The 57,247-nt window shown below is 67.7% G+C and carries 51 protein-coding genes (2 of these 51 cut by a window edge); 32 read left to right on the top strand and 19 right to left on the bottom strand.

The window, feature by feature from the left end; translation table 11 throughout:
• The 3 genes in view from lon to WKW77_RS07015 are tightly spaced (at most 46 nt apart) and all read left to right on the top strand, a layout consistent with a single transcriptional unit that may run on beyond the window.
• Positions 1–1,766: the 3' portion of an endopeptidase La gene (gene lon / locus WKW77_RS07025; protein ID WP_340356124.1), read on the top strand. It extends 580 nt beyond the left edge of the window; the window shows 1,766 of its 2,346 coding nt (coding positions 581–2,346); its start codon lies beyond the left edge, outside the window; it ends in the stop codon at positions 1,764–1,766.
• A 46-nt stretch (positions 1,767–1,812) separates the two neighbouring features.
• Positions 1,813–3,792 (top strand): erythromycin esterase family protein, encoded by a 1,980-nt coding sequence (locus tag WKW77_RS07020; protein WP_340356123.1) that lies wholly within the window; start codon positions 1,813–1,815, stop codon positions 3,790–3,792.
• An 11-nt stretch (positions 3,793–3,803) separates the two neighbouring features.
• Positions 3,804–4,475: a dienelactone hydrolase family protein gene (locus tag WKW77_RS07015; RefSeq protein WP_340356122.1), complete on the top strand. Its 672-nt coding sequence runs from the start codon at positions 3,804–3,806 to the stop codon at positions 4,473–4,475.
• Between the two features lie 77 nt (positions 4,476–4,552).
• On the opposite strand, the gene WKW77_RS07010 is transcribed toward WKW77_RS07015, so the two are convergent.
• Positions 4,553–4,909, bottom strand: a complete 357-nt coding sequence (locus WKW77_RS07010; protein WP_340356121.1) for a hypothetical protein — start codon at positions 4,907–4,909, stop codon at positions 4,553–4,555.
• A gap of 194 nt (positions 4,910–5,103) precedes the next feature.
• Entirely contained in the window at positions 5,104–7,179 is a 2,076-nt protein-coding gene (locus tag WKW77_RS07005) for a [FeFe] hydrogenase, group A (RefSeq protein ID WP_340356120.1), read from the bottom strand.
• Positions 7,180–7,411: 232 nt separating this feature from the next.
• Here WKW77_RS07005 and WKW77_RS07000 point away from each other — a divergent pair, with 232 nt between their 5' ends.
• The 4 genes from WKW77_RS07000 (at position 7,412) to WKW77_RS06985 (ending at position 8,854) form a co-directional block, all read left to right on the top strand.
• Positions 7,412–7,870 carry a universal stress protein gene (locus WKW77_RS07000; RefSeq protein ID WP_340356119.1) on the top strand — a complete coding sequence of 153 codons (459 nt, stop codon included), beginning with the start codon at positions 7,412–7,414 and terminating at the stop codon, positions 7,868–7,870.
• A gap of 7 nt (positions 7,871–7,877) precedes the next feature.
• Positions 7,878–8,096, top strand: coding sequence for a cation-transporting P-type ATPase (locus WKW77_RS06995; RefSeq protein ID WP_340356118.1), 219 nt, complete (start codon positions 7,878–7,880; stop codon positions 8,094–8,096).
• Positions 8,097–8,293: 197 nt separating this feature from the next.
• Entirely contained in the window at positions 8,294–8,563 is a 270-nt protein-coding gene (locus WKW77_RS06990; RefSeq protein WP_340356117.1) for a hypothetical protein, read from the top strand.
• A gap of 135 nt (positions 8,564–8,698) precedes the next feature.
• On the top strand, positions 8,699–8,854 hold the full coding sequence (locus WKW77_RS06985; protein WP_340356116.1) for a hypothetical protein: 156 nt from the start codon (positions 8,699–8,701) through the stop codon (positions 8,852–8,854).
• A 134-nt stretch (positions 8,855–8,988) separates the two neighbouring features.
• Here WKW77_RS06985 and WKW77_RS06980 read toward each other — a convergent pair whose 3' ends face one another.
• The 5 genes from WKW77_RS06980 to acsA are packed head-to-tail and all read right to left on the bottom strand — an operon-like array spanning position 8,989 to position 14,120.
• Complete coding sequence (locus WKW77_RS06980) at positions 8,989–9,225, bottom strand: acyl carrier protein (RefSeq protein ID WP_340356115.1); 237 nt, start codon at positions 9,223–9,225, stop codon at positions 8,989–8,991.
• A complete protein-coding gene (locus WKW77_RS06975) occupies positions 9,222–10,331 on the bottom strand; it encodes a dihydrolipoamide acetyltransferase family protein (RefSeq protein WP_340356114.1) in 1,110 nt (369 codons plus the stop codon). Before WKW77_RS06975 ends, WKW77_RS06980 begins: the two co-directional genes overlap by 4 nt.
• A gap of 17 nt (positions 10,332–10,348) precedes the next feature.
• Positions 10,349–11,338 carry an alpha-ketoacid dehydrogenase subunit beta gene (locus WKW77_RS06970; RefSeq protein ID WP_340356113.1) on the bottom strand — a complete coding sequence of 330 codons (990 nt, stop codon included), beginning with the start codon at positions 11,336–11,338 and terminating at the stop codon, positions 10,349–10,351.
• A complete protein-coding gene (gene pdhA / locus WKW77_RS06965) occupies positions 11,335–12,342 on the bottom strand; it encodes a pyruvate dehydrogenase (acetyl-transferring) E1 component subunit alpha (RefSeq protein ID WP_340356112.1) in 1,008 nt (335 codons plus the stop codon). The genes WKW77_RS06970 and pdhA overlap by 4 nt, the downstream gene beginning before the upstream one ends.
• Positions 12,339–14,120, bottom strand: coding sequence for an acetate--CoA ligase (gene acsA / locus WKW77_RS06960; protein ID WP_340356111.1), 1,782 nt, complete (start codon positions 14,118–14,120; stop codon positions 12,339–12,341). The genes pdhA and acsA overlap by 4 nt, the downstream gene beginning before the upstream one ends.
• A 145-nt stretch (positions 14,121–14,265) precedes the next feature.
• On the opposite strand from acsA, the gene ald reads away from it, so the two are divergent.
• Positions 14,266–15,411, top strand: coding sequence for an alanine dehydrogenase (gene ald, locus WKW77_RS06955; protein ID WP_340356110.1), 1,146 nt, complete (start codon positions 14,266–14,268; stop codon positions 15,409–15,411).
• A 153-nt stretch (positions 15,412–15,564) separates the two neighbouring features.
• Here the strand turns inward: ald and nirD are convergent, their stop codons facing one another.
• Together nirD and nirB are read right to left on the bottom strand one after the other, a co-directional pair.
• Entirely contained in the window at positions 15,565–15,909 is a 345-nt protein-coding gene (nirD, locus tag WKW77_RS06950) for a nitrite reductase small subunit NirD (protein WP_340356109.1), read from the bottom strand.
• 19 nt (positions 15,910–15,928) lie between these two features.
• The gene (gene nirB / locus WKW77_RS06945) at positions 15,929–18,439 is read right to left on the bottom strand and encodes a nitrite reductase large subunit NirB (protein ID WP_340356108.1); all 2,511 of its coding nucleotides are present in this window, start codon (positions 18,437–18,439) and stop codon (positions 15,929–15,931) included.
• A 388-nt stretch (positions 18,440–18,827) separates the two neighbouring features.
• Between nirB and WKW77_RS06940 the strand changes: the two genes are divergently transcribed.
• A complete protein-coding gene (locus tag WKW77_RS06940; RefSeq protein ID WP_340356107.1) occupies positions 18,828–20,486 on the top strand; it encodes an alpha-amylase family glycosyl hydrolase in 1,659 nt (552 codons plus the stop codon).
• Here the strand turns inward: WKW77_RS06940 and WKW77_RS06935 are convergent.
• From WKW77_RS06935 to WKW77_RS06920, 4 genes are read right to left on the bottom strand one after another with little or no spacing between them, the layout of a single operon-like run.
• Entirely contained in the window at positions 20,456–22,741 is a 2,286-nt protein-coding gene (locus tag WKW77_RS06935) for a CocE/NonD family hydrolase (protein ID WP_340356106.1), read from the bottom strand. The two genes, WKW77_RS06940 and WKW77_RS06935, sit on opposite strands and share 31 nt — an antisense overlap.
• Positions 22,738–24,498, bottom strand: coding sequence for an ABC transporter ATP-binding protein/permease (locus WKW77_RS06930; RefSeq protein ID WP_340356105.1), 1,761 nt, complete (start codon positions 24,496–24,498; stop codon positions 22,738–22,740). The genes WKW77_RS06935 and WKW77_RS06930 overlap by 4 nt, the downstream gene beginning before the upstream one ends.
• Positions 24,495–25,874: a glycoside hydrolase family 15 protein gene (locus WKW77_RS06925; RefSeq protein ID WP_340356104.1), complete on the bottom strand. Its 1,380-nt coding sequence runs from the start codon at positions 25,872–25,874 to the stop codon at positions 24,495–24,497. The genes WKW77_RS06930 and WKW77_RS06925 overlap by 4 nt, the downstream gene beginning before the upstream one ends.
• Positions 25,875–25,882: 8 nt before the next feature.
• Positions 25,883–27,178 carry a glucoamylase family protein gene (locus tag WKW77_RS06920; RefSeq protein WP_340356103.1) on the bottom strand — a complete coding sequence of 432 codons (1,296 nt, stop codon included), beginning with the start codon at positions 27,176–27,178 and terminating at the stop codon, positions 25,883–25,885.
• Between the two features lie 129 nt (positions 27,179–27,307).
• Between WKW77_RS06920 and WKW77_RS06915 the strand changes: the two genes are divergently transcribed.
• The 3 genes from WKW77_RS06915 (at position 27,308) to WKW77_RS06905 (ending at position 30,987) form a co-directional block, all read left to right on the top strand.
• Positions 27,308–29,452 carry a glycoside hydrolase family 3 N-terminal domain-containing protein gene (locus WKW77_RS06915; RefSeq protein ID WP_340356102.1) on the top strand — a complete coding sequence of 715 codons (2,145 nt, stop codon included), beginning with the start codon at positions 27,308–27,310 and terminating at the stop codon, positions 29,450–29,452.
• A gap of 57 nt (positions 29,453–29,509) precedes the next feature.
• A complete protein-coding gene (locus WKW77_RS06910; protein ID WP_340356101.1) occupies positions 29,510–29,701 on the top strand; it encodes a hypothetical protein in 192 nt (63 codons plus the stop codon).
• A gap of 185 nt (positions 29,702–29,886) precedes the next feature.
• Positions 29,887–30,987 carry an adenylate/guanylate cyclase domain-containing protein gene (locus tag WKW77_RS06905; RefSeq protein WP_340356100.1) on the top strand — a complete coding sequence of 367 codons (1,101 nt, stop codon included), beginning with the start codon at positions 29,887–29,889 and terminating at the stop codon, positions 30,985–30,987.
• Between the two features lie 39 nt (positions 30,988–31,026).
• Here WKW77_RS06905 and WKW77_RS06900 read toward each other — a convergent pair whose 3' ends face one another.
• From WKW77_RS06900 to WKW77_RS06885, 4 genes are all read right to left on the bottom strand, one after another.
• Complete coding sequence (locus WKW77_RS06900; protein ID WP_340356099.1) at positions 31,027–31,287, bottom strand: hypothetical protein; 261 nt, start codon at positions 31,285–31,287, stop codon at positions 31,027–31,029.
• A gap of 143 nt (positions 31,288–31,430) precedes the next feature.
• Positions 31,431–32,075 (bottom strand): COG3904 family protein, encoded by a 645-nt coding sequence (locus tag WKW77_RS06895; protein ID WP_340356098.1) that lies wholly within the window; start codon positions 32,073–32,075, stop codon positions 31,431–31,433.
• Positions 32,076–32,175: 100 nt separating this feature from the next.
• Positions 32,176–32,538, bottom strand: a complete 363-nt coding sequence (locus WKW77_RS06890) for a hypothetical protein (RefSeq protein ID WP_340356097.1) — start codon at positions 32,536–32,538, stop codon at positions 32,176–32,178.
• 13 nt (positions 32,539–32,551) lie between these two features.
• A complete protein-coding gene (locus WKW77_RS06885) occupies positions 32,552–33,067 on the bottom strand; it encodes an AMP-binding protein (RefSeq protein WP_340356096.1) in 516 nt (171 codons plus the stop codon).
• 285 nt (positions 33,068–33,352) lie between these two features.
• Here WKW77_RS06885 and WKW77_RS06880 point away from each other — a divergent pair, with 285 nt between their 5' ends.
• A complete protein-coding gene (locus WKW77_RS06880; protein ID WP_340356095.1) occupies positions 33,353–33,784 on the top strand; it encodes an acyl-CoA dehydrogenase family protein in 432 nt (143 codons plus the stop codon).
• Between the two features lie 60 nt (positions 33,785–33,844).
• On the opposite strand, the gene WKW77_RS06875 is transcribed toward WKW77_RS06880, so the two are convergent.
• A complete protein-coding gene (locus WKW77_RS06875) occupies positions 33,845–34,183 on the bottom strand; it encodes a nuclear transport factor 2 family protein (RefSeq protein WP_340356094.1) in 339 nt (112 codons plus the stop codon).
• Between the two features lie 210 nt (positions 34,184–34,393).
• Here WKW77_RS06875 and WKW77_RS06870 point away from each other — a divergent pair, with 210 nt between their 5' ends.
• Positions 34,394–34,897: a hypothetical protein gene (locus tag WKW77_RS06870; RefSeq protein ID WP_340356093.1), complete on the top strand. Its 504-nt coding sequence runs from the start codon at positions 34,394–34,396 to the stop codon at positions 34,895–34,897.
• 101 nt (positions 34,898–34,998) lie between these two features.
• Positions 34,999–35,811 (top strand): peptidoglycan-binding protein, encoded by an 813-nt coding sequence (locus tag WKW77_RS06865; protein WP_340356092.1) that lies wholly within the window; start codon positions 34,999–35,001, stop codon positions 35,809–35,811.
• Positions 35,812–35,843: 32 nt separating this feature from the next.
• Here the strand turns inward: WKW77_RS06865 and WKW77_RS06860 are convergent, their stop codons facing one another.
• The gene (locus tag WKW77_RS06860) at positions 35,844–37,826 is read right to left on the bottom strand and encodes an eCIS core domain-containing protein (RefSeq protein WP_340356091.1); all 1,983 of its coding nucleotides are present in this window, start codon (positions 37,824–37,826) and stop codon (positions 35,844–35,846) included.
• 170 nt (positions 37,827–37,996) lie between these two features.
• On the opposite strand from WKW77_RS06860, the gene WKW77_RS06855 reads away from it, so the two are divergent.
• The 17 genes from WKW77_RS06855 to WKW77_RS06775 all read left to right on the top strand — a co-directional run.
• The gene (locus tag WKW77_RS06855; RefSeq protein ID WP_340356090.1) at positions 37,997–39,508 is read left to right on the top strand and encodes an eCIS core domain-containing protein; all 1,512 of its coding nucleotides are present in this window, start codon (positions 37,997–37,999) and stop codon (positions 39,506–39,508) included.
• A 154-nt stretch (positions 39,509–39,662) separates the two neighbouring features.
• Positions 39,663–41,216, top strand: a complete 1,554-nt coding sequence (locus WKW77_RS06850; protein ID WP_340356089.1) for a phage tail sheath family protein — start codon at positions 39,663–39,665, stop codon at positions 41,214–41,216.
• A 10-nt stretch (positions 41,217–41,226) separates the two neighbouring features.
• Positions 41,227–41,745, top strand: coding sequence for a phage tail protein (locus tag WKW77_RS06845; RefSeq protein WP_340356088.1), 519 nt, complete (start codon positions 41,227–41,229; stop codon positions 41,743–41,745).
• A 29-nt stretch (positions 41,746–41,774) separates the two neighbouring features.
• The gene (locus WKW77_RS06840) at positions 41,775–42,515 is read left to right on the top strand and encodes a T4 family baseplate hub assembly chaperone (protein ID WP_340356087.1); all 741 of its coding nucleotides are present in this window, start codon (positions 41,775–41,777) and stop codon (positions 42,513–42,515) included.
• Between the two features lie 224 nt (positions 42,516–42,739).
• The gene (locus WKW77_RS06835) at positions 42,740–43,306 is read left to right on the top strand and encodes a hypothetical protein (protein ID WP_340356086.1); all 567 of its coding nucleotides are present in this window, start codon (positions 42,740–42,742) and stop codon (positions 43,304–43,306) included.
• Positions 43,303–44,520, top strand: a complete 1,218-nt coding sequence (locus WKW77_RS06830; protein ID WP_340356085.1) for a Pvc16 family protein — start codon at positions 43,303–43,305, stop codon at positions 44,518–44,520. The genes WKW77_RS06835 and WKW77_RS06830 overlap by 4 nt, the downstream gene beginning before the upstream one ends.
• Positions 44,517–46,511 (top strand): ATP-binding protein, encoded by a 1,995-nt coding sequence (locus WKW77_RS06825; protein ID WP_340356084.1) that lies wholly within the window; start codon positions 44,517–44,519, stop codon positions 46,509–46,511. Before WKW77_RS06830 ends, WKW77_RS06825 begins: the two co-directional genes overlap by 4 nt.
• Positions 46,508–46,732 (top strand): hypothetical protein, encoded by a 225-nt coding sequence (locus WKW77_RS06820; RefSeq protein ID WP_340356083.1) that lies wholly within the window; start codon positions 46,508–46,510, stop codon positions 46,730–46,732. Before WKW77_RS06825 ends, WKW77_RS06820 begins: the two co-directional genes overlap by 4 nt.
• The gene (locus WKW77_RS06815) at positions 46,729–47,400 is read left to right on the top strand and encodes a hypothetical protein (protein WP_340356082.1); all 672 of its coding nucleotides are present in this window, start codon (positions 46,729–46,731) and stop codon (positions 47,398–47,400) included. Before WKW77_RS06820 ends, WKW77_RS06815 begins: the two co-directional genes overlap by 4 nt.
• Before the next feature lie 3 nt (positions 47,401–47,403).
• Positions 47,404–47,691 carry a LysM peptidoglycan-binding domain-containing protein gene (locus WKW77_RS06810; RefSeq protein WP_340356081.1) on the top strand — a complete coding sequence of 96 codons (288 nt, stop codon included), beginning with the start codon at positions 47,404–47,406 and terminating at the stop codon, positions 47,689–47,691.
• Between the two features lie 2 nt (positions 47,692–47,693).
• Positions 47,694–48,830 carry a hypothetical protein gene (locus WKW77_RS06805; protein ID WP_340356080.1) on the top strand — a complete coding sequence of 379 codons (1,137 nt, stop codon included), beginning with the start codon at positions 47,694–47,696 and terminating at the stop codon, positions 48,828–48,830.
• A 126-nt stretch (positions 48,831–48,956) separates the two neighbouring features.
• Positions 48,957–49,454 carry a phage baseplate assembly protein V gene (locus WKW77_RS06800; RefSeq protein ID WP_340356079.1) on the top strand — a complete coding sequence of 166 codons (498 nt, stop codon included), beginning with the start codon at positions 48,957–48,959 and terminating at the stop codon, positions 49,452–49,454.
• Positions 49,454–49,774: a hypothetical protein gene (locus WKW77_RS06795; RefSeq protein ID WP_340356078.1), complete on the top strand. Its 321-nt coding sequence runs from the start codon at positions 49,454–49,456 to the stop codon at positions 49,772–49,774. The genes WKW77_RS06800 and WKW77_RS06795 overlap by 1 nt, the downstream gene beginning before the upstream one ends.
• The gene (locus WKW77_RS06790; RefSeq protein ID WP_093166372.1) at positions 49,774–50,133 is read left to right on the top strand and encodes a GPW/gp25 family protein; all 360 of its coding nucleotides are present in this window, start codon (positions 49,774–49,776) and stop codon (positions 50,131–50,133) included. Before WKW77_RS06795 ends, WKW77_RS06790 begins: the two co-directional genes overlap by 1 nt.
• A gap of 317 nt (positions 50,134–50,450) precedes the next feature.
• Entirely contained in the window at positions 50,451–52,919 is a 2,469-nt protein-coding gene (locus WKW77_RS06785) for a putative baseplate assembly protein (protein ID WP_340356077.1), read from the top strand.
• Positions 52,920–53,001: 82 nt separating this feature from the next.
• On the top strand, positions 53,002–55,794 hold the full coding sequence (locus WKW77_RS06780) for a putative baseplate assembly protein (RefSeq protein WP_340356076.1): 2,793 nt from the start codon (positions 53,002–53,004) through the stop codon (positions 55,792–55,794).
• Positions 55,791–57,247: the 5' portion of a hypothetical protein gene (locus WKW77_RS06775; protein WP_340356075.1), read on the top strand. It continues 565 nt past the right edge of the window; 1,457 of the gene's 2,022 nt are visible here — the first part of the coding sequence; its start codon is at positions 55,791–55,793; its stop codon lies beyond the right edge, outside the window. Before WKW77_RS06780 ends, WKW77_RS06775 begins: the two co-directional genes overlap by 4 nt.

Here is a 57,247-nt window from a genome sequence, read left to right as displayed (position 1 = left end):
GCGTGGAGAAGCTCCTCAAGCTGTTGTCCCATCGTCTCGAGGTGGTGCGCCTGTCCCACGAGATCGGCGAACGTACCAAGGAGCAGATCAGCGACACGCAGCGCAAATTCCTCCTGCGCCAGCAGATGGAGACTATCCGCCACGAACTCGGCGAGGATGATGCCAACGCGGAGGAACTGCGCCGCGTCGAGGACGCCATCGCCAAGGCAGGCATGCCTGCCGATGCCGAGGCACATGCGCGCAAGGAACTCCAGCGGCTGCGCGCCATGTCCGATGCCACCGGCGAATACGCGATGTTGCGCACGTATCTCGAATGGATGGTCGAGTTGCCGTGGAAGAGCCCGGTGGTCGTGCCGCTCGATCTGGCTGCCGCGCGCGCGACCCTGGAGGCCGACCACTTCGGACTGGAAAGCGTGAAGAAGCGGGTGCTCGAGTTCCTTGCCGTGCGCAAGCTGAATCCCGAGGGGCGCGCGCCCATCCTGTGCTTTGCGGGGCCCCCGGGCGTGGGGAAGACCTCGCTGGGTCAGAGCATCGCCCGTGCCCTCCAGCGGCCCTTCGTCCGCGTCGCACTGGGGGGCGTGCATGACGAGGCGGAGATCCGGGGCCATCGCCGAACCTACATCGGCGCGCTGCCCGGCAACATCCTGCAAGGCCTGCGCCGGGCGGGTGCGCGCGACGCAGTGATGATGCTCGACGAGGTCGACAAGCTCAGCGCAAGTGCGCAGGGAGATCCGTCGGCCGCGCTGCTCGAGGTGCTGGACCCCGAGCAGAACAACAGCTTCCGCGACAACTACCTGGGCATACCGTTCGACCTGAGCCGGGTGGTCTTCATCGCGACCGCAAACGTGATCGACAACGTTCCCGCGCCGGTGCGCGACCGCATGGAGCTCATCGAGCTGCCCGGCTACTCGCAAGAGGAAAAGCTCGGCATCGCGCGCCGCTACCTCGTGCCTCGTCAGCGTGCCGCCAATGGGCTGAAGGAGGACCAGTGCATGCTGACCGACGCGGCGCTCGCGGACATCATCGCGAACCGGACGCGCGAAGCGGGCGTGCGCCAGCTCGAACGCGAGATCGGCCGGGTCATGCGTCATGCCGCGATGCAGGTGGCCGAAGGCACCGCGCCGATCGTTCGGGTGGATGCCACCGAACTGGACGCGGTGCTCGGCCCGGCCCGGTTCGAGCGCGAGGCCGCACTTCGCATCAGCCTCACGGGCGTCGCCACGGGCCTCGCATGGACCCCCGTCGGCGGCGACATCCTCTTCATCGAAGCCGCACGCATGCCCGGCACCGGAAAACTGCATCTGACGGGGCAGCTCGGCGATGTCATGAAGGAGAGCGCGCAGGCCGCATTCACGTTGGTGAAGACCCGGGCTGCGGCACTGCGCATCGCTGCCGGCGTGTTCGACGCGAGCGACGTGCACTTGCACATTCCGGCGGGCGCGGTGCCGAAGGATGGCCCCAGCGCCGGGGTCGCGATGTTCATCGCGCTGGCTTCCCTTTTTTCCGAGCGGAAAGTGCGCCACGACGTCGCGATGACCGGCGAGATCAGCTTGCGCGGGCTCGTGCTGCCCGTCGGCGGGATCAAGGAAAAGGTGCTCGCGGCCCAGCGCGCCGGCCTGTCGGCGGTGCTGCTTCCGTCGCGCAACCTCAGGGACCTGACGGACGTGCCCGAAAGCGTACGGGCGTCCATGCGCTTCGTGGCCATCGATACGGTCGACGATGCCGTCGCCGCCGCGCTCGATCCGGAGCCGCGCACCGAGCCTTGATCGACGCGCATGCCGAGCCCGCGACAGTTGCTTCGAGGAAGATGCCATGCTGCCAACCGACTACGAGCGACTTCGTGCCGCCATGGTGGATGACCAGATCGCGGGGCGTGGCGTGCACGCTGGCGCGGTCCTGGATGCAATGCGCACCCTGCCTCGCGAGGACTTCGTGCCGGAACATCTGCGCGAGTTTGCCTACGAGGACGCGGCGCTCCGGATCGATGCCCACGCAACCATCCCCCAGCCCTACCTCCTCGCGATCATGGCCGAGGCCCTGGCGCTCGATGCTCAGGCCCGGGTGTTGGAGATCGGCACTGGCACGGGGTACGCGACGGCGTTGTTGGCGCGACTGGCATCCAAGGTCCACAGCGTCGAGCGGGATGGCGCCACTGCCGCGAAGGCGGCCGCCTTGCTGCGGCGCCTGCATTGCCCGCACGTGCAGATCGTGCATGGCGATGCCAACCGGGGCCTGCCGGAGCAGGGGCCCTACGACGCCATCCTCGTGCATCCCGACGGTGCCGACATCGTCGGGGAACTGAAGCCGCAACTTGCCATCGGCGGACGCATGGTGGTGTCGGTGGGGAAGGACCCGGCCGTTCGGGAGCTGGTCCGCGTGACGCGCATGGGGCCCGAAGAATACGCGGTCGAGGACATCGCCGACATCCGCGTGTCGCCGCTCGATGTCGACAGGATCCGGATCCGGGCACGCGACGATGCGCGCCGGGCGCCGGGGGCAACGTTGCAGCAGGGCATTGCACACGCTTGCGAGCGCTTCGCAAACGTCGACGCCGCCGATCTCGAACCGTTGCTGGCCCGGATCGGCGACGCCCGCGTGGTGTTGCTCGGCGAGGCGACACACGGTAGTTCCGAGTTCTACCGCATGCGGGCGCGCATCTCGCGCGCTCTCATCGAGCGCAAGAACTTCCGCTTCGTCGCCATCGAAGGGGATTGGCCCGACACCGCACGGATCGACCGCTATGTGCGCCACGGCCCGCATCGCCCGTCGACGTGGACCGCCTTCGCGCGCTTTCCGGTCTGGATGTGGCGCAACGAGGAGGTTCGTGCGTTCGTCGAGTGGCTGCGCGGACACAACGCCACGCTCGCGGAGCGCGACCGGGTGGCCTTCCATGGACTCGATCTCTACAGCCTCTACAACTCGATTCATGCAGTGGTCGGCTACCTGGATGACGTAGACCCGCCGACCGCCAGCATCGCGCGTCGGCGCTATGGCTGCCTCACGCCATGGCAATCCGACCCGGCCAACTACGGCTATGCCGCGCTCAATGCGCAGTACCACAGCTGCGAGCACGAAGTGGTCTCGATGCTCGGCGAACTGCTGCGCAAACAGCAGCACTATGCCGAGCGCGATGGGGAGCGCTTCCTCGACGCGGCGCAGAACGCGCGCCTGGTGGCCAACGCCGAACGCTACTACCGAACCATGTACTACGGATCGCGCGCATCCTGGAACCTGAGGGACAGCCACATGTTCGACACGCTGAAGATGCTGCTCGCCCATCACGGACCCGACAGCAAGGCCATCGTCTGGGCACACAACTCGCACGTCGGCGATGCGCGAGCGACGGAAATGTCGCACCGAGGGGAACACAACATCGGCCAGCTCTGCCGGGTCGAGTTCGGCTGCGGCGCCTGTCTCGTCGGTTTCGGCACCCACGGCGGCACTGTCGCCGCGGCCTCCGATTGGGACGGTCCGATGGAGGTCAAGACGATCCGCCCTTCGCTCCCGGGCAGCTACGAAAGACTGTTTCACGAGACTGCGGTTGCGAATTTCGTCCTTCCGCTGCGCAGCCCTGTGCCGGGCGAGGTGCTCGCGGACCTGTCGACTGGGCGGCTCGAGCGAGCGATCGGCGTGCTCTACCGACCCGCGACGGAATTGCAGAGCCATTACTTCCAGGCCCTCTTGCCGCGCCAGTTCGACGAATACATCTGGTTCGACCAGACAAGCGCGGTGACGCCGCTGCCGACGGGAACCATCGAGGGGTTTCCCGAAACCTATCCCTTCGGCGTTTGATGGGGCATGCCATGACAGAACCGATCTCGATGTCCATCGGTCGCCACCGTCTCGAAGGAGAGCTTTCTCTGCCGAATTCGCCCCGCGGCATTGTCGTGTTCGCGCACGGCAGTGGAAGCAGCAGGCGCAGCCGGCGCAACCTCCAGGTGGCAGGCGCGCTTCAGAACCGCGGATTGGGCACGCTGCTGTTCGACCTGCTCACGCCGCAGGAAGCAGAGGTCCGCGCCAACGTCTTCGACATTCCCCTCCTGTCGCAGCGCGTGCTGGAGGCACTGGACGCTCTGGCTTCGAGTCCGGCCGCACAACAGCCCGTCGGCTTGTTCGGTGCCAGCACCGGCGCCGCTGCAGCGCTGGTCGCCGCGGCCCGGCGGCCGCAGGCGGTGCAAGCCGTCGTCTCCCGCGGAGGACGTCCGGACGTCGCCATCGAAGAACTCGGCAAGGTCCGTGCTGCGACGCTGCTGATCGTGGGCGGCGAGGACCGCGAGGTCCTCGCGATGAACCGGACCGCGCTCCAGGCGCTGCACTGCGTGAAGCGCCTGGAGATCGTTCCGCGCGCCACCCATCTCTTCGAAGAGGCTGGCGCGCTGCAGACCGTGGCCGGCTTGGCGTGCGCGTGGTTCGTCGAGTATCTCGGGCCCGCCTCGGCACTCGGAACCGCTCCGGGCACGGCATTCGGGCGATAGCTCGCCAGTCCCTTCAGGTTGAGCTTGACGCGGGGATTCGTTGGAAAAGTCCGCGATCGCGGACCGCATTCGTCAATTCAGTGGGCGTGCAACTCGTTGCCGGTCACGCTGCCGCTCGCAGCTTCGATACGCCTCGTTGCGCGAACCTCTTCCCGTACGCGACGCATCAGATAGGTCCCTCCGCTCAGATGCCCCAGCGTCAGCAGGATTCCGATCGAGATGAACGCCGGATCCTGCTGAAGCCCCGCGTTTGCGTCCAGCAGTGCCAAGCACAGCGCCAGAAGGATGAACAGCCAGGCGATTGAAGCAACGATCGCGTGAACATAGATCCAAAGGGTCTTCATGGCAGTCCTTGCAGCTTTCAGGAGGTCAACGATACGGGCCACCATCGAAAAAACGTTGACGCCGCGCAAGAGGTTCGAATCGCCGCGCATGCAGCGACGCCTTGACCAGATCGTCGGCGGCCCCCGTGGAAGGCTCGCCGAAGGTCCATGATGGTCATGACAGCCCGAAACATGCTGGTCCTCGTTCCCGGCCCTTTCCATGAAGACGCGTCGAGGTGCCGCATCGCGCTCCCGCTCCCCAAGGCCTCGACATTTGTCAGCATCCGCTGCAGTTGATGCCTCCATCACGGCAAGACGTGCCGCTCCAGCTTTTGAAAGACGGTGCGGGTCTGCCCTTCTCGCTGGATCGTGCGGACCTCCATGCTGAACCGGCAGCGCTCGCCGGTTGGCATGAGAACGGTGAGGTCGTCGATCTCCGCGGCCGCTGCCATGCGGTGTCGCGCATAGTGCTCGCCGTACCGGCGCGGCGGCAGGCGCTCTGCAATCAACGCCGCGACGGCCGCGGCACCGCGCACGTCGCCGAAAGACGACGCCGTCGACCACACCCCATCCGGAGCGAAAAACGAAGCCGCTCCCTTCGCGTCCCGACGGTCGACGGCGTCGAGAAACCGCATCAGCAGCGATCGCCGGGAGTGTCTTGCCGCATAGCTCGTGTGGAGAAGGTGTCGCGCGGCCGGCGAATTCGGCGCCTGCAGTTCGGTCGCGTACAGCTGTTGCACGGCTTCGTTCTCGAACGAGCGGCGGCGCGGCGCGTTTTGGTCGATGGCGTAAATGGCGTGCATGCGCTTTTCCAGAATGTGCGGATCCAAAGACTTGGGCTCTCCACCGCCGCCCAGGCAGCCTCCCACGCAGGCCATCACTTCGATGGCGACGTACTCGTCGCGCCAGGTTGCTGTCTGCAACAGGCGCTGCGCTGCCGCGATGCCGTTACAGACGGCCACGCGGCCGATGCCGTCAATCTCCGCCGTCTTGATGCCTTCGTTCACGCCGCGCAGCTCCTGCCACTCGATCGGCGGCGAATGGTCGGCGCCGATCAGGTGAGATATTGCGCGCGCGATGGCTTCCATGACCCCGCCCGACGCCCCGAAGATCTGGCCGGCCCCGGTGCTCTCCCCGAGCGGATCGTCGAAGCTGCCGTCTTCCGGCAACGCACCAAACGCGATCCCGCGCGCCCGGATCATGCGGGCCAGCTCGCGTGTGGTGAGCACATGGTCGATATCGTCCGACATGCCCGGCCGCACCGCCTCATCTTTCTTGGCGGTGCACGGCATCACGCTCACGACATAGGGCTCGTCGCTTCCCTCGGCGAACGCGGGCCCGAGCGTGCCGGCAAAGGGGCCCCGTTTGGTGAGCGCCCCGTGCATCTGCTGCGGCGATTTGCTCGTGCTCAAGTGCGCCAGCAACTCGGGCCGTTGGATCTCGACCCAGTTCACCCAGGCCGGACAACACGAGGTGAAGAGCGGCAAGCTCCTCTTCCCGCCGACCCGTGACAAGAGTTCCGTGCCCTCCTCCATGATGGTCAGGTCCGCACCGAAATTACTGTCGAACACGTAGTCGAAACCGAGCTGCCGCAAGGCATTGATCATCCGGCCCGTGCTCACTGTGCCGGGCTTCAGGCCAAACTCTTCGCTGATGGCGACGCGTGTGGCCGGCGCCACTTGCACGGCGCAGACCCGTCGCCGTGCATCCAGCGTATGCAGGACCTCGTGCCAATGCGGTGTCTCGATCAACGCGCCCACCGGGCACACCAGTGTGCATTGCCCGCAGGAGATGCACGCGGTTTCCGCGAGCGGTTGATCGAAGACGGTCACCGGCAAGCGGTCCGGCCCCCGCCCGGCAAAACCGATCACGTGCTGTTGCTGTCCCGGATCACCGCAGGCATCGGCACACAAGCCGCATTCCACACACTTGGCCAGATCGCGCCAGATGCTCGGCGAGGTGTGATCGACCAGGCCATGCTCGGGATGCTCGGCCGACCCCAGGGGAAGGCGCGGCCAGCGCTCCTGCCACTGGTTTTCGTTGACCAGGTCCTGCAGCTGGCATGAGCCATTGACTTCGCAACGGATGCAGTCGTTCGGATGGCGGGCCAGCAGCCATTCCGCATTGGCCCGGGAAGAGTCTCGCAGCGCCCGACAGTCGGTCTCCACCACATCACCGTCGTTGGCCCGAGTGACGCAGGCCGGCTGGGGATGAGCCTGCCCTTGTACTTCCACGAGACACATGCGGCATACGGCATGGGGCGGCAAACGCGGGTGGTAGCACAGCGTGGCGATGTGGACGCCCGCGGCCCGGGCGGCGTCGAGCAAGGTCACGCCATTGTTCAGCTCGACCGACCGTCCGTTCACTGTGAGCTTGACCATTCCACCCTCCCAAGAAGCGCAAGCTAGACCAATGCCCGGCTGTGAAACTTGCGCAAGGTCAAGCCGTCGCGCGGCCGCCAGTCAAGAGCACGAACTTCGTTGGCACGCAAGAACGCCGGATTGACGCGGATCAGCTGATTCGCTTGATGCGCATCAAGCCTCGCCGGACGTCGAGATGTGAAATCTTGCTGTGAGCGAACCCAGCCACAACAAGGCCCAGTAAGGTCCAGCCATGTATCACCGAATCCTCGTTCCCATCGACGGCAGCAAGACTGCGGCGCTAGGCCTGCAGGAAGCCATCCGCTTGGCCGCGGAACAGAAAGCCGGCTTGCACCTCCTCCATGTGATCGACGACTTTCCGATGCTCGTGGAGTTGGCGAATGTCGTTGCCTACAACAACGTGATTCACTCCCTGCGCGAATATGGCGAGAAGCTGCTCTCCGACGCACAGGCGCTGGCAGCCAGGTCGGGCGTGAAGGCGGAGCCGGCCCTGCGCGAGGTGACCGGAAGCCGCGTCGCCGCGATCGTGCTCGCCGAAGCGAAGGCCACCGGCTGCGACCTGATCGTGATGGGAACGCATGGGCGCCGGGGCGTCAGCCGCCTGACGCTGGGCAGCGATGCCGAACTGGTCGTGCGCGCCAGCCCGGTGCCGGTCCTGCTGGTGCGGCATCCCGGCGAAGAACCGGCTTAGCCGCGGCGTGAGCGCCCCCGATCCTTCTTCCGCCTGGTGGCTCGATCCCGCCCCGGCGGCGACGCAGGGGCTGTCCCGGTCGCAGGCAGAAGATCGGCTGGAGCACAACGGCCCCAACACGCTGGAGGCGGGGGACCAGCCTCCCCTCGCGCTGCAGTTCCTCGCGCGCTTTCGCCACCCGCTCGTGCTGGTGCTGCTGGCCGCCAGCGCCGTCTGCACGCAGTGAACGGCGGCAGTTCTCCTCACGCAAGAACCAGCGGACTTGAGCGGCGTCAAGTTCGCCCGGCGCGACCGGCGTAGCGTTGCCACGTGGTCTCTCTTCATGCCTTGCGATATGCAGCCCGGCCTCGCACTCGACACTCATCCGGCCAGGGTCGTTGCGGATCTCTGGGCCCTCTGCGAGCAACAGCCACGGAGCAGCGTATGAAGATGCTGATCATGCCGAGTGAACTGCGCCGTCGCCTTTCGAGCCAGAACGCCATGGCCATCAATGCGAAGGGGCAAGAGGTCCTTTACGGCCTGACTTTGTCGGAGTCGCGATTCATGGTCGACTGTTGCGGAAGAAGCGCGAACGATATGTCCGAAGAGGAGCGAGATCGCTACGCCGATCTTGTCCTGAAGCATGAACATGCCCGCATGAGAAGCGCATCCGCAAACAGCGGAATCGCCAAGGATGAGCAGTGCCTGGGATAGCGATCGCCCCGCGAGCGCGTGGACCGGTCTCGATCAAGACGCGGAAAGGACCCACGATGAAAGGCGCGCGATGGGCGATGCAGGCGGTCGCGGGTTCTTGCTCGGAGCCATCGCTTTTTGACAAAGGAGTTCTCCATGACAAACCCCAAGATTCCTTCCGAAGACGACCCTGCGCAGCTTCCTGTCGAGCCGGAGTTTCCGACCGACACCGAGCAGGGCAATCCGCATTCGGACGAGGCCAAACCCGGCGCGGACGAGAATGCCGCTGGCTTCGTGAAAGAAAAACTCTAGGGTGCATGGTCGACGTGCCCCCCGGCTACCCCCAAGCATTTCCGCTGACTTTTCAATCAATGCGGCATCACCGCGGCGCCGGTCGTCGCGGTGATGTGAAACCAGGCTAAGACGGCATCGAAAGCGTGTGGAAATCAACGCGACAGGTAGCCGATCAGTCCCGCCAAGGTGTGCAGACGCGGCGTGTCCGCTTCGGGGATCGCGCTGCCAGTGCGCTCGCTCAGGCCGATCACGAAATTCATGAAGTCCATGGAGTCGAGGTCCAGCGCTGCGCGCAGGTCCTCATCCTCGCGCAGGGTGGCGAGGTCCGCTTCGGGCGCGATGCCGGCCAGCACTTCGGCGGCGAGTGCGCGGGCTTGCGTGGCGTTCATGGGTTGCTCCTTGCCAGCGCCGCCGGATCCTGCAGCGCCGCATCCAGACGATCGAGGAAACGCGCACCAAGGTGGCCGTCGCTCGCGCGATGGTCAGCCGCCAGGCTGGCCTGCAAGACGGGCCGTACGACCAATTGGCCATCCGCCACCCAGGGCCGCATGGCGATGCGTCCAAAGCCGACCAGCGCCAGTTGTGGCGGGTAGATGACGCCCAGCACACTGTCGGCCCCGCGCTCGCCCAGGCTTGTCACTGTCACGGTCGGATCGCTCAACTCCGAGCTGCGCAGGTGGCCGCTGCGAGCGCGCTGCACGAGGTCGCGCAACGCCTCCATCAGGACAGGCAGGCTGGCCCGATCCGCATCGTGCAGCGCCGGCGCGACCAGGCCGCCGCCCCGCAAAGAGATGGCCCACCCTGCGTGTACGGATTGCGCGAGCTGCGCCGCGCCGTCGCGCCAGAAGCCGTTCAACGCCGGCACCTCGCGCAGCGCGAGAGCCGTGGCCTTGAGCAACAGCACCGCCGCCAGCAGGCGCTCGGCGGGCGCACGCTCTTCGTTGTACGCCGTGAGCCACTGCTGCGAGGCGCCGAAATCGATCGCCTGCGTCAGGTAGTAGTGAGGTATCTCGCGCTTGGAGCGACCCATCGCAGTGGCGATGGCAGCGCGCATCTGCGCCGGATCGAACCCGGCCGCCTCGCGCGGTGCAGCCTGCGGGGGGCGCAACTGCGGCGCCCGCTCCACGTCGGCGAGTTCGATCACGCCATCGGGCCCGCTGCCGGCCAGCGCCGCCAGGTCGACCCCGAGTTCCTGCGCGCGCCGCCGCGCGGCCGGACTCGCGCGCACGCGGGTCGCCGGCGGCGCGGGTGCCTTGGCGGCTGCACCCGGCGCTTCGTCCTGCCCGCGCACGTGTGCAAGCACGGCGCCCACCGGCAGCTCCGTGCCGAGCGGCACGAGATCCTCCAGCACGCCGTCGAGGAAGATCTCGACGTCGATCGCGCCCTTCTGGGTCTCCACCACCGCGACGACATCTCCCGGTCTTACATGCGCGCCGGCCGGCACGCACCACTGGACGAGCCGCCCCATCTCCATGTCGGCACCGAGGGCGGGCATGCGAAATTCCTGCACGCTCAAACCTTCACCAGCAGGCCGCGCACGACATCGATCACCTGCTGTACCTGCGGCAGCGCCGCTTCCTCCAGGTGCGCAGCGTAGGGCACCGGCACCTCCCGGCTGCAGACGCGGCGGATCGGCGCGTCGAGTTCATAGAAGCGGCCTTCGGTCAGGCGCGCGGCCAACTCCGCGGATATCGAGCCACTGCGCCATCCCTCGTCCACGATCACGCAGCGGTGCGTGCGCGCGACCGAAGCGGCGACGGTCTCGTCATCGAGCGGCCGCAGCACGCGCAAGTCGATGACCTCGGCCTCCACGCCCTCCTGCGCGAGGCGCTGGGCGGCCGCCAGTGACTTCTGCAGTCCGGCGCCATAGGAAGCGATGGTGACGTCGCGCCCCGGACGCCGCACCCGGGCGCGCGACAGGTCCACGCGATCGATCCCGAGCTCCACCTCGTCTTCCATCGCGTACAGGCCGATGTGCTCGAACAGCAGCACCGGGTTGGGATCGGCGAGCGCCGCGGCCAGCATGAAGCGGGCATCCTGCACGGTGCCCGGTGCCGCCACCTTGAGTCCCGGGATGTGTGCGTACCAGCCCTCGAAGCTGTGCGAATGCTGTGCCGCCAGTTGGCGCCCGGCGCCGGTTGCCATCCGGATCACCAGCGGAATGGCAAATTGCCCTCCAGACATGTGCGGGATGCTGGCAGCGTTGTTGACGATCTGATCGAGGGCCAGCAGGCTGAAGTTGCAGGTCATGATCTCCACGATGGGCCTCAGTCCGGCCAGAGCGGCGCCGACGCCCATGCCGACGAATCCGTTCTCCGCCAATGGCGTGTCGACGATGCGCTGCGGCCCGAACTCCTCCAGCAAGCCCTTGGTGACGGCGTAGCAGCCGCCGTACTTGCCTACGTCCTCGCCCATCAGGAAGACGCGCGGGTCGGCCTGCAACGCTTCGCGCAGGGCCTGTCGGCAAGCCTCCCGATATGTCATGCGGTCCGGCGCACTCATGCGAGGCTCCCTGTGCGCTCCTGCGGCACGCTGTCCATCGTGACGAAGCGCTCCAGATCCGCCAGCGGCTCGAGCGTGCCCGCCTCGGCGAAGGCGACCGCGGCCGCCAGTTCCAGGTCCACGGCCTGTTCGATCTGCGCCACCTGTGTCGCCGACGCATGGTGGTTCTCGAGCATCCAGCGACGCAGGCGCTCGATGGGGTCGCGCTGCCTCCAGTTGTCCACTTCCTGTCGCGAGCGATAGGACTGCGCATCGAACATGGAGTGGGCGCGGAAGCGATACGTGCGGCATTCCATGAAATAGGGCCCTTGGCCAGAGCGGGCATGCGCCACGGCCCCGGCGGCGGCTGCCTCGACCGCCACCGGGTCCATGCCATCGACGGTGGCAGCTTGCATGCGGTAGGCCTCTGCCTTGCGGGAGACAGCCGTTTGGGCTTCGGCGTCGGCCAGCGGCATTCCCATCGCATACAGGTTGTTCTCGCACACGAACACAAGCGGCAGCCGCCAGAGCGACGCCATGTTCATGGTCTCGTGAAAGGCGCCCTCGGTCACGGCGCCTTCGCCGAAGAAGCACGCCGTGACCGCATCCCGACCCAGGCGAAGGTCCGCCAGCGCGATGCCTGCCGCGACCGGCAGGCCGCCGCCGACAATGGCATTGCCGCCGAAGAATCGAAGCTCGGCATCGAAGATGTGCATGGAGCCGCCACGCCCCAGGCAGCAGCCCTCGCGCTTGCCGAGCATCTCCGCCATGAGACGGTCCATGGGAACGCCGCGCGCGAGCGCCTGGCCATGCTCGCGATAGGTGGCGACGACCGCGTCTTTGCGCTGCAGCGCCGACATCACGCCGACAGCCACCGCTTCCTCGCCATCGTAGAGATGCAGGAAGCCGCGGATCTGCTGCGCCTGATACAGCTCCACGCACTTCGCCTCGAACCGGCGGATGCGCAGCATCTCGCGATACAGGCGATGCAGATCCTCACTGTTCAGGTGCAGCTTGGGAGTCATGCCGCGTCTTCTTCGAGGGTGGAAAGGTCGCCTTCGGGCAGCCCCAGCTCGCGTGCCTTGAGGAGCCGGCGCATGATCTTGCCGCTGCGTGTGCGCGGCAGGCCGGTGCGGAAGTCGATCTCCTTGGGCGCGACCGCGGCGCCCAGGCGCGTGCGCGCATGGCCCAACAGCTCCCGGCGCAGCGCCTCGCCTGCATCCCAGCCGGGCTTGAGCGCCACGAAGGCCTTCACCGTTTCGCCCGCCACCGGGTCCGGCTTGCCGATCACACCGGCTTCCGCCACGGCCGGATGCTCCAGCAAGGCGCTTTCCACTTCGAACGGGCCGATCAGGTGGCCCGCGGACTTGATGACGTCGTCGCCGCGGCCCACGAACCAGTAGTAGCCCTCTTCATCGCGCTTGGCGAGGTCACCGGTGAGATACCACCCATCGGCAAAGCACTTGCGGTAGCGCTCCTCCTCGTGCAGGTAGCCACGCATCATCGACGGCCACGGTGCCTTCAGTGCGAGCTCGCCGTCGGTCATCGGCGTCTTCACCACCTCCACGCCGCCGGCGGCTGTGCGTCGCACGATCGCCGCCTCGATCCCGGGCAACGGCCGCCCCATGGAACCGGGCTTGACATCGAGCGCTGCGAAGTTGGCGATCATGATGCCGCCGGTCTCGGTCTGCCACCAGTTGTCGTGGAAGGGTCGGCCGAAGGCTTCCAGTCCCCAGACGACTGCCTCCGGGTTCAGAGGCTCGCCGACACTGGCGGCGAAGCGCAGAGCGGACAGGTCATGGCCGTGCAAGACCTCCGCGCCCAACTTCATCATCATGCGGATCGCGGTGGGCGCCGTGTACCAGACGGTGACACGCTCGCGTTCGAGCACCGAATACCAGGCCTCGGCGTCGAACTCCGCCTCGACCACGACGCTGGTGACGCCGTTGACCAACGGCGCGAGGATGCCGTAGCTGGTGCCCGTCACCCAGCCTGGGTCGGCGGTGCACCAGAAGACGTCATCGTCGTGCAGGTCCAGCGCATCGCGGCCGGTGACCACATGGGCGACGATGGCCTCGTGCACATGCACGGCCCCTTTGGGCCGCCCGGTGGTGCCGCTGGTGAAATGCAGCAGCGCCATGCTCTGGGGATCGGTGGGCGGTATCGCGAAAACCGGCGATGCACCTTCCACCAGTTCGCTCCAGCGCTGCAGTCCCTGGCCCTCGCAAGGTGCATCGCCCACCAGGATCACGTGGCGCAATCCCGGAAGGCGATCGCGCAGGCCCCGCAATTTGCGGCGATACAGCTCCGGCGTAGTCACCACGACGCGAACATCCGCGGCGCCGGCGCGCGTGGCGATCGGCTCCGGTCCGAAGGCGGAAAAGAGCGGCGTGACGACGCAGCACGCCTTGAGCGCCCCGAGCACGGCCACGTGCAGTTCCGGCACGCGTCCGAGCAACACGAACACCCGTTCGCCTGCCTCGACGCCCAGTGATCTCAGCGCGTTGGCGAAGCGTGCGGTCTCGGCCGTCAACTGCGCATAGTCCAGGTCGCGCCGGCTGCCATCCTTGCCGATCCAGCGGATGGCCGTCTTGCTCCCTCGCCCGTGCAAGAGGTGACGGTCCACCGCCTCATGCGCCATGTTGAGTCCACCGCCCTGCGGCAGTCCGTCCAGGAGACGGCGCGCGTCTTCCCATCGGAAGGACGCGCACCTGGCCTCGTAATCGAGGAGATTCGGCGCGGGCCGCAAAGAATGCAGGTCCTTGTGGATCCGTTCGCGCAACGTGGGGGTCGGGTGATCCATCGATGGTCTCCTGGCGCAATGATGGGCGGCGCCCGCGACCCGCGTTTGCGCTTCGTCAATTGCGCATCTGCGCGCCTTGATGTTCGTCAACCGCGCCTGCCCGCGCCACCCTACGCTCGCCGTAACGCGTTCGCCGGAGTGAACCATGCACGTCGGGGTGCCGAAGGAAAGCAAAGACCAGGAGCGTCGCGCCGGCATGACACCTGTCGGCGCGCGCGAACTGGTGGCGCGCGGTCATACGGTGCTCGTCGAGCAGGGCTTGGGCGAGGGCATCGGCATGCCGGATTCAGCCTATGCCGCGGCCGGTGCACGTGTGGTCCCGTCCGGCAGAGAGGTCTTCGCCGAGGCCGAGCTGGTCGTGAAGGTCAAGGAGCTGCAACCGCACGAACGCGGCTGGCTGCGGCCCAGGCAGGTCCTGTTCGCCTACTTGCACCTGGCAGCCGATCGGCCGCAGGCCGAGGCACTGCTCGCCTCGGGAGCGATCGCCATCGCCTACGAGACGGTGACCGCACCCGGTGGGACCCTGCCGCTGCTCGCGCCGATGAGCGAGATCGCAGGCCGGATGGCGGTGCAGGTCGGGGCGGCGTACCTCGAATCGCCGCGCGGCGGGCGCGGCGTCCTGCTCGGGGGCGTGCCCGGCGTCGAGCCCGGCCACGTCGTCGTGATCGGGGCTGGCACCGCCGGCCGCAACGCTGCGCAGATGGCGATCGGACTCGGGGCCCGCGTTACGGTCCTGAACCGGGGCGTCGAGCGCTTGCGAGAGTTGGACCAGTTGCATGGCAACCGGCTCGTGACCCGCATCGCGCATCGCGAGAGCATCGAAGAGTCGGTGCTCGCTGCCGATCTGGTGATCGGGGCGGTGCTCAACCCGGGGGACGCCGCGCCCCGGCTGGTGGACCGTTCCACGGTCTCACGCATGCGGGCCGGTGCCGTGGTGGTGGACATCGCGATCGACCAGGGTGGATGCTTCGAGACATCGCGCCCGACGACGCACACGGAGCCCGTCTACCAGGAGAGCGGCGTCCTTCACTACTGTGTCACCAACATGCCGGGCGCGGTCGCACGCACGTCCACTCTGGCGCTCACTCAAGCGACGCTTCCTTTCGTGTGTGCGCTCGCGGACCTGGGCTGGCGCGACGCGCTTGCGCGCGATTTGCACTTGCGCAGCGGCCTGAACATCTGGGAGGGCAACGTGGCCTGTGCGCCGGTCGCCGCCGCCCTCAAGCTGCCTTGGCGGCCGGCGGACGCCTCTGGTTCATCGCGGGCGCCTGCCCGCAGCGCAGATCCGTGACATCGCCGTCGGTCCCGTCGACCAGCGCAACACCTCGAACGCGTGCTTCGCGATCGCCTCGCCGAGCAGGGCAGCCTGCTGGCAGGTTCCCAGTCGCAAGCCTCAGCGCTGCAGCAGTGCCTCGAAGAGCTGAAGCGGCAAGTGATGGGCGAATCAGGCGAGCGCGACCAGCACGCGGCCTTCCTGCAGGCGCACCTCATGGGCGCGGACCGAGTGCTCGGGCGCCTCGATGCATTCGCCGCTGCGCAGGTCGAAGTGGTTCTTGTAGAGAGGCGACGCGACGACGATGCGTTCGCCGATGCTGCCCACCAGCCCGCGCGAGAGCACGCTGGCGCCCGCCTTGGGGTCGACGTTGTCGATCGCGTAGAAGTCCTGCTGCTGGCCGACGCGGAAGATCGCGACATGCACGCCGTCAACGAGGGCGCACACGCCGGTGTCGGGGAGGATGTCGCCGGCGGCGCACACGGCGGTCCATTGGGTTTCAGTGGCGGGGGTCATGTGATGTCCTCGGGGTGATTCAGGCGACGGCGCGTTCCTCTGCGCGGGCGGGCCGGATCTGGCCACGCTCCTGCACGAAGACGATGTGCTCGTCCGGCTTCTCGCTGTTGACGAAGGAGCGGAAGCGCTGGCGGGTGACCGGGTCGTTCACTGCGGTCTTCCATTCGCACTGGTAGGTGTCGACCACGTGCTGCATCTGCGCTTCGAGCTCGGCGCCGATGCCGAGCGTGTCCTGGATCAGCACGCCCTTGAGGTAATCGAGGCCGCCCTCGAGGTTCTCGCGCCAGGTGCTGGTGCGCTGCAGCCGGTCGGCGGTGCGCACGTAGAACATCAGGAAGCGGTCGATCAGCCGGATGAGGCCCGCCTTGTCGAGATCGGACGCGATCAGTTCCGCGTGGCGGGGCTTCATGCCGCCGTTGCCGCAGACGTAGAGGTTCCAGCCCTTGTCGGTCGCAATGATCCCGACGTCTTTGCCCTGCGCCTCGGCGCATTCGCGGGTGCAGCCCGAGACGCCGAACTTGATCTTGTGTGGCGCGCGCAGCCCCTTGTAGCGGTTCTCCAGCTCGACCGCGAGGCCGACGCTGTCGTCCACGCCGTAGCGGCACCAGGTCGAGCCGACACAGCTCTTCACCGTTCGCAGCGACTTGCCGTAGGCATGGCCGGACTCGAAGCCGGCGGCGATCAGCTCCTCCCAGATCAGCGGCAACTGCTCGACGCGCGCACCGAAAAGGTCCACGCGCTGGCCGCCGGTGATCTTGGTGTAGAGGCCGTACTTCTTCGCCACCTGCCCGACCGCGATGAGCCCTTCGGGCGTGACTTCGCCGCCCGGCATGCGCGGCACGACGGAATAGGTGCCGTCCTTCTGGATGTTGCCGAGGAAGTAGTCGTTGCTGTCCTGCAGTCCGGCGAGGTCCTTCTTGAGCACGAACTCGTTCCAGCACGATGCGAAGATGCTCGCGGCGGTGGGCTTGCAGATGTCGCAGCCCAGGCCCTTGCCGTGCTTCGCCAGCAGGTCGTCGAAGCTGCGGATCTCGCCCACGCGCACCAGGTGGTACAGCTCCTGGCGCGAGTAGGGGAAGTGCTCGCAGAGATGGTTGTCGACCGCCAGCCCGCGCCTGGCCATCTCCGCCTTCATCACCTGCCCGACCAGCGGCACGCAGCCGCCGCAGGTGGCGCCGGCCTTGGTGCAGGCCTTGAGCTCCGCGGTGGTGCATGCACCTTCGCCGACCGCTGCGCAGATCTGGCCCTTGGTGACGCTGTTGCACGAGCAGATCTGTGCGCTGTCGGGCAGCGAGTCGACGCCGAGGCCGGGCTTGGCCTGGCCGTCGCTCGAAGGAAGGATCAGGAACTCCGGGTCCGCCGGAAGCGTGATGCCGTTCAGCGCCATCTGCAGCAGCGTGCCGTATTCGGCCGCGTCGCCGACCAGCACCGCGCCAAGCAGTTGCTTGCCGTCCTCGCTGACCACGATCTTCTTGTAGATGTTCTTGTGCTCGTTGACGTACTGGTAGGCGCGCGACTTCGGGGTCCTGCCGTGCGCGTCGCCGATGCTCGCCACATCCACGCCCATCAGCTTGAGCTTGGTGCTCATGTCGGCGCCGGTGAAGGCGGAGTCGTCCTGGCCGGCGATGTGTCGGGCGGCCACGCGGGCCATGTCGTAGCCCGGGGCGACAAGCCCGAAGGTCTGCTCGTTCCAGGACGCGCATTCGCCGATCGCGTACACATCGCGGTCGCTGGTGCGGCAGTGGCTGTCGATCGCGACGCCGCCGCGCGGGCCGACCGCCAGCACGCACTGGCGCGCGAGCTCGTCGCGCGGACGGATGCCGGCGGAGAACACGATCATGTCCGTCTCCAGATGCGTGCCGTCGGCAAAGACCATGCGATGCCGCGCGGTCGCGCCATCGACGATCTCGACCGTGTTGCGGCCCGTGTGCACATGCACGCCGAGTTCCTCGATGCTGGTGCGCAGCGCGCGGCCACCGCCCTCGTCGACCTGCACTGCCATCAGGCGAGGAGCGAATTCGACGACATGGGTTTCGAGGCCCAGGTCGCGCAAGGCCTTTGCGCATTCGAGACCCAGCAGGCCGCCGCCCACGACCACGCCGCTCTTCGAACGAGCGCCGCAGGCCTTCATGGCCTCGAGGTCCTCGATGGTGCGGTAGACGAAGCAGTTCGGCCGGTCACGGCCGGGCACCGGCGGCACGAAGGGGCTGGAGCCGGTCGCCAGCACCAGCTTGTCGTAGGCGATCACCTCGCCGTCGGCGGTGGTGACGGTGTTGTTGCGCCGTTCGATCGCCACTGCGCGTGCAGCGAGGCGCAGCGTGAAGCCGGTGCGTTCGAAGAACCCGGGCTCGACGAGCGAGAGATCTTCGGCCGTCTTGCCGGAGAAGAACTCGGACAGGTGAACCCGGTCGTAGGCCGGGCGAGGCTCCTCGCACAGGACGGTGACTTGCGCCCCGGGGAGGCCAAGCTCTTCGAGCTGCTCCAGAAACTTGTGGCCCACCATGCCGTGGCCAATCACTGCGATTTTCATGTCGGATCCTGCACGCGGCCGCTCACGCGACGGGGTGCGGACCACAGGAATGAGGCCCCCGGCGCGAACGGATGCGAATTGGGTTGGAACAGGCGAACGGGTGGCGTCGTTACCGGTCGTTCGCTCGACTCACGCCGTCATCAGCGGAGGCACTGCAAAAATCCGCGGCCGCGTGGCGGCGGGACAGTGCAGGGAGAAAAGCAACAACCGTGCCCGGCCGTGGGGGCTCGATTTTTCGGGGTTCGGCGGGGGTCGGCCCCATGGAGGGAGGCCGGCGCGGCTCGCAGCGCGCTGTTCTGGCGCATGCGTCGCCGGTTTGGTGCAGACCGGGTCACCGCGCTTCCTGGTGAAAATGGGCGCGATCGAACCTGACGGCGAAAGGAACGGAATGTCGGCCGACACGTGGTGGAGGAACGGAATCGTCTATCAGATCTACCCGCGTTCGTTCCAGGACAGCGACGGCGATGGCATCGGCGACCTCGATGGCATCCGCGCGCGGCTCGACCATCTCGTCTCGCTCGGCATCGACGCCGTGTGGATCTCGCCGATCTATCCCTCGCCGATGGTGGACTTCGGCTACGACATTGCCGATTTTTGCGACATCGATCCACGCTTCGGCACGCTGGACAGCTTCGATGCATTGGTCGGCGATGCCCATTCACGGGGGCTCAAGGTCATCCTGGACTTCGTGCCGAACCACACGTCCGACCAGCATCCGTGGTTCGTGCAGAGCCGCAGCGCACGCAGCGACCCGCGGCGCGACTGGTACCTGTGGCGCGACCCGGCGCGGGACGGAGGTCCGCCCAACAACTGGGTCAGCAACTTCGGCGGCCCGGCCTGGACCTTCGATCCGGCCACGGGTCAGTACTACGCTCATTCGTTCCTGAAGCAGCAGCCCGACCTCAACTGGCGCAACCCCGAAGTGCGGGCCGCGATGTACGAGGTGCTGCGCTTCTGGCTTCGGCGCGGCGTCGACGGTTTCCGCGTCGACGTGCTCTCCCAGATCATCAAGGACGCCCAGTTCCGCGACAACCCGCCGAACCCGGACTTCATGGACGGCCACGACCCGTTTTTCCGCTGGTTGATGCTCCACAACACGGACCTGCCGGAGGTGCACCAGATCGTGGCCGAGATGCGGCGCGTGGTCGATGCGTTCGGCGATGAGCGCTCGTCGCGCGTGCTGATCGGCGAGCTCTACCTGCCGCTCCCGCGTCTCGTCGCCTACTACGGGCTCAATGCCGAAGGCGTGCTCGAAGGCGTGCAGCTGCCTTTCAACTTCCAGCTCATCGACACCGAGTGGCAGGCCGCGCGCATCGACCGGCTGGTGCGCGACTACGAAGCCGCCTTGCCTGCGGGTGCGGCGCCGAACTGGGTGCTCGGGAATCACGACAAGTCCCGCATCGCGAGCCGCGTCGGGCTGCGGATGGCGCGGCTTGCGGCCATGCTGCTGCTGACGCTGCGCGGCACGCCGACGCTCTACTACGGCGACGAGATCGGCATGACGGACGTCCCCATCCCCATCGACGAAGTCCAGGACCCGTTCGAGAAGAACAAGCCCGGGATGGGCCTGGGCCGCGACCCGGTGCGCACGCCGATGCCGTGGAGCGCCGAACCCCATGCCGGCTTCACGACCGGCACTCCGTGGCTGCGCCTTTCGGACGACTGGCGCACGCGCAATGTGGACGAACAGTCGCGCGACGCGGAGTCGATGCTGGCGCTCTATCGGCGCCTCATCGCATTGCGCCGCGCACAGCCTGCGCTGAACGGGGGCGACTACGAAGCGCTCGAAGCCGAGGGCGAGGTACTCGCCTATGCGCGCAAGCTCGAAGGGCAACGACTGGTCGTGCTCTTGAACTTCGGCGCCACCCCGGTGCCGATCTCGCCGGCGCTGATGCCGCGCCAGCCCGTGGTGCTGGCATCGACCGATCCCGCGCGCGGCGAATTCATCGAAGGGCCGCTCATGCTGGCGCCTTGCGAAGGCGTCGTCGTCGGCACCGTCACCGACGAATCGCCCCCTCACACCTTGCCGGTCGGAATCTCGACGTAGCTGTGCGCATGCCAGCGCACGCGCAAGGGCCATCTGGCGTCGGCAATGGTTTCCGAGTTCACGTCCTTGCCGCTCCCGTAGTTGATCTGCCGGTCGGGGCGCCTGTTGATGGCGACCAGCAGCACGATGCGGCTGCCCGCCGCGAGCCTGCAGGCGGTCACGCGCTCGGCGGTGAAGGCAAGCGTCTGACGCTCGCCGGCCCGCAGAAGCCGGCGACGCACGCGATGGCCGGCGTAGCTGGCGCGGAAGTCGTAGGGCTCGAACAGCAATCGGTATTCGCCGCTCTCCGTGAGCTCGTACATCGAGATGTTGAAGTCCACGTCCTGCCGCGAGGGCGTGATGTCGAACACGCCGCGCAGGCTGCCGTCGATTTCGGTGTCCGCAGGCAGCGGGTCGCCGACGAAGCGGATGCCGTTGCGCAATGGAAGTTGCGTCGCGCGCAGCGCGTTCGACCAGGGGATGCGCACGTCACGTCGGTCGGCTAGATCGACCACGAGTCGTACGTTGCGATTGCCTTCGGAGGGTGATGACGACAGGCGATGCGGCTCGGCGCCCTCGCCGGTGTCGAGGTACAGGCGCAGCCGGGTGCGCTCCGGTGCGTTCAACGTGGTCGCATGGCGCCACTGGTCCGCGCCCATCAGTTGGTAGTTGACGCGATCCGACAGGAGAGAAGGCTTGCTCGCGCCCTTCAGGATGTGGTCGAGCCATTGCATGCGCAGCTCCGGCAGGTCGACGCGTGCGACGGGGTCCAGTTCGTAGCCGCGCAGCGTTGCCGCCGTGCCGAGCCGGATCGAGCTCGGGTCGTACGGGCCGAGCAGCAGCGTCGTGTCGGCCTGCGGGCGGTGGCGGCGATGCTCCTGGTGGAAGTACAGCGCGCCGGCGTCGGCGCCGTAGTAGCCGGCGAAGCTGAGAACCGGGATGTCGATCCGCGCGAACTGTTCGGGCGACGGCAGGAACTTCTGCCAGAAGCGATCGTGGCTCGGGTGCGTCAGCCAGGTCCGGATCAGCCTGCTGCGCCTGCCGATCAGGACGCGATCGATGTCCCAGTAAGGGCGATCGCCGCGATACCAGCGCGCGTCGAGCGCCTGCCATATCGCGTCCGGCTCGGCGTCGGCATCGAAGTCGGCCGGCAGGGGTTCGAGGCTCGCGTGCTCCAGCGCCCAGCGCACCATGGCGTTGCGGAAGATCTGCCCGGCCATCGGGAAGTCGATGCCCGGCGCCATCGGCGCGATCGTGGCGATGGCCTTGAGCGCCGGGGGTCTCCGGCGCGCGGCCGCCCAGGCGGCGTAGCCGGAGTAGCCGTCGCCGACCATCGCGACGCGGCCGTCGCTCCACGGCTGCCGGACGATCCAGTCGATGACGGCCACGGCGTCTTCGCCGTCGCGAACGAACGGCCACACGGCGCCCTTGCCGTCGGGCGTGCGTCCGCGCACGTATGCCGTGACGCCAACGTAGCCTTTGACCGCGCTGCGGTGCGCATCGTCTTCGGCGGGATCGAGCGTGAAGCGCAGCAGCGTCGGCAGGCCCCCTTCCGCGCGGCCGGGACGGACCAGGTTGGCATGGATGACGCCCGCACGCACGGGAATCCGGATGTCGCCCTCCGCCAGGTAGCGGCTGCGGTTCTCCGCCGCGAACAGTTCCGGCAGCAGCGCACTGTAGTTGCGGCGCGAATCGTACGAAAGCCAGGTTCGCACGAGCGCGAGAGCGTCGGCCTCCGGGAGGCTCCCCTTCGCGCGCCAGAGATCGAACGCTTGAGCGAGCGGCTTTCTGTACACGGCCAGCGGGATTTCGAGCCGCGCCATGATGGCCTGGGCCTGCACGTTGTCGAGGGGCGATACCAGCTCCTGGAACGCACGCGCGTAGGCTTCGGCGAAGCCGAGGCGCTCGTCCACCTCGAGCGTGCGCGCACGCGCATAGATGCTGTCGAGCGTCGCCCGCTCCATCAGGTCGTCGAACGGCTTGCCCTGACGCCGGCTGCGCAGCGACTTGCTGCTGTCGAAGGCCGCTCGATAGGCGCCGCTGACGATCTGAAGCGCGGTCACGTTGGCCAGGAAGACGTCCTTGTCCGCTTCCTGGTAGACCGGCAGGATGCGCTGCGCCAGATCCCGCATCAGGTCCGCGGCGGTGTCATCGTCCGGATCGCGTGGTGGCCGGAAGCCGAAATCCAGCGCCCAGGCCCACGTAGGCAGTGCAAGCATCAGCCGGATCAGGGCGCGACGCACGAAGCGACGGGGGGGTGACCCAGGGTCTCTCATGGTCGCTGCTCCTCGGGCGCGGCATTCGGCGCCTTGACCAGATGCACCACCCGCGTGAACAGCCGGTCGTGCGCCTGTCCGGCCGAGCCGATGTGGACGATGCCGGTGTGCGCGAGCTCGTCCAGCACGTCGATGATCAGTTCGAGCGTGTCGTCGTCGAATGCGCCGAAAGCGTCGTCCATCACCAGCCAGGGGGGTGCCTGCAGGACCACGCGGGCGAAGCCCAGCCGCAGCTGCTCGTCCATGCTGAGCTCGCGCTCCCAGCGGCCCGTCTTGTCCAGCAATGGCTCCAGCCGCTGGAGGCCCACGCTCGCCAGCGCGGCCAGCATCGCTTCTCTCGGATAGCGCGACGGCTCCATGCCGTACGACAGCACTTCGGCCAACGTGCCGCGGGGAAGGTACGGCGTGCCGCGCGGCATGTAGTGGATCGTCTCGCCGCGGGGCCTCCGCACGATGCCGGAGCCCCAGGGCCAGAGGCCCGCAAGCGCCCGGAACAGCAAGGTCTTCTCGGTTCCCGGCGTGCCGAGGATCAGCAGTCGCTGGCCGGGGTGCACGACGAGATCGGGGGTGTCCAGCCGATCGTGTCCGGTCCAGGCGCGGACCTCGAGCGCTTCGATCGCGAGGGTTCCGTCTTCGCTCTCCTCGTAGGCGATGCGGCTGCCGCCCGCCTGGGCCTCCAGGTCGGACGCCAGCATCTGGCGCAGGTCGGCGACGCGCAGCAGCGTGGCGCGCCAGTCGGCAATGATGCTGAAGTTGTCGACGAACCAGCGCAGCGACGACTGCGCCTGCGTGAAGGCGGCGGCGGCCATCATCAAGCCGCCGAACGAAACCTTTCCCGAAAAGTAAAGGGGTGCGGCCACCAGGGTCGGCGCGATGATGGTGACCCAGCCGAAGCCGGCGGTGACCCAGGTGAGATTGGTCAGCCCGAGCACCACGCGCGATTGGGCGCGCAGGACGTCGCCGAAGTGCATCGCGACGCGACGCTTCTCGTCGGCCTCGCCAGCGGCCAGTGAGATGCCGTCGAGATGCTCGTTGATGCGCGTGAGCGAGAAGCGCAATTCACCTTCGCGCGCATAGCGCTCGGCGTTGCGCAGGATCAGGCCGTTGCCGACCCAGTAGGTCAACAGCGAACCGACGATCGCATAGACGATCGCGGCCCACAGCATGAAGCCCGGCAAGACATGGTCCTGCCCGTTGTAGAAGATGCTGAAGTCCTTGGAGAGCACCCACAGCACGCTCGCGAAGCTGCCGAACAGCATTGCCGCCTGCAGCAGACCCACCCCCAGCGCGACCGACAGATCGCACAGCTTCAGCGTGTCTTCGTGCATGCGCTGATCCGGGTGGGCGCCCATCGGGCCGCTGGCCTGCAGCCAGAACGCCCGGCGCGGGTGCAGCCACAGCCCCACGAGGTCGTTGACGACGGCCTCGCGCAACCTCATCTGCAAGGTTTCGCCCAGCCACCGCTGCGCCACGTTCAGGACCAGCAGCACACTCGCAATCACCGCGAAGACGCCGACCTGCATGATGAAGTCGTTCAGGTCGCGACGCGAGATCGCGTCGTAGAACGGCTTGTTCCAGCTGTTGAGCTCGATCTGCGCATACGCCGTCATCGCGACGACGACGACGATCCCGCTCACGAGCACAGCCAGCTTGCTGGCGACCGACGATGCTCCCACGGCACCGAGCAAGTCGCGGACCTGCCGGAAGACACCGGTCTTCACGACCGGCTCGTCACGGTTCGGCGACGTAGCGCTCATCCCCGCTGCGGCACCTGACTGGCGGGGGCCGCGATGCGGCGCGCCGAGACACACGAAATGAACGCGGCGTGGCTCCACGCCAGTTGCTTCGCCGAGGTCTGCGCGCCATTGCGCTGATCGAACTGCTCCGAGAGATCACCGCTGGCGGGCGTGTACGCCTGGACGGTCGCGAGGTAGGCGTCGCCGCGCGCGAGCCAGTGGGACGCATCCCCGCCCAGCGCTGCGGCGCGGAAGCAGAATTCAGCGGCACCGAGCGTCGAGAAGTAATAGGCGCCGCCCGAGTAGTACACGTCGCCAGCGTACCGCCCCATCGCCGGGCCACGGCCTGCGGCACGGCCGCGGTTGATCGGATAAGCCGCATCGAACAGTGCGTCGAGTCGCGCCAGCGTGGCCTGCATGCGTGGATCGGCCGGGCCGTGCACGGCCTCTGTACCAAGGCCATGGATCGCCGACAGGATCACCGCGATGTCCAGCGCCTTCGGACTGGGCCGGTCGTCCGGCAGCCTGCGTGAACGGTAATAGCCGTGCGTCGCATCGGGATCGTCTGTCCCTTCATTCACCCAGTAGCCATCGAGCAGACCGAGCACGGCTTGCGACTCCTCCCGGCAGCGCTGCGCCTGCGCCGTCTCGCCCAGGCCCTGCAGCCATGCCGCACCCTCGGCCAGCGCAGCCGCCGAGACGCGCAGCGTGTAGTAGTGATGGCCGCTTTCCTCCTCCCAGATGTCGAACGACGGTTCGCGCCAGTGACGCAGCGTGAAGTCGAGATCGAAGCGGATCAGCGCAGCGACCTCCGCCGACAGGGCCGCGTCGAGGTGCCCGCCGGCCGCCCAGCGAATGAGCGCCAATGCGCGCAGTGGCGGCCCGTCGTGCTGGGGGCGAGCCCATCGCAGGATATCGAGCGTGCCGTCGGGGTTCACCCGCGTCTCCGCGACGACGGCATCGCCATGGACGCTTGCGAGCTCACGGTCCTCGCGCAGGTACTGCAGGAGATCGGGGGCCACGCGCGCTCCGCGGTCAGGTATCGCGGCGATCGCGCGGCCGTCGAGCCGGTTCAGGTCAAGGCTGAAGCGGATGAAGTCGCGCAGATGCTGCAGGGCTTCATCGCCGACGCGCCCGTCGATGTAGAGCAGACGGAACGCATCGATGACGACGGCAGAGTCGCGAAACCAATGAAAGAAGTAGTCCGGGTCCGGGTCGTAGCTGCCGAGCACGGGCGAGGCGACGACGGCGCCGACGATCGGCCGCACGGTCTGGCCGAACCCCGCGCGATGCTTGACGATCGACACCGGCGAGATGCTGGACATCATGGCGCTCGCCGAATGGACGAGCTGTGTTTCGAGCCAGGACTCGAAGGCCGGGTCTTGCGGGCGTGTCACGCTGAAGGTCACGGTGCGGGCGACCCGAGATGCGGGCTTTCGAAGTCCAGGGCACGCAGCCCGGCCTGCACTTCAGGCACGCTCATGAACAGCTTCCACAGAAGGCCTGTCCGATGGTTCTCCATCATCACGACGATCGGGCCCTGGTCGATGGCGAGGAAGGTCTCTGCGAACCAGCCGCGCTGCTCGCAGAACGCATCGACGAAACCGTAGTCCCGCCACACTCGCGTGCCATGCGCGGTGAGGAAGTGCCGCAGCACCTGCATCACTTCGGCGGGCGCATACGGCAGGCTCGCGAGCGCGCCGGTCGGCGAGATGGTGCCGTTGTCGGTGTTCGGGTCGTGCGCGAGGTAGCCGTCCGGGTCGTCGCTGGCCGTGAGGCCCCAGCACGATTCGCCGTAGCCCTTGAAGCCCTTCGAATTGACGATGCAGTGCGCGCGGTTGACCCGCACGTGTCGGCAATTGAGATCCCAGTAGTCCGCGTAGCGGTCCTTCAGGCCGTGCGGGTCGAGGCCGCAGAACGAGTAGTGCGTGAAGAACAGCGGGCCGCCGTACGGCGCCCCCAGCGGCAGCTCGATGCCGTAGTACGAGCGGCCGTTGATGAAGTCCGGCCCCGACGCGTAGCCGCGGTGGTAGACCCGCGCATCGATCGCATGGCGCGGCGAGGCCGCGGCCATCAGGTAGGTGATGAGGCACTCGTTCCAGCCGTGAACTTCATGGTTCATCGCAAAGCCGTGGTTCGGGCTCCAGTGCCAATACAGCACGTCCCGCCCGCCCTGGGTGAACCAGTTCCATTCGACCTCGTGCCACAGCGTGTCGATATCGCTTCGCAGCCGCCGCTCCGCAGCCGTGTCCCCACCGAAGTACTGGCGCACGCAGAGCAGCCCCATCATGAGGAACGAGGTCTCGACCAGATCGCCCGCATCGTCCTTGGGGCTCATCGGGATCGTCTCGCCACTCGCGCCGTCCATGAAGTGCGGGAAAGCACCGTGGTAGCGCCTGGCGCGGGACAAGGCATCGAGCATGCGCCGCAGGCGATCGAGCGCTGCGTCTCGCGTGACCCAGCCGCGCTCGACCGCGACGATCAGGGCCATGACGCCGAAGCCCGTGCCACCGATCGCGACTCTTTCGTCGGCCCTGTCTTCGCCTGTGAGGCCGACGAGCGTGCGGCGGTCGAGCGCCAGGCCGCTCGCTGCATCCGCACCCTCCCAGAAATAGCGGAAGGTCTGGCGCTGCACGGCCTCGATGAGGGCCTCGTCGGGCAGGGCCGCCAAGGCCTTCGGGTTTCGGTCATCCTTCAGCACGAATGCCTCCTGTCCTTCGGTGACGGGTGAGTCACGTTTGGTTTCATCGAGTCATCGGCACCACGCGGCCGATCGTCCCCCGCAGCATGCCATCATCAGGGCCCCTTGGGTTCTGCTTTGGGATCTTCAATGAGCCGCATCGACACCCTCATGACCCGGATGACGCTTGCCGAAAAGCTGGGCCAGCTCACGATGACTGCCTCCAGCTACACGGTCACCGGGCCAGTGATCGCGGGGGACAGCACGCAATCGATCATCGACGGCACGATCGGCAATCTGCTGAACATGGTCGGTGCCGGGCCCGTGCACGAGATGCAGCGGCTGGCCGTCGAGAAGTCACGGCTGGGCATTCCGCTCCTGATCGGCCTGGACATCATCCATGGCCATCGCACGCTCTTCCCGACCCCGCTCGCGGAGGCAGGCGTCTTCGACGAGAACCTCTGGGAGCGCACGGCGCGCGAGGCCGCGCGCGAAGGCGCGGCCGAAGGCCTGGCGATGACTTTCGCGCCGATGCTCGACGTATCGCGCGATCCCCGCTGGGGCCGCACCGCGGAAGGCCCGGGTGAAGATTCCTGGCTCAACGCCCGCATCGCGCAGGCCAAGGTGCGTGGTTTCCAGGGGACAGACCTGTCATCGGCCGAATCGATGGCCGCCTGTGCCAAGCATTTCGTCGCCTACGGCGCGGTCACCGCAGGGCGGGAGTACGCCGCGGTGGACATCTCCGAGCGCACCTTGCACGAGGTATACCTGCCCGGCTTCGCGGCGGCCGTCCGCGCCGGCGTCGCGACCTTGATGCCCGCCTTCACCGATCTCAACGGCGTGCCGATGACGGCGCACATCCCCTTGCTGCGCGACTGGCTGCGCGGCGAGATGGGCTTCGACGGCGTCATCGTCAGCGACTACAACGCGATCGCGGAATTGATCAAGCATGGGGTCGCGGCCGATCTCGTCGATGCCGCGGTGCTGGCGCTGAAGGCCGGCGTCGACATCGACATGATGGCCGACGCGTATCGCAAGGGTCTGCCGGTCGCGCTCGAGCAGGGCCGGGTGACGATCGAGGAAATCGATGCATCCGTGCGGCGGGTGTTGCGGCTCAAGGAGACGCTCGGCCTGTTCGACGACCCCTACCGCCGTGGCGCAACACCGGAGCCCGCGGCGGTCGTCGCCCGGCGGCACGCGCTGGCACGCGACGTGGCGCGCAAGGCCGTCGTCATGCTGAAGAACGAGCGCGACACCCTGCCCTTGCCCGCGGCGGCGAAGGCGCTGTGCGTCATCGGCCCGCTGGCCGACGCGAACACGGAAATGAAGGGGCCGTGGTGGGGTGCCGGCGAACACGAGCCGGCCATCAGCGTGCTGGCCGGCCTGCGCGCCGCACTGCCGCAGACGGACATACGCCATGCACCCGGCGTCGCCATCGAGAGCGACGACGAAAGCGGCATCGAGGCTGCCGTTGCGCTGTGCGACGGTGCCGACGCCGTCCTGCTGTGCCTCGGCGAGCGTGCCACGATGAGCGGCGAGGCGGCAAGCCGCGCCACGCCCGCGCTTCCCGGCAGGCAGCAGGCGCTGGCCGAAGCGGTGACGGCGCGTGCGCATGCGCTCGGCATCCCCGTTGTCGCGATATTGTTTTCGGGCCGCCCGCTCGTCGTTCCCTGGCTGTCCGAACACGCCGATGCGCTGCTGGCTGCGTGGTTCCTCGGCGTCGAAGCCGGCCACGCAATCGCGGACGTGGTCACCGGCCAGGTATCGCCTGCCGGTCGCACGCCGATGAGCTGGCCGCGCGCTGTCGGCCAAGTGCCCATCTTCTATGGCCAGCGCCCCAGCGGCCGGCCGATGAATCCCGCCGACTACTTCACGAGCAAGTACCAGGATGTCGACAACACACCGCTGTATGCCTTCGGTCACGGCTTGACCTACGGTCGGTTCAGCTACGACGACCTCCAGGTCGAGCCGCGGCGCGTGCGCGAACAAGACACGCTGAAGATCGGCGTCGGCCTGCGCAATGCCGGAGCGCGAGAGGCCGAAGAGACCGTCTTTCTGTTCGTTCGCGCCAAGGTGAGTCGCATCACCCGGCCGCTGCTGGAACTCAAGGGCTACGCGAAGCTGCGCTTGAAGCCCGGCGAAGCCGGCTCGGTGATGCTGGAGCTGCCGGCGGCCGATCTGCGCTTGCTCGGGCCGGACCTGCGGCCCTTGTTCGAGACGGGCGAGTTCGAGATCCTCGTCGGGCCGAGTGCCGAGCAGACAGGGCTACTGCGCCAGACCATCGAGTTGTGTTGAACCGGTACACCCCCAGCAAACCAAAGTCTATTTTCAGCCGGGTAAAATACGGCCCTCATGTCCAACACCCAACTCTCGCAAGACGGCCTGCGCTACGTGAAGAAGGCGCCCGGCTCGATCATCACCGCGCCACGCGCCGAGTCCATGATGTCGTGTTTCAAATGCGGCAAGTTCGCGTTGCGTTCGACCATGGCGTCGCGTCGCTTCCTCGGCAAGAACCATCTCGTCTGCGCGCCCAAGTGTTCTTGAGCTGACGAGACGGTCAACGTTTCGTCGTGCTTGCTGCCCGATCCGTCTGCTGCAGCAAGCCGGCTCCTGCGCAAGCTCCGTCGCCGTCACGATTTCCTGGATGGAGAGCGGACCTTCGGGCTGCTCGATCCATCGTGCGTGACCCAAGGCAAATGTTCGCAGCGGTGCCCTAGACTCGAGGGCAAATGGTCGCATCGCTTTCCGCCGTCACACGAGAACGGCTGCGGCGCTTCATGCGCATCCTGCGCATTGCCGCGGTCATCGGCGCGGGCGTTGGGGCGATCTACGGTGGCGCGATTGCCGGACCGGGCGCTCGCCCGTTGCTCCGATCCCTGCTGATCTCCATTCCGATCGGTGTCATCGACGCTCTTCTCACGGCTCTGTGGATCGCCAGCATCGAGCTCTTCCTCTTGCCTCGCCCTTCGATGCGCTGGCTCGATGCGCTGCCCTTCGCAGCGGTGTTCCTCTTGAAGACGTTCGTCTATGGCGCGATCGCAGGGGTGGTCCTCACTGGACAGCCGGGCGAGCACTTGTTGGGCGTCGTCACGGTCTATAACGCTCGCACTGGCCTGATCGCGATCTTCCTCTCGCTCGTGCCTGTTGCCGTCATCGTGATGATGTTTCAGGCTGCAGGCCTCGTCGGGTACCGCACCTTCACGGCCCTCCTGCTTGGGAAGTACCGCCGGCCCAACGTCGAGCGACGCTTCTTCCTTTTTGCCGACGTCGTGGGCTCCACCGCGATCGCCGAGCGCCTCGGCCCACTGGAGGCTCATCGCTTCCTCGCCGCGGTGTTTTCGGCAGTGGCCGAACCGATCGAGTTGTACCGAGGCGAGATCTACCAATACGTCGGTGACGAGATCGTCATCACCTGGGTCGAAGCCGACGGCGTTGCCGATGCGCGGGCGTTGCGCTGCTTCTTCGCGATGCGCGCGGCGCTCGCCGCGGACGCCAACCGGTTTGCCCAACGCTTCGGCGCGTCACCGAAGTTGCGTGCCGCCCTGCATCTGGGTGAGGTCATCGCCGGCGAGGTGGGTCAGGTGCGCCGTGCGATCGTCTTCCATGGCGACGTCATGAACACCACCGGGCGCCTGGAGCAAGCGACTCGCGAAGTCGGGTGCTTCTTCATCACATCGGCGCAAGCGCTTGCCTCCCTGGGTCCGCCGCCGCCCGATATCCGTGTCCACGACCTTGGCGCCCTGCCCGTGCGCGGACGACTGGAGCCCATCCACGCATTCTGTGTCGAACAGGATGAGCGAGATCGGCCGTCGAGCAACAGCGGCGCCTGAGGTGCTGCCGCACCCGAGGCCCGCGCCGGATCTCGATCGCTAGGCCGTGAGGCGACCTCTGTCCGCGCCGTTGATCTCGTCGGGTGCGGGGTGCAGGAGCGTTGCGAGAAAACAGGCGCCTGCGCTGACCGCCCAGAAGGCGAAGAAGGCGCCGGCGTACACAGTCTGGCGCGACCAGCCAGGAACGTAGTCCGCCCACTGCAGTTCCATGGGGTCCACGAAGGCGAACACCAGCAGTTCGAGCGTGCAGGCGGCCAGGAAGGCCGGCCAGATGATCCGGAGCAGTCGGTGGGCCAACATCGTCATCTCCTCTCCCGCGCGGCGGGTTGATTGTCGTTGCGCGCATTGAACTCACTTCAGGCGGTCTTGTCGCTTCGGGTTTCTACCGTTCTGACCTTCCGCCGGTCGAGACCATACCGAACCCGAGGCAGGTGCAGGTGCGACTATCGAGGCATCACGTGCCTCGGCGACGGAGGGATCAGCCTCGTCAACCCGTAAGTCGAGAGGTCTTGCACAGAAAGCCAGCTGACGCGATCCGATGGGGTTTGCATCATCCGGTCATAGAGGGATGTCGGCAGGCCCATTTCATCGAGGTACTGCTTCGTCTGTGCATGGATGCCGGCGTACTGTGCTTTCTTCGCCCGGGCCGAAGTCACACCGTCGTTGGGCAGGTAGGGGCGATGAACGCCGACCCGACCTCCAACGTAACGCCCATGCCCCGCGGCGAGCAGGTACACACACGCGCTGACACACGAATCGCCGACCTCCACGCGCGTCGCGAATGAATATCTTCTGATGATTCTGCCAATGGACATGGCTACCCAGATGTTGCCTCCGTGGCTGTCCAGGGTGACGTTGACCGTGCCCGAGGCAGGCGCGTGATCGATACCGTTGGCTTCCAGCCGCGCGATCTCGGCAATGCCGATGAACGCATCGAGATCCGACTGGACGAGTTCGCCTCGGATCGAGATTTGTGGAGGCCGATTGCCAGCCGGGGGCCGATAGAGAACGCGCGACGAGGCTGGAAGAAAGCAGGCGCAGGTGCTCAGGAAGATGACGGAGGCGCGCCAAATCTTGAGCCCGTGCATCACTATCAGAATCCCCAATCGCTGACGCAGCCCTGCTTGCGATGGTGCCGCGAGGCGATTGAGAACCAGCTTGACAGGGAGGATGCGGCCAAGAGGACGCTCACGCGAGCGGGTCCGATTCGGCGTACTCCCGGTCGAGCAGGTTGCCGGTCGCCTTGAACCAACAGATGGAGTCATGCGCGGACACGACTGCCAGCTTGGTCTTTTCCGACGCCCCGGGGTCGGCCAGCGCTGCCCGCTTGGCGCTATCGGCCGCCTGTTCGAGTTCGACGATGGCCTCGCGTTGGCCAGGGCCACCCTCGCCTTCCACGGTGGGTCGCGTCTTCGCGAACTTCTTCCGAAACTCTGCGACGACGGCCACGAGAACCGGGGAGGCCGTCCTGTCGGCCGCCAGTTCAGCTTCAGCCGCAGTCAATCGGCCTTCAAGTTGCTCGGAAACCAGGTTGGCAGTCGATATGGTCATGATGCCCTTCCAGTCAGCCCGGCCGACCGTTGAAAAACACCCTCGACCCGCCTTCCTGCGGGCTCCGCGGCTCGGGCCGGGCGCCGAGCCGGATCGCCTTGAATTCTAGTGAGGCAGACCTGACCGCGCCATGGAGGGGGTGCTGCTGCTCGCGTAACTCAATGGGTGCAGGCTTCCACTTCGGGGCATCGTGGCGATGGCACATTGCGCCAAACCACCCCGGCCGGTCGACGCGATAGCGTCGTCGTGCGGAACGGGCGGTGTCGCGATCCACGTGGCTGGGCGTTCGGAATGCGACGCAGACTCCTTCAGCAGCCGGGGCAGCACTTTCCCGGTGCCGCTGGCCGGCATAGAGCGGCGCGACCGCGAGCATCGCGTCGTCGCCGCGGAACATCTCCTGCCCCACCGCCGTCTTGTAGAGCGCATTGCGATAGCTGAGCATCGCACCCTTGGGCATGCCGGTGGTGCCCGACGTGTAGGTCATCAGCGAGGTTGTCCATCGACAGGTCGACCGCCGGTGCCGAGACATCCGGGCGCGTGACCGCCGCATGGGAGTCGATGGTGCCTTCGGGCTGCAGCCGCCGCGCGGCGATTTCGTCGGTCACGCGCAGCGTGGGCTTCTCCGGCAGGAAGTCCGCATAGCGCATGCTGAACACGTTCGGCACCTTCACCCGGTCGGCGACCGACTGCACGATCGGCACGAGGTGGTCCGCCGCGACGATCGCCTTCGCGTCCAGATCACCCACCTGCTAGGCGAACTCGTGCGCCTTGAACATCGGGCTGCACGGGCTCACGATCGCGCCAAATCTTCTGGATGCCATTGAGGCCACTGCGCCGCATTGGCGTCAGAAGTTCGCCAGCGGGGCCGTCCGCTGATCGAGCATCCGGATTCCGCGCGAAGGTCTCGGCCATCGAGGCGCAGCCGAAGGCGCTCGAAGTGACCACCTTGCGCGCGCTGTCGAGCATGGGATCGGGCAGTTCGACCGGCGCCGGACTGGCATCCGCACTCAAGATCCGCAGCACGGAGATCAGGCAGCGCATCACCGAGTTGAACTTCCAGGCGGCTGGTCCCGCGGGCCAGGTCCTCGATCCGGTGCGATCGCGCGGGGAAGGCAATCTCGATGGCATCGAAGCCAGCGTGTGCAACGCAGCGCCCAATTACTTCTGGCGGCGCGCGATGTCCATCTACGGAGGCAGCAACGAGATCCAGCGGAACATCGTCGCCAAGCATGTGCTCGGGCTCTGAGTCCGCCTCGGGTCGCGCCGCGTGACGAGGCATCGTCGTCGATCGGGCGCCGGTCTTGCCTCATTCCCCGGGAAATAGCCAAACGCGCTCGATGAGCCCGTTTGCCACGTGGTAGACCGCCACCACCTCGAATGGCCGTTCTCGCAAGCCGAACACACGTTCGTGGTCGACGACCTGGGTCCCGCACACCATTCGGCCGAGAAGCTCGGCTCGATGGTTGCTGACGGTGAAGACCTTGGTCGCATAAAGCTCCGAGATGGCGGCCTTGCCGGACGCGACCGGCTCCGTCGATGGCGCCCGATAGAGTTCCGCATTCTCGGCGTAGGTCTCCAGGAACGCACCGAGGTCGTGCGCGTTGTAAGCCTCGAACTGCCGCTGAACGACGTGGACCGGCAACATCGAAATTTCTCCTGAGCAGGCGTTGGTCCGCTGTTCCGCAACCTCTGCGGCGCAACAGACCGGTAGCTTCCGGCGACTGTAGCCGGTCATCTCTTCGGTGGGCGCGCCAGGTCGAGGCCGCGACTCGTTGCAACGACGGCTTGCTTGCGGGACCGGTTGCGCCAGTGAGGGCCTTGGCCGACACTGCCCCGCATGGAAAATCCTCGTCGATTGCTGCGACGGGCTGCCTGGTGTGCTGCAGCCGTCGGCGCAGTGCCGGCTTTCCTTTCTGCGCATGCCGAGCCCACGATCTGTCCGCAGCCGCAGCAAGCCGTCTTCTCGTGCGCCGTGGGTGCGAGGCAGCTTGCCGTCTGCGCGTCGGACCCGCTGACCGAGACGACGGGGACACTGCAATACCGCTTCGGACGCCCGGCGCAGGTCGAGATGGCCTTTCCATCGACGGGTGCGGCCTGGCGCGAGGTGACGCGCGGCGGCACCCTGATGTTTTCCGGCGGTGGGGGTGCTTTCATCGTCTTCGACAGGCGTCCATACCGCTACGTCGTCTACAGCGCCATTGGGCGAGGCTGGGGGAGCAAAGCCGGCGTCGTCGTCGAGCGCTCCGGCAAACGGGTGGCGAATCTGAATTGCACGGCGGACACGCGCTCCGAACTCGGGCCGGAATTGTTCTCCGCGGCTGGCATCAGGCCTTTCGAGGGCAGCTTCGAGCTGCCCTGAGCGGCGATGGCCCGGATATCGACAGCCTTGGGGATGACCACGGTTCGCGAGGTTCTAAACTGCCATGCCGGTCACTCACGCGGCAAATCAAGGGGATGCCCATGATTCAAATTGATGCGCAAACCATGCGCGAAGTCGCGCCGACCTTCAGTGGCGCCAACGGCCAACGACAGAATGCCATCATCACCGCCGTGGGCGAGGTGCTGGCAGTGACCCTGCAGGCCTACGAGATCGACAACCGGCTGCGCATTGCCCACTTCCTGGCCCAGACCTGTCACGAGTCGGCCGGCTATCGCACCACCGAGGAGTTCGCCAGCGGCCATGCGTACGAAGGCCGCGCCGATCTCGGCAACGTCCATCCCGGCGATGGCGTTCGCTACAAGGGGCGCGGGCTGCTGCAACTGACTGGCCGCGCCAACTATCGCGACGTCGGCACGAGGCTGCACGTCGACCTTGAAAATCATCCTGAAAAGGCGGCCGAGCCGGTGCTGTCGCTGAGGATCGCCTGCGAGTTCTGGAAGAAGAACGGCATCAACGCGGCGTGCGACGCCGACGACGTGGTGCGCGTGACCCAGATCGTCAACGGCGGCACCAATGGCCTGGCCGACCGCAGGACGCTCACTTCCAAAGCGAAGGCAGCCGTCGCACGGCTCGAAGGCTTCGTGCTGACCGGCTTCGCGCCCCCCAGCGGAAATCGCCCCGTCCTGCGCCGGGGCTCCAGCGGCGATGCCGTCGGCGACCTGCAGCGCCGGTTGCGGGCGCTGGGCTTCATGGTCGCCGTCGACAACGATTTCGGCCCTGGCACCGAGGTGGCGGTCGCCGCCTTCCAGACGCAGCGCGACCTCGACCCGGTGGATGGCATCGTCGGCAGCGACACCTGGGCGGCGCTGGATGCAGCGCGAGACGACAAATGACCCGCCGAGCGCGGCGCGACATGACCTTCTGATCAGTCCGTATCGCCGAACCACGGCTTCGATCCAGGCCTCGGATCGAAGCCCTTTCCGCCCTTGTGGATCTCCGCGTGGTGCAGTTCCCATTCGGTCCGCACGACGTCGACGACGACCTTCAGCTTCACGCCCGATGGAATGCGCCTGACGGTGAAGGTGTAGGCGGACGGACGCGAGATGTTCTCCTTCGCCATGGCGATGGCCTCGCTGTCGGTGGGCGGCGTCTCGGCCGTGATGTCGACGGGGCCGTTCTTGAACTCGTTCTTCGGCGTGAAGGTGAAGACCGTGTTCTTGCCCACCACACGGCTGGCCCCGAAGGTGAAGTCCTTCGGGTTGATCTGCCCGGCCTGCGACTTCAGCAGATCCATCTCCTTGCCCTTCTGCGGAAAGAGGCCTTCGTAGACCACCTCGCGGCTTTGGTCGGTGGTGCGCCGGAGCTTCTTGCGCATCGCGGCCCAGTCCGTGATGAAGGCGTACTCGGGCTTGGCCTTCATCGCCTTGAAGGCATCTTCGTCGGACAGCTTGCTCGCGCCGGGCTCCTCGTAGAAGGGATCGGCCAGCGATTCGGTGCCGCCTCCGTAGCGCTGGCCGTGTGTCGGCGCGATCACGCGCGCACTGCCGCCGAATGCGGTGCGCACTTCGCCCAGCATCTCCTCGCTGCGCCCGAGGTTGCAGCCCCGGATGAGGACGTTGGTCCAGAAGCCGACAAGATCTGCTTGCGGCTTGGTGATGTTGCCGGCGTCATTGGCCTTCTTGAGTTCCCCGTACTCCACCCTGCCCGGCGTCGCGTCCTTCGCGTCCAGCGAGAACTGGAGCGTTCCGTCCGGGTGCGCGTGCGAGACGATGATGAGGTTCGCCACCGGCTTGCCGCCGTCGTTGATGCGCTGGTTGATGCCGTCGAGGTCGCGCACGTCCTCCACCATCGTCGCGGCGGGGTATTCGGCCTTGAAGAACTTCTTCGCTTCGGTATAGAACTTGTTGTCGCTCTTCTTCGCATCCTTGCCCATGATGAAGACGTAGTCGATGGCACCGCGGGCCGTGTCGACGCGCCCGATCTGCGCCTCGATTTCCTTGGCGACTGCAGGCGCGTCGCCCTTGGCGATCCGCTGCAAGACGTCGTCGCCCGCGACGATCGTGCCGGTGGTCCGGGGTCCGCTGCCCTTGAAATCGACGAGCACGCCCTTGCGGCCCTTCTCGTAGCGGCTTCCGTTCAATTCGAAGTGCATGTCGAGCCCGTACGCGTTGATGAGACGCCATACGACCTCGTGCACCGCGAACTCGGGCTTGGAGGCTGCAAGCGCCCGCTTGGCGAGCGCCGCGAGTGCTGTTTCCTCCTTGGTGATCGCGGCGGCTTCGTCGGGATCGCGTGGCCTGCGCTGAAGCTGCGCGGCGGACGCACTGCGCTGCTGGACGACATGGGTCAGTTCATGCGCCAGCAGCCGCCGCCCTTCGCCGACATCGCTCGCTCGCCGCCCCGCGCCGAAGACGATGCTGTGGCCTACCGTGTAGGCCTGGGCGTCGACATCGCTCGCCGACTGCTCGGCGGCGGGTCCCGAATGAATTCGCACCGACGAGAAATCGGCATCGAAGCGCCGTTCCATGTCGTGCCGGAGGGCAGGCTCGATGGGGCTTCCAGAGCCTTGCAGCACGCGATGGACGCTGGCGGGCACATCGCCGGGCGCGCCTGTGGGTCGGCCCGTGCCGACCCCGCGTGGCGCTTCGTGTCGCAGGGGCACCGGAGATGGTTCCGACGCGATCCGGTCGGCGGTGCGCTCGGCCTCGATCTCCAGCGGGTCGCTGCGCGACCGGGCCGCGTCACCCGCGTGGACACGGACGTTGCTGAAGCTGTGCCCCGACGTGGCGGCTGCGTGGCGCCCCACCTCGGCCCGCGATGATCGATCGATGGCGTCGACGCGCGCGGGCCGGACCCGCGTCGCAGTGGCCGCATGCGGCGCGTCGAACAAAGGGCTTGCACGATGCATGGCGCGGACCCCAGTGCGATGGATGGATCCCGGCCATGGTGCACGCATCGTCGCCGCCTCGCAAGATCGGAGCCCATGCGATGCGGCGTCGGTCCGATGGACACCCGACCTTCGGGATATGCCCAAGCGGCAGGCCCGGGACTAGCATGCGAGGCCGAAGGGATCGATCCATGTACGCGCCGCAGATCGCCAGGGCACGAACCTGCGCCTCTCCCGGCCGGGCTCCGCCTGTCGCGCCTGCGCCGCTGCGGGGCATCGTGCAGCGCAAGCTGGCGATCGGGTCCGTCGACGATCCGCTCGAACATGAAGCGGACCATATCGCCGAGAAGGTGATGAGGTCGCCCGACAACGATCTCTCCTTCTCGCGCGCGCCGCCTTGCATCAGCCGTGCATGCGCCCGGTGCGAGCGCGAGGAAGAGCAGGAAAAGGGACTCGTGCAGCGATCGCCCGAGCCGGGCGAGGCCGTGACGGAGACGCTCTCGCGCAACCTGGGCGCATCCGGCGGCGGCCGCGCGCTGCCGCCATCGACGCGCGTCTTCATGGAGCGACGCTTCGGCGCCGATTTCTCCGCCGTGCGCATCCACGCCGAGGCGGAGGACAACGAGCACGCGCAGCAACTGAATGCGCAAGCCTTCACGATCGGCAACCACATCCACTTTCGCCGCGGCAAGTTCGACCCCGACCACCACGCCGGCCGGTTGCTGCTCGCGCATGAACTCGTGCACACCCTGCAGCAGGGCCACGGGGTTTCGCTCGTCCAGCGCAAGACCGATGTCGAATGGCAATCCGAGGCGACCGCACTCGAAAGCCAGATCCTCGCGACCTCCGAATACAAGGCCCTGAATGGCGTCGCCAAGGGCAACGTCGCATGGATCATCGCGCGGGCCAAGGCGAGGCCGCTGGGCGATGCCAAGGGCCAGCGCCTCTACTACCTGAACAAGCTGCAGAAGGCGATCACCACGCCCTATCACGGCACCTCGTCGGGATCGGGCTACGGCTGCTCTCCGGACACGGCGAAGAAGAACAGCGACATCGTCGACAAGGCCCTGAAGACGGAGGCGATGTGGGGCGGTGCCTACAACGACGTCGACGAGCGTGCGGTCGCCACCGCCACGAACATGGTCGAGCGCACCGGCGAGCAGGGCAAGAAGTACAAGGTGGACCGCAGCGACCCGAAGAACATCCGCGTGAAGATCAAGGTCAAGCTCAATGGCGTGCCCGACGAGGTCTCCAAGATCAAGGGGCTGGAGGATGCGATCGAGCGCTCGATCTCCATGACGACCCAGGGCTACTACGTGGACATCGTGTTCGTGAACACCACAGGCCCGGACGTGTTCGAGTTCACCGTGAAGTTCTGCGAATGGCCGAACTCGGGCAACTGGGCATCGAGCCCGGTGACGCTCTCGCACGAGGTCCATCACGCGCTCGGTCTTGGCGACCGCTACGACTACATCGAGGCGCATGCAGGCAACCCGGACATGAACGTCGAGATGCGCCTGCACTGGTTCGCGCTGCAGATGAAGAAGACGGCCGGCGCGCGCGATCCCTACAGCAAGATGGCGCGCAACGACAACCCGCTGCTGGCGGAAGACGTCTGCGCGGTGGCGTTTCCCGCGGGAGCGGATCGCAACAACTGCATCAGCGCGCGCAAGAGCCTCGATCCGGCCGCCGTGCCGCCCTGAGGCGGCGCATCCGATTGAAAACCAAAGGCCAAAAGTGGGGCGAACAGGGCCATGCCAATAGCCCTGAAAGTCTATTGCGGTTCGCGATTCGCGCGGTTAAGGTCGGCTCGCCTTTTTCACGTCGATCGTTCGATTTGCGTAAGGAGAGTCGACCATGCCATCCGCATTGCTGTCCCCGGGCGTCTATATCGAGGAGGTGCCGAGCGGGGTGCGCACCATCACCGGCGTGGCGACTTCCATCGCCGCGTTCGTCGGCAGGACATCGCAGGGCCCCGTGAGCGAGCCCGCGCTGATCACGAGCTTCGGCGATTTCGAACGGCTGTTCGGTGGTGTTCAGATGGACTATCCACTGAGTTACGCGGTGCAGGACTTCTACCTCAATGGCGGCAGCCAGGCCGTCATCGTGCGCCTGCAATCGGGCGCCGCAGCCGCTGCGGCCGCACTCGTGACCGGCGGGGCCAACAACGAGGCGCTGGACCTCGTCGCGTCGAGTCCGGGGATCTGGGGCAACGGCCTGAAGGCCACCGTCGACAACGCCACGCGCGACCCGAGCGACACCACGCTCTACAACCTCACGATCACGCAGGCCGGCGGCGCGACCGAGAAGTTCCTGAACGTCTCGTCCAACAGCGCCAGCCCGCGCTTCGCGGCGCGCGTGCTGGACAGCGGTTCGCTCCTCGTGAAGGTGGCGCTGGACAGCAACGGCCACTGGATCGCGCCCGCCACGCGTCCCTTGCCCGGCACCGTGTCGTTCGCGGGCGGGGTCGACAGCGTCCATCTCGCGAACAACGACTACCTGGGCTCGGCGAGCCTGAAGACCGGCATCTTCGCGCTCGACAAGGCCGATCTCTTCAACCTGATGTGCATTCCGCCGGACACGCGTGGCGGCGACACGGCCGCGCCCGTCTATCAGGCGGCGATGGCTTATTGCGCGACGCGTCGCGCGTTGCTGCTGGTCGACCCACCGGCAGCATGGGGACAGGTCAAGGAGACGGCGGCGGCGAAGGCTTCCGATCCGAACACCGGCGTAGCCAGCCTCGGCCTGACCGGCGATGCGGCACGTAACGCGGCGATCTACTTTCCGCGCGTCATCAAGTCGGATCCGCAACTCAATGGACAGCCGGACGTGTTCGCGCCCTGCGGCGTCGTGGCCGGCATCATCGCGCGCACCGACGGGACGCGCGGCGTGTGGAAAGCGCCTGCGGGCCTCGACGCCGCGCTCAATGGCGTGCAGGGCCTGCAGGTCAACCTGAGCGACGGCGACAACGGCGTGCTGAATCCGCTCGGCATCAACTGCCTGCGCTCCTTCCCCGTCTCGGGCCGCGTGGTGTGGGGTTCGCGCACGATGCGCGGCGCGGACCTGCTGGCCGACGACTACAAGTACCTGCCGGTGCGCCGGCTCGCGCTCTACATCGAGGAAAGCCTATATCGCGGCACCCAGTGGGTGGTGTTCGAGCCCAACGACGAGCCGCTGTGGTCGCACATCCGGCTCAACATCGGCGCCTTCATGCAGAACCTCTTCCGGCAGGGTGCCTTCCAGGGCCACACGCCCGCGGCAGCGTACTTCGTGAAGTGCGACAGCGAGACGACGACGCAGAACGACATCAACCTCGGCGTCGTGAACATCCTGGTCGGCTTCGCGCCGCTCAAGCCCGCCGAGTTCGTCGTGATCCGCCTGCAGCAACTGGCCGGCCAGATCGCCGCCTGAGGAGAACACCATGGCCCAGTTCACCGTCAACACCTTCCGCGTCGATCCCTACAAGAACTTCAAGTTCAGGGTGAAGTGGGATGGAAAGTACGTCGCCGGCGTGAGCAAGGTCGGCATGCTCAAGAAGACGACGGAGGTGGTCAAGCATCGCGACGGCGGCGATCCGAGCACGTCGCACAAGTCGCCGGGCCGCACGGAGTTCGATGCCATCACGCTGGAGCGCGGGGTCACGCACGACCCCGAGTTCGAGAAGTGGGCCAACAAGGTCTGGAACTTCGGCGGCGGCCTCGGGGCCGAGGTCTCACTCAAGGATTTCCGCAAGGACATCATCATCGAGGTCTACAACGAGGCGGGCCAGAAGGTGCTGGCCTACAACGTGTACCGCTGCTGGGTGTCCGAGTTCCAGGCCCTGCCCGATCTCGACGCCAACGCGAACGCCATCGCCATCCAGCACCTGAAGCTGGAGAACGAGGGATGGTCGCGCGACACCGCCGTCACCGAGCCGACCGAGCCGACCGTCAACGCCTGAAGCGCTGCCTGTCCGGCAGCGCCTGTGCCATGAACAGCCTGGCCGATTCCGATCTGCTCCACGTGTGGGAGACCATGCGGCGCCAGACGCTGCCGCGCCGCGCGGCCGCCCTGCTCGCGGCGGCTGCACCGGGCCTGACGGATGGCCAGTTGGCCGGCATGCCACTGGGGGAACGGGAGCGCCGGCTGCTCGATCTGCATGCACGCTGCTTCGGCCCTCGCCTGTCCTGCGTCGCGGATTGTCCGCAGTGCGGCGAGACCTTCGAGTTCGAACTCGATGCCCGGGCACTCTCGGCGCAATGGCCCGATCCGGCCGAGCTCGCGCAGCCGCCATCGATCGCAACGCTGGACTATCGCGTCGACGTGCATCTGCCGACGGTGGCCGACAGCATCGCGGCGGGCGACGGAAGCGACGCCGCGCAAGCCTACGCAACGCTGCTGCAACGCTGCCTCGTCTGCACGACGCGGGCGGGCGATGTGGTGGCCGCGGAAATGGTCCCTCCGGCCCTGCTGGAGGAAGCGGCCGCGCGGATGGAATCCGCCGACCCTGCCGCGGAACTCCTGATCTCCATGGCCTGTCCCGCGTGCGAGGCCGTGCTGAACGAGCCGCTGGACCTCGCTGCCTTCTGCTGGGCTGAGGTCGAGGCCCGCGCGCCGCGTCTGCTCGCGGAAGTCCATGCGCTCGCCTCGCGCTATGGCTGGAGCGAAGCGGACATCCTCGCGATGAGCCGTGTCCGCCGTGATGCCTATCTGGGAATGGTGTCGTCGTGACGGGCTACCTCGATCGCCTTGCAACTCGGCTCGTCGAGCCTCGGGGTCACATCAGGCCGCGTCCTCTATCGCGGTTCGAAGTCGTCGATGCGCCGGCCGCCTCCGTGGATGAGGTCGGCACGGCCGGCGAGGCGAACGCTTCGTCCGTTGCGTCGACACGCGCGCAGCCGCCCCGCATCCACAACAACCACCCGCGCGAGGGCGCCCCGCATTTGGCATCGAACATGCCCTTGCCCGTCGAAGCCATCGGGATGCCGGCAGGTCCGCGCCACGCTCCCACCGCGGAGGCCGCGCGCACACCGCCTGGCGCTCCTGAGGTGCCGAGGGCCGAAGCAGAGGGCGTTCGCGCGGCGTCACGCCTCGATGCCGTCGTTCCGAAGCCCGAGAGCGCCGAGGCGCCCCAGTTGCATTCGCCGGCATTCCGTGGCGCCATGCCTGCTGCGGTGCCGGCCTCCGCAGAGGCCTTGCCAAAGGCGGCAGACAAGGCCGTGGCGCCAGCCGTCGAGGACCGCATCTCGCCCTGGCGCGCTCCGGTTGAACCGCGTGCAGAGCCCGCCATCCAGACGCGCACGGCGCCGCAGGTGCCGCTGTCCACGCCCACGCCGCGGCAGCGCGATAAGCCGGAAGCCGCCGTCGACGACAGTCCTTCCGTCGTGCAAGTCACGATCGGCAGGCTCGAAGTCCGCGCACCAGAGGCACCGCGCCAGCCCCCGCCGAAGCCGAAGCGTGCCGCGCCGCGACTGAGCCTGCAGGACTACCTGCAGCGCCGCACCGAAGGACGTGCGAGATGAGCAGCGCGCTCGCCATCGCCAGCGTGACGCGCGGCCTGCGTGCTTTGGTCAACCGGGCCTTGCAGGCGCCCCTGCCCGCCAACCTGCCGGCCGACACCCTGCCCACCACGCAGATCCAGGTCACGACGCTCCCGCTGGACAAGGTGCGGACCTTCTCTGCCAACGGCAACCTGCTCAACCTGTACCTCTACAGCACGGTGCCCAACCCGGCGCTCTCCAACGGCCTGCCGCCACGCAGCGGCCCGGCCGGCGGCGAGCCGCCGCTCGCGCTCAACCTGCACTACATGCTCACCGCCTTCGGGCAGGACGACAACGAGCTCATCGCGCAGTTGCTCCTCGGCCGCGCGATGCTGGCCTTGCACGACAACCCGCTGCTGATGCCTTCCGATCTCGCGGACGCGCTGGGGGCGGCCGACGTGCAAGGGCAGATCGAGCGCGTGCGTATCACGCCGCACTCGCTCGGCTTCGAGGAGATGTCCAAACTCTGGATGGCCTATCAGACGCAGTACCGCCTGTCCGCCGCGTACGAGGCCTCGGTGGTGCTCATCGACAGCGCCCGGCCCGCGAGGGTCGCGCCGCCGGTGCGCAGTGCGAGCATCGTCGTCGCGCCGTTCCGCACGCCGTCGATCGAAGAGGTGACGCCGCAGGTCGCCGCGCCGGGCGCGACGATGACGCTCGCGGGCTGGAACCTCGGTGCGGCGACGACGCAGGTCGTCGTGGCGGGACTGCGCGTGACGCCCTCGACCATCGGCGATCGCACCCTCTCCTTCACGCTGCCGGCGGGCGTGCCGGCCGGCGTGAACACCGTGCGCGTGGTGCAGGAAGTGCCGCTCGGCACGCCGCCCGTGGTGCACCCGGGCGCGGGTTTCGAGTCGAATGCAGCGGCCTTCATGCTGAGCCCGAGCATCACCACGGCATCGCCGGTCAGCGTCGCACGCGGCACGGTGTTGCAGCTCTCGGTGGCGCCCGCGGTCGGTCGCAGCCAGCGCGTCGTGCTGCTGCTGGACGACCAGCAGGTCGCATCCGCACCGCATGCACCGGGCGATCCGGACACCAGCAACGCGGTCGCGTTCCCGATTCCTGCGGCCTTCGTCGCGCGCAGCTACCTGGCCCGCGTGATGGTCGACGGCGCCTGCAGCGCACTGGCGACGGACACGACGCCCGCAAGCCCGACCTTCAACCAGTTCGTGGGCCCCACGGTGACACTGACATGAACGCCGGCGCCACACCCATCCAGAGCAACGAGCTGGCGCTCGGCGCAGCGCTCGCATGGCTGCGCGATCGCCTGCAGCGGCTGGCCGAGCGCCCGGAGCGTTCAGATGACGCTGACGCGGAAGACCTCGTTCCCGTGCCGACGCTCGTCGTCCTGCAGCAGCGACTGGGGCTTTCCGACTTCGAGCGCAACGTGCTGCTGCTGTGCGTCGCGGCGGCACTCGACACGCGCATCGGTGCACTCTGCGCGCTGGCGCTCGGCGAAGCTTCGCGGCCGAGCCCGAGCTTCGCGCTCGCGATGGTGTTGTTCGACGATCCCGCATGGGAAGCGCTTTCGCCGCAGCGGCCCTTGCGCTACTGGCATCTGGTGGACGTCCACGCCAGCGGTGCGACGCCCCTGACGATGAGCCCCCTGCGGGCGGACGACCGGATCGTCGACTACGTCAAGGGCCTCAATCGTCTGGACGAACGCATCGCGCCCGCGCTGCTGCCCGTCGCCACGGACGGCCTGCAGCCGCTGCCGCCTTCGCAGCAGTCGGCGGCGGATGACCTGCTCGCGTTCGTGCGCAGGTTCGAAGGCGGCGGCCCCGCGCCCACGCTGCAGCTGACCGGCATCGATTCGACGAGCAAGCAGCTGGTGGCAGGTCACGTCGCGGCAAGCGTGGGCCTGCGCCTCGAACGCATCGGCCTCGCCGCGTTGCCCACGCAAGGCGCCGATCTCGACGCGTGGTGCAGGATCTGGCGCCGCGAATGCCTGCTGATGCCGCTCGCGCTCTACATCGATGCGCACGATGTGGCGCCGGGAGAGTCCTCCGAAGCCAGCGCCGCCGTGCTGGGCCGTGTGCTCGACCACCTGCGGGAGCTGGCTTTCGTCGCGACGCGGGACGCGCATGCGCTCGGTGCCGGCGGCCGCGATGCACTGCTCGTGATGGCGATCGAGCGGCCCACCGCCACCGAACAGACGCAGGCCTGGCTCGACCTGCTCGGGCCGGAGCGCGAGGCGCTCGCGTCGCGCCTCGCGAGCCAGTTCAACTTCAATCTCCCGCAGATCGCGTCGATGGCGCGCAGCGCGGGGCTCCCGGAGCGAAGGCATGCGGACGATGCCGACGCAGGCGCCGTGGATGCGGCGCTCTGGACCGCATGCCGCCAGAGCGCGCATTCGAAGATGGACCTCCTCTCGCAGCGCATCCAGCCCAAGGTCGGCTGGGACGACATCGTGCTGCCCGAAGATTCGCTGTCGCTGCTGCATCAGATCGTGTCCCAGGTCGCGCTGCGCCGCAGGGTCTACGGCGACTGGGGCTTCGAGCGCAAGATGAGCCGGGGGCTCGGCCTGAGCGCGCTTTTCCACGGCGAGAGCGGCACCGGAAAGACGATGGCGGCGGAGGTGATCTCCCACGCGCTCGCGCTCGACCTCTACCGCATCGACCTCTCGGCGGTGATCAGCAAGTACATCGGCGAGACCGAGAAGAACCTGCAGCGCATCTTCGATGCCGCGGAGGATGGCGGCGGGATCCTCTTCTTCGACGAGGCCGATGCGCTGTTCGGCAAGCGCAGCGAGGTGCGCGACAGCCACGACCGCTACGCGAACATCGAGACCAACTACCTGCTGCAGCGCATCGAGGCCTTCCGTGGGCTGGCGATCCTCGCGACGAACCTGAAAGGCTCGCTCGACTCGGCCTTCATGCGGCGGCTGCGCTTCGTCGTGCCTTTCACTTATCCCGGTCCGCGCGAGCGTGCATTGATGTGGCAACGCGCCTTCCCGGCGGACACGCCGACCGAAGGACTCGATCCGGAGCAGCTCGCGCGCCTGGACTGCACCGGCGGAAGCATCCACAGCATTGCGCTGAACGCCGCCTTTCTCGCGGCGCATCGCGGCAGCCCCGTGACGATGGAGCTGGTCTACCTCGCCGCGCGCAGCGAGCTTCTGAAGCTTGGGCGGCCCATCAACGAAGCGGATTTCCGGCCAGCCGCAACGCAAGGAGCGCACGCATGAAGATCGAACTGCACATCGACAGGCTGGTCGTCGATGCGGCCCACGGACGCGCGATCGATCGCGACCAGTTGTCGCGCGCGGTGTCGCAGGCGCTTGCGCAGCGCGTCGACGCGGCGCAGCGCGTGTCCGCCTCGGGCCCGCCGGGCCAGCGCCTCGAACACCGCATCGCCACGGCGGTACTTCAGGCCATTCCCGGCGCGTCGCGCGGAGGCCGGCCATGAGCAGCTTCCCCGGCTCGCCGCGGCTCGTGAAGGGCGCGATCGTCGGCATCGATCCGTTCAATCCGCTCGCGAGCATCATCAGCTTCCAATACAACCCGGACACCATGACACGCCAGATCGAGGCGCAGACCACGCGCTCGGACGACGGCGATCGCGGCGAAGCACTGCGCCTCAAAGGCGCGCCGGTGGAGACCATCTCGCTCGATGTCGAGATCGATGCCACCGACCAGCTCGAACAGGCGAACCCGCTGGCCGTGAGCTCCGGTATCTACCCGCAGCTCTCGGCGCTGGAGATGCTGGTCTACCCGAAGAGCAGCCTCGTGATCGCCAACACGGTCCTGCTGGCGGTCGGCACGATCGAGATCATTCCGCCTGCGGCCCCCTTCACGCTGTTCATCTGGGGGCCGCAGCGCGTGCTGCCGGTGCGCATCAGCACCTTCTCGATCACCGAGGAGGCCTACGACGTCAACCTCAACCCGACACGCGCGCGGGTGCAGCTCGGCCTGCGCGTGCTGAGCTACAACGACCTGCCGATCACGCATCCGGGCTATGCGCTCTTTCTTGCCCACCAGGTGGCCAAGGAAACCATGGCCACGCTCAACACGGTCGGCAATGCGTCGGCATCGGGTTCGCTGTCCTTCAGCGGCGGCGTCAGCACGGGGATGTAGACCATGGCCACGACCAGCCGCTATGCGAGCCTTCCAGTCCTCACCCACGTCGGTGCGGATGGGCACGTCGTCAGTTATTTCAGCCGGCGCTTCCTGCCGGCGGGCAGCAGCATGCCGCTCGTGATGGGCGTGACGGTGACGCAGGGCGACCGGCTCGACCTCATCGCCGCGCGCACCTTCGGCGACCCGGAGCAGTTCTGGCGCATCTGCGATGCCAACGATGCGCTCGACCCCTTCGAACTCACCACGACGCTCGGCCGCGTGCTGCGCATCGCCTCGCCGCAGTTCTGAGCATGGACTTCCTCGGGATCCACCTCACATTGCTCATCGGCCCCTCGGTGCCGGTGCCGGCGCCTGTGATGCTCATGGAGGCGCTCGAGGAAGTGGAGGTGCACACCGGCGACGAGCGCTCGGGCTTCCAGATCCGTTTCCAGGTGGGGCGCTCGGGGCCGCTCGACCTGCTCGACTATCCGCTGCTCGCCAGTCCCTTGCTGCAAACCTGGAACCGCGTGATCGTGATCGTCACCTTCAACGCCACGCCGCGCGTGCTGATGGACGGCTTCGTGACGCAGCGCGAGTTTTCGCCCAGCGACGAGCCGGGCCGCTCGTTCGTCACGCTGACGGGCGACGACGTGAGCGTGAAGCTGGACCTGGAGGAAAAGAGCGCGGAGCACGTGGGGCTCGACGACGGTCTGGTCGCGCTGAAGCTCATCGGCAGCTATGCCGAGTACGGCCTCGTTCCGGAATTGATCCCACCACCGGTCATCGACCCGCCGCTGCCCATCGACCGCGTGCCGGTGCAGATGCGCACCGATCTCGAACACCTGCGCTTCCTGGCGTTGCGCCACGGCTACGTGTTCTACATCGTGCCCGGCCCGGTGCCGATGACCAACACCGCCTATTGGGGACCGCCTGTGCGCGTCGGGCTGCCGCAGAGCGCGATCACGGTCAACATGGGGCCGAACACGAATGTCTCGGACTTCAGCGTGCACAGCAACGGCCTTGGTCCCACGCAGGTGAGCGGCAAGGTGCAGGACCGCCTGACCAACCAGGAACTGCCGATACGCCTTTTCGCGAGCCTGCGGCCGCCGCTGGCCGCGTTGCCCGCGTGGCTCGTGGACCAGCCCAACGTGCGCACCACCCAGTTTCGCGAGACAGGCATCGACGGCATGCAGGCCTACGGACGCGCGCAGGCGCTGCTGGAGGACTCGATGGACCTCGTGGTCGCCAACGGCGAGCTCGATGCGCTGCGCTACGGCGACATCCTGCAGCCGCGCGGGCTCGTGGGCGTGCGCGGCGCGGGCTACCTGCACGACGGGCTCTGGTACGTGAAGAACGTCAGGCACCGCATCCGCAAGGAAAACTATTCGCAGTCGTTCACGCTCGCGCGCGAAGGCTGGGGATCGACCGTTCCGGTGGTACGGCCATGAGCGCAGCGCCGGGCCGCCCCAAGCAAGCTTGCACCGTAGTGCGAAGTACGGAGGTGCTCTTGTGAGCGCAGCGCCGGGCCGCCCCAAGCAAGCTTGCACCGCAGTGCGAAGCACGGAGGTGCTCTTGTGAACCCGTTCTACGGCAAGTACAGAGGCACCGTGCAGAACAACGTCGATCCGATGATGCTCGGGCGCGTGCAGGTCAGCGTGCCGGCGGTGCTCGGGGACGGCACGCTGTCATGGGCCCTGCCCTGTACGCCCTACGGCGGCTCGGGCGTGGGCTTCTTCGCGGTGCCGCCGGTCGGCGCCAACATCTGGGTCGAGTTCGAGGGCGGCAATCCGGAGCAGCCGATCTGGAGCGGCTGCTTCTGGGGGGCCGGCGAGGTGCCCGCCATGCCGGCCGTCGCGGAGATGAAGGTCTTCAAGACCGACTGCATCAGCCTGCAGATGAGCGACCTGCCCGGCGTGGGCGGCTTCATCCTGGAAGTCAGCCCGCCGGCGGTGGCGGTGCCGCTCAAGCTCACGCTCGATGCGAACGGCATCAAGCTCGCGATGGCCGCGTTCAGCATCGCGATCGGCACGACGGGCGTGTCGATCAACGACGGCGCGCTGGAGGTCATCTGATGCCCGGCTTCCTGCTCGACCAGACTTCGATGGTGACCTGCATGCATGCGGGTCAGGCGAAGGCGACCGCGCCCTTCCCCCGCGTCACGCTGAACAGGCAGGCGGTGGTCACGCAGCTCGCGGCCCACATGGTCTCGGCCTGCGCCTTCAATGTCTCGGGCGCGCCCAGCCCCTGCGTGAACGTGATGTGGACGTCCGTTGCGACACGCGTCAAGGCCGGCGGCGCCGCGGTGCTGCTGGTCGACAGCCAGGCGACCTGCGTGCCCAACGGCACCGGCGTGCTGGTCGCGCCGTCGCAGGTCCGCGTGAGGGGAATGTGATGCAGCTCGGCTATCCCTACGGATTCGACGCGCAGGGCCGCACGGCGCAGGCGTCGGGCGACGACCACATCCGCGATCTCATCGAGCAGGTGCTGTTCACCGCACCGGGCGAGCGCGTGAACCGCCCGACCTTCGGCACGGGGCTGGCGCAACTGCTCTTCGCGCCGACGAGCCCCGAGCTGGCGACCGCGACCCAGTTCCTCGTGCAGGGCGCGTTGCAGCAGTGGCTGGGCGACCTGATCAAGTTCACGGGGGTGCAGGTGGAGAGCGTGGACAGTACCGTGACCGTGACGGTGCAGTACGTGGTGCTGGCGACGCAGCAACGCATGTCCGCGGAGTTCACTCGGGGGGGTGGGTAGCATGGAACCGTGTCGTTCGATTCTGCGGACGTTGGGGCGGGATCACGCCGACGGTGTGCTCTGCTCCGCGAATGTCCCCCGCCCTTCGGGCTCCTCCTTTATTTCGCTGCGCAGAGCACACCATCGTCGTGATCCATCACGGCCGTCGTTGATCGGCTGGCACGACGCGGCGTGTCTCGTGGCGAGGGCAGTGGGTGATCCCCGCAGCGAAATAAAGGAGGAGGCCGAAGGCCGGGGGACATTCGCGGAGGGGATTACCCACTGTCCTCGCCACACGCCCCGAACAGGGTCACGCAAGAGCGTGATGGAAGCCTGACATGGACCAGACGCTCTGCTGCGACGCCCAGCGACGCATCGACGTCGCGAACTCGACCACTCTCAACGGCATCGACTTCGTCGAGGTCGTGGACGTGGGCGCGCAATTCCAGCAGGGCCTGCGCGTGCACTTCCTGCGCGCACCGGCACCCGCGGGCATCACGGTGGCCCACGTGCGCATCGGCGGCGGCGAGCGCTTCACCGGCATCGTGGTCGACCAGCCGCCCACCTACGACAACAACGTGCTGGTGCTGCACGTCAGCCAGCCCGGCGACTTCTCGACCTACACGCTCGAACTCGTGCAGCCCGACGGCAGCGGCCTGCCGATGGCGGGCATGGACCCGGTGCTCTCGTCCGCGCAGTTCTCGTTCAAGGTGGATTGCCCCTCGCCTTTCGACTGCCAGCCGGCCACGAGCTGCGCGCCCGCAGTGCCCGTGGTGCCGGAACTGAACTACCTCGCGAAGGACTACGCGGGCTTCCGCCAGCTCATGCTCGACCGCCTCGCCACGCAGGTGCCCGGCTGGCAGGAAAGCCACGTCGCCGACCTCGGCGTCGCGCTGGTCGAAATGCTCGCCTACGTCGGCGACTATCTCAGCTACCAGCAGGATGCCGTCGCGACCGAAGCCTACCTGGGCACGGCGCGCCTTCGCACCTCGGTGCGCCGACATGCGCGGCTCGTCGACTACTTCATGCAGGAGGGCTGCAGCGCGCGCGCCTGGGTGCAAGTGCAGGTGCAGGCGGACAACGTCACGCTGCCGGCGCACACGCCGATCCTCGGCGGCAAGACGGGCGCAACGCCGGTGATTGCAAAAGCCGCCTACGCCGCGGCGCTGGCCCCCCGGCCGGTGGTGTTCGAGACCACGCATGCCGCAACGCTCTTCCAGGTCCACCAGCAGATCGGCTTCCACACCTGGGGCGACCGTCGCTGCGCGCTGCCCCGGGGCGCGACACGCGCCACGCTGCGCGGACGCTTCGCCCAACTGAAGCCCGGCGACGTGCTGGTGTTCGAGGAAATCCTCGGACCCGAGACGGGGCTCGCCGCGGATGCCGATCCGACCCACCGACAGGCGGTGCGACTGGTCGGCGTGACGATCGACGACGCCAAGGGCCAACCTCTGCAGGACCCGCTGTACAAGCAGCTCGTCACGCAGATCGCATGGGCCGCGGAGGACGCGCTCGCCTTTCCGCTGTGCCTCTCCGCGCGCATCCAGAAGGGCAGCACCGAAACCGATGTCGTCGACATCAGCGTCGCACGCGGCAACATCGTCATGGCCGACCACGGGCAGCGCCTCGTAGTGGCCGAGGCCATCGGCGAAGTACCCCAGCCGACGCTCTTTCGCGCGCCGGCAGCGAGCGGCGCGATGTGCAACGCAACGCAGCGCGAGCCGGTTCCGCCGCGCTTCCGTCCGCGGCTGGCGCAGTCGCCGCTCGGTTGGACCGTGCCCTTCGATCCCGCGGATCCCGGCGCTTCGGCCGCGGCGCTGCAGCAGCCCGACGCGTCGAGCGCCGTGCCCTCGATCCAGCTCACCGGCAAGCTCGAAGGCCAATCCGTCGACTGGTTCGCGCAGCAGGACCTGCTCGGAAGCCACGCGGACGACCCGCACTTCGTCGTCGAGCCCGACGACGCGGGCGTGGCGTGGCTGCGCTTCGGGGACGGCACGCACGGAAAGCGGCCGGCGCCCGGCACGCAATTCAGCGCCAGCTACCGCACCGGCACGGGCAGCGCGGGCAACGTCGGCGCGGGAACGCTGGTGCGCATCGTGACGGATGATCCGGCCATCGTCGGCATCAGGCAGCCGCTGCCGGCCAGCGGCGGCGCAGAGCCGGAAAGCATCGCCTCGGTGCGCGCCAAGGCACCGTACGCGCTTCGCACGCAGCAGCGCGCGGTCACGACGGACGACTACGCGCGCCTCGCCGCCGGGCTCCCCGGCGTACAGAGCGCGGCCGCCACCATGCGGTGGACCGGGAGCTGGCGCAGCGTCTTCGTCACGGTCGATCCCTTCGGCGGCGGCGCCCTGGATGCGGCCGCGGAATCACGGCTCGCGCAATCGCTCGACAGCCTGCGCATGGCCGGCCACGACCTGGAGATCGAGGCACCGATCGCGGTGCCGCTGGAGATCGCGATGCAGGTCACGGCGAAGCCGGAGTACTTCGGCGCCGAGGTGTCGCAGGCGTTGTCGCAGGTGTTCAACAGCCGCGTGCGGCCGGACGGCAGGCTCGGCCTCTTTCATCCCGACAACTTCCGCATCGGCCAGGACGTGTATTCGAGCCCGCTGTATGCGGCGGCGATGGCGATCGATGGCGTGGCCTCGGTGCAGATCACGACCTTCCAGCGGCGTGGCGAACCGGGCCGCGCGGCGCTCGATGCGGGCGTGCTGCCGATCGGCCGTCTCGAAGTGGCGCGCCTGGACAACGACCCGGACTTCCCGGAGCGCGGTGTCTTCAGCTTCGTCGTGAGGGGTGGGAAATGAGCGCCGCGCCGGGCCGCCCCAAGCAAGCTCGCGCCCCCTCGGGGGGCAGCGAGGACACGAAGTGCCGAGCGTGGGGGGCCAAATGAGCGCGGTGGATGCCTGCGGCGCCTGTGCCGGCGTTTCGCCGCAAACGCCCGAAGTCGTGACGAACCGCGCGGGCCTGTCATCGATCCGCTATCGCGTCGGAACGCAGCCCCTTTTCAAGGAGAGCATGCAGGCGCGCCTCGGGACGCTGCCCGAGCTGCGCACGCGCGATCCAGGCGACTTCACATTGGGCCTGATCGACGCCTGGGCCAGCGTGGCGGACGTGTTGAGCTTCTACCAGGAGCGCATCGCCAACGAGTCCTTCCTGCGCACCGCCACCGAACGCCGGTCGCTCGCGGGACTCGCCGAGCTGGTCGGCTATGTGCCGCAACCCGGCGTGGCCGCGAGCACCTGGCTCGCCTTCACGATGATGCAGGCGCCCGGAACGCCCGGTTCGCCTTCGACCTCGGTCGACATTCCTGCGGGGACGCGCGTGCAGAGCATCCCCCTGCCCGGCGGCCTGCCGCAGACCTTCGAGACGATCGAGACCGTTCCGGCACGGGTGGAGTGGAACGCCTTCCGACCGAGCCTGAGCCTCGCGCAGACCGTCGATGCGGACACCACGGATGTCCTGCTGACCGGCGTGTCGACGGGGCTGAAGCCGGGCGACAGCGTGATCGTGGCGCCGAGCGAGCAAGGCAGCCGGCCGGTGCTGCGCACGGTGAGCAGCGTGACGCCGATGACGGCCGAGCAGCAGACGCGGATCACGCTGCGCCCGGCGATCTCGGGGGCGCAGGTGCCGGCACCCGCGCCGCCGCCCCCCCGCAGGCTGCGCCCGCTCATCGCGCTGGAGTCGCTGCGCGTCGACACGCTGCCGCTGCACATCGCCAGCACGTTCGCCGCCCCGCGCAACTGGTCCTTCGTGACGCAGCAGGTGTTGACCTCGAAGGCACCTTTCATCGCGCGCGCGGACGACCTGCATGTCCTCGGCTGGCGGCTTGGACTGAAGCTCACCCACCTGTTCAGGACGCTGGCCGCGTGGACTCCTCCCGTAGCGCCGAGCGTGTATGCGTTGCGAACGAAGGCTTCGCTCTTCGGCTACAACGCGCCCGATCCGCGCAGCCTGCCGACCGCCGTCGCGACCGCGTACAAGGACGACATCGGCACAGGTGGCGACTGGCAGCCGCCCAGCGACACGATGGACCCGCTGCTCGACGCCGCTTACCCGCGCATCGCGCCGGGCGGAGACGCCGCGCCCAGCTTCGCCGCGCTGCGATGGAGCGACAGCCAGGGCGACCACTGGGTGGTCGCGAACGTCGACGGCGTCGCCGAACACGGCATCGCGAAGTACACGATGAGCGGCAAGGTAACCCAGTTGCGGATGTCGGTCGTCGGCCAGAGCGACAGCGGCCCGGTGTCGGTCTCCTACCCGAACTTCAGCAGCTACCGCGGCGCGACGCTGCAGGCGGAGAGCGAGGCCCTGCCGCTGGCGCGCCTGCCGAACGACGATCCGCTGCCGGCCGGCAGCCAGATCGACCTCGACACCTGGGTCGACGGCCTCCACGCCGGGCAGCGGCTGATCGTCTCGGGCGAACTGGCCGACTCGCCCGGCAACCACGCGAGCGAGATGGTGCAGATCCAGGCGGTCGAGCATGCGATCGGCGCCGACGGCGGCACCACCCTGACGCTGGTCAGCGCGCTGACGCAGGCCTATGTGCGAAAGACGGTGACGATCAACGGCAACGTGGCGCCCGCGACGCACGGCAGCGCGGCGAACGAAGTGCTCGGCAGCGGCAATGCGAGCGTGCCGTCGCAACGCTTCACGCTGCGCCAATCGCCGCTCACCCATGTCAGCGCAGCGACACCGAGCGGCGTGGCATCGACCCTCGTGCTGCGCGTGAACGGCGTGCGGTGGAGCGAGGTCCACGACTTCTACGGCAGCACGCCCGCGGACCGCGTCTACATCGCCCGCCTCAACGAAGACGGCAGCACCAGCGTGGGCTTCGGCGACGGCGTCAACGGCGCGCGCCCGGCGACCGGAACGGAGAACATCGTCGCCAGCTACCGCAAGGGCATCGGCGCGGTCGGCAATGTCGCGGCGGGCCAGCTCACGCTGCTGCAGACGCGGCCGCTGGGCGTGCAGGGCGTCGCCAATCCGACGCCGGCCACGGGGGGCACCGACGCCGAGACGGCCGACGACATCCGCACCAACGCCGCGCTGGGCCTCCGCACGCTCGGGCGAATCGTCTCGCTGCAGGACTACGAGGACTTCGCCCGCGCATTCGGTGGCATCGCGAAGGCGCTCGCCAACTGGACCTGGCATGGGCAGACGCGCGGCGTCTTCCTCACGGTGGCCGGCATCGACGGTGCCGAGGTGGAAGCGGATGGCGCCGTGTTCGGCCACCTGCTCGCCGCGATTGGCGATTCGGCCGAGCCGGGCGTGCCGGTGCGCCTCTGCAGCTACCGGCGCGGCGCCTTCACCTTCAGCGCGAACCTCATGGTCGATCCGGCCTGGGACATGGATGCCGTGCTGGCCGCCGCGCAGCAGGCCGCACGCGATGCGTTCTCCTTCGCCCGGCGCAGCTTCGGACAGGCGGTGACGCGCAGCGAGATCATCGCGCTGCTGCAAGGCGTTCCGGGCGTGGTGGCGGTGCAGGTCTCTGGGCTGCGGCGCACCGACACAGCCCTTTTCGTGGCGGCTTCGCGCCTGGCCGTGCTGCGCGAGAACGCGCAGATCGATGCGGCCCTGCCCCAGGTCGGCGCCGATGCGAGCGTGCTCGCCGCCGAGCTGCTGACGCTGGACCCGAGGCCGCTGAACCTCGTCGCCACCTGGGCGGAGGCACCCCCATGACACTCGACGGCGCTGCCCTTCTCCAACTGCTGCCTGCCATCTACCGGCTGCGCGATGCCGACCAGGGCGGCGCGCTCGCGCGGCTGCTCGACGTGCTGGCCGAACAGGTGCAGGTGCTGCAGGAGGACCTCGCACAGCTCTACGACGACCAGTTCATCGAGACCTGCGCCGACTGGGTCGTGCCCTACATCGGCGACCTGATCGGCTACCGGCAGCTCAACGGCGTGACCGCAACCGTCAGCAGCCCGCGCGCCGAAGTGGCCAACACGATCAACCTGCGGCGCGGCAAGGGCACGGTCACGGTGCTGGAGCGGCTGGCGCGCGACGTCACGGGATGGGATGCCCACGTCGTCGAATACTTCCTCGCTCTCGCGGTCACCCAGTGCGTGAAGCACGTGCGCCCCGGCGCCGGCGGCACGGTCGACATGCGGCGCCAGCGGGTGCTCGAACGCATCGGCTCGCCCTTCGACAGCGCGGCGCACTCTGCCGAGATGCGCGGACTGGGATGCGGCGGGCGCTGGAATCTGCCGAACGTCGGCATCCACCTGTGGTCCCAGAAAGGCGCCGGCCTGTCGAAGGCCACGGCCTTCGCGCTGGACGACCTGCGCTTCTTCTTCGATCCGCTCGGCGCGGACACGCAGCTGTTCAACCGTCCGCAGGTCTTGCCGCCGGACTCGCCGCTGGCGCGCGAATCGAACCTGCCGGTGCCGATCAGCCGGCGTGCGCTGGCGACTTCGATGAACAGCTTCTACGGACCGGACCTGTCGCTGTTCATCGGCGGTCTTCCAGCGGCCACGGTGCTGCTGTCGGCCGACCTGTCGGACCTCGATGCCGCCGGGGCGAAGTGGGCGCACGTCCCGGCGCCCGGAAGCGTGCTGATCGATCCGCAGCGCGGGCGCATCGCGTTCGCCACGGCGCCGCCGAAGCCGCTGCAGGTGTGGTTCCATCGCGCCGGCGAATCCGACATCGGCGGTGGCGAGTACGAGCGGCTGTCCACGCTGCAGCTCGGCCTTCAGCCCGTGGTCGAGGCGAAGTCCGCGAGCGGGAGTGTGCAGGCGGCGATCACGGCCGTCGCCGCCGGCGGTGCGGTGCAGTTCCCGGGCAGCGCGACCTGGTCCGAGACGCCCACCGTGGCGCTCTCGGCCAATGCCGACGTCGAATTGCGTGCTGCCGACCAGACACGGCCCGTGCTGCAGATGGCGGGCGAATTGAAGATCAGCGGCGCGACCGGTTCCGAGCTGACGCTCAACGGCCTGGTCATCAGCGGCGGCGCGCTGCATCTCGCGGCTACCGCCAATGGACAGGGACCCGACACCCTGCGGCTGGTGCATTGCACGCTGGTGCCCGGGTCGACGCTCAAGGGCGACGGCAGCGCCGCGCATCCGGGCGCGGCGAGCCTGATCGTCGAGACGAAGGGCACGCGGGTCGAGCTGGACCACTGCGTGGTGGGCGC

It is taken from the genome of Variovorax ureilyticus (assembly GCF_037889935.1).
GTDB classification, from domain to species: Bacteria; Pseudomonadota; Gammaproteobacteria; order Burkholderiales; family Burkholderiaceae_C; genus Variovorax; species Variovorax ureilyticus.
Note: the sequence above shows the minus strand (reverse complement) of the source record. Positions and strands in the feature narration are given on the sequence as shown.

Coding starts and splice junctions, on each gene's coding strand:
- WKW77_RS07020 (WP_340356123.1), top strand. CDS start 1,813: ATGCTGCCAACCGACTACGAGCGACTTCGTGCCGCCATGGTGGATGAC.
- WKW77_RS07015 (WP_340356122.1), top strand. CDS start 3,804: ATGACAGAACCGATCTCGATGTCCATCGGTCGCCACCGTCTCGAAGGA.
- WKW77_RS07010 (WP_340356121.1), bottom strand. CDS start 4,909: ATGCGCGGCGATTCGAACCTCTTGCGCGGCGTCAACGTTTTTTCGATG.
- WKW77_RS07005 (WP_340356120.1), bottom strand. CDS start 7,179: ATGGTCAAGCTCACAGTGAACGGACGGTCGGTCGAGCTGAACAATGGC.
- WKW77_RS07000 (WP_340356119.1), top strand. CDS start 7,412: ATGTATCACCGAATCCTCGTTCCCATCGACGGCAGCAAGACTGCGGCG.
- WKW77_RS06990 (WP_340356117.1), top strand. CDS start 8,294: ATGAAGATGCTGATCATGCCGAGTGAACTGCGCCGTCGCCTTTCGAGC.
- WKW77_RS06985 (WP_340356116.1), top strand. CDS start 8,699: ATGACAAACCCCAAGATTCCTTCCGAAGACGACCCTGCGCAGCTTCCT.
- WKW77_RS06980 (WP_340356115.1), bottom strand. CDS start 9,225: ATGAACGCCACGCAAGCCCGCGCACTCGCCGCCGAAGTGCTGGCCGGC.
- WKW77_RS06975 (WP_340356114.1), bottom strand. CDS start 10,331: ATGCCCGCCCTCGGTGCCGACATGGAGATGGGGCGGCTCGTCCAGTGG.
- WKW77_RS06970 (WP_340356113.1), bottom strand. CDS start 11,338: ATGAGTGCGCCGGACCGCATGACATATCGGGAGGCTTGCCGACAGGCC.
- pdhA (WP_340356112.1), bottom strand. CDS start 12,342: ATGACTCCCAAGCTGCACCTGAACAGTGAGGATCTGCATCGCCTGTAT.
- acsA (WP_340356111.1), bottom strand. CDS start 14,120: ATGGATCACCCGACCCCCACGTTGCGCGAACGGATCCACAAGGACCTG.
- ald (WP_340356110.1), top strand. CDS start 14,266: ATGCACGTCGGGGTGCCGAAGGAAAGCAAAGACCAGGAGCGTCGCGCC.
- nirD (WP_340356109.1), bottom strand. CDS start 15,909: ATGACCCCCGCCACTGAAACCCAATGGACCGCCGTGTGCGCCGCCGGC.
- nirB (WP_340356108.1), bottom strand. CDS start 18,439: ATGAAAATCGCAGTGATTGGCCACGGCATGGTGGGCCACAAGTTTCTG.
- WKW77_RS06940 (WP_340356107.1), top strand. CDS start 18,828: ATGTCGGCCGACACGTGGTGGAGGAACGGAATCGTCTATCAGATCTAC.
- WKW77_RS06935 (WP_340356106.1), bottom strand. CDS start 22,741: ATGAGAGACCCTGGGTCACCCCCCCGTCGCTTCGTGCGTCGCGCCCTG.
- WKW77_RS06930 (WP_340356105.1), bottom strand. CDS start 24,498: ATGAGCGCTACGTCGCCGAACCGTGACGAGCCGGTCGTGAAGACCGGT.
- WKW77_RS06915 (WP_340356102.1), top strand. CDS start 27,308: ATGAGCCGCATCGACACCCTCATGACCCGGATGACGCTTGCCGAAAAG.
- WKW77_RS06910 (WP_340356101.1), top strand. CDS start 29,510: ATGTCCAACACCCAACTCTCGCAAGACGGCCTGCGCTACGTGAAGAAG.
- WKW77_RS06905 (WP_340356100.1), top strand. CDS start 29,887: ATGGTCGCATCGCTTTCCGCCGTCACACGAGAACGGCTGCGGCGCTTC.
- WKW77_RS06900 (WP_340356099.1), bottom strand. CDS start 31,287: ATGTTGGCCCACCGACTGCTCCGGATCATCTGGCCGGCCTTCCTGGCC.
- WKW77_RS06895 (WP_340356098.1), bottom strand. CDS start 32,075: ATGCACGGGCTCAAGATTTGGCGCGCCTCCGTCATCTTCCTGAGCACC.
- WKW77_RS06890 (WP_340356097.1), bottom strand. CDS start 32,538: ATGACCATATCGACTGCCAACCTGGTTTCCGAGCAACTTGAAGGCCGA.
- WKW77_RS06885 (WP_340356096.1), bottom strand. CDS start 33,067: ATGTCTCGGCACCGGCGGTCGACCTGTCGATGGACAACCTCGCTGATG.
- WKW77_RS06880 (WP_340356095.1), top strand. CDS start 33,353: ATGCCATTGAGGCCACTGCGCCGCATTGGCGTCAGAAGTTCGCCAGCG.
- WKW77_RS06875 (WP_340356094.1), bottom strand. CDS start 34,183: ATGTTGCCGGTCCACGTCGTTCAGCGGCAGTTCGAGGCTTACAACGCG.
- WKW77_RS06865 (WP_340356092.1), top strand. CDS start 34,999: ATGATTCAAATTGATGCGCAAACCATGCGCGAAGTCGCGCCGACCTTC.
- WKW77_RS06860 (WP_340356091.1), bottom strand. CDS start 37,826: ATGCATCGTGCAAGCCCTTTGTTCGACGCGCCGCATGCGGCCACTGCG.
- WKW77_RS06855 (WP_340356090.1), top strand. CDS start 37,997: ATGTACGCGCCGCAGATCGCCAGGGCACGAACCTGCGCCTCTCCCGGC.
- WKW77_RS06850 (WP_340356089.1), top strand. CDS start 39,663: ATGCCATCCGCATTGCTGTCCCCGGGCGTCTATATCGAGGAGGTGCCG.
- WKW77_RS06845 (WP_340356088.1), top strand. CDS start 41,227: ATGGCCCAGTTCACCGTCAACACCTTCCGCGTCGATCCCTACAAGAAC.
- WKW77_RS06840 (WP_340356087.1), top strand. CDS start 41,775: ATGAACAGCCTGGCCGATTCCGATCTGCTCCACGTGTGGGAGACCATG.
- WKW77_RS06835 (WP_340356086.1), top strand. CDS start 42,740: ATGCCCTTGCCCGTCGAAGCCATCGGGATGCCGGCAGGTCCGCGCCAC.
- WKW77_RS06830 (WP_340356085.1), top strand. CDS start 43,303: ATGAGCAGCGCGCTCGCCATCGCCAGCGTGACGCGCGGCCTGCGTGCT.
- WKW77_RS06825 (WP_340356084.1), top strand. CDS start 44,517: ATGAACGCCGGCGCCACACCCATCCAGAGCAACGAGCTGGCGCTCGGC.
- WKW77_RS06820 (WP_340356083.1), top strand. CDS start 46,508: ATGAAGATCGAACTGCACATCGACAGGCTGGTCGTCGATGCGGCCCAC.
- WKW77_RS06815 (WP_340356082.1), top strand. CDS start 46,729: ATGAGCAGCTTCCCCGGCTCGCCGCGGCTCGTGAAGGGCGCGATCGTC.
- WKW77_RS06810 (WP_340356081.1), top strand. CDS start 47,404: ATGGCCACGACCAGCCGCTATGCGAGCCTTCCAGTCCTCACCCACGTC.
- WKW77_RS06805 (WP_340356080.1), top strand. CDS start 47,694: ATGGACTTCCTCGGGATCCACCTCACATTGCTCATCGGCCCCTCGGTG.
- WKW77_RS06795 (WP_340356078.1), top strand. CDS start 49,454: ATGCCCGGCTTCCTGCTCGACCAGACTTCGATGGTGACCTGCATGCAT.
- WKW77_RS06790 (WP_093166372.1), top strand. CDS start 49,774: ATGCAGCTCGGCTATCCCTACGGATTCGACGCGCAGGGCCGCACGGCG.
- WKW77_RS06785 (WP_340356077.1), top strand. CDS start 50,451: ATGGACCAGACGCTCTGCTGCGACGCCCAGCGACGCATCGACGTCGCG.
- WKW77_RS06780 (WP_340356076.1), top strand. CDS start 53,002: ATGAGCGCGGTGGATGCCTGCGGCGCCTGTGCCGGCGTTTCGCCGCAA.